The sequence below is a fragment of the Kitasatospora sp. NPDC001095 genome, assembly GCF_053598615.1.
Genome location: NZ_JBSFKQ010000010.1, coordinates 1 through 57,671, shown reverse-complemented (window position 1 = coordinate 57,671; position 57,671 = coordinate 1). Strand labels below are relative to the sequence as shown.

42 protein-coding genes and 3 pseudogenes are annotated in these 57,671 nt (G+C 72.4%); 26 read left to right on the top strand and 19 right to left on the bottom strand.

Annotated elements, in window-relative coordinates; all coding sequences use genetic code 11:
* The first annotated feature begins 11 nt into the window (after positions 1 to 11).
* The 5 genes from gmk to ACWDBB_RS11965 all read left to right on the top strand — a co-directional run bounded on the left by gmk (position 12) and on the right by ACWDBB_RS11965 (position 5,773).
* Positions 12 to 569, top strand: coding sequence for a guanylate kinase (gene gmk / locus ACWDBB_RS11985; protein WP_392874805.1), 558 nt, complete (start codon positions 12 to 14; stop codon positions 567 to 569).
* A 37-nt stretch (positions 570 to 606) separates the two neighbouring features.
* Complete coding sequence (rpoZ, locus tag ACWDBB_RS11980) at positions 607 to 873, top strand: DNA-directed RNA polymerase subunit omega (protein ID WP_030056185.1); 267 nt, start codon at positions 607 to 609, stop codon at positions 871 to 873.
* A 145-nt stretch (positions 874 to 1,018) separates the two neighbouring features.
* Positions 1,019 to 2,236, top strand: a complete 1,218-nt coding sequence (gene coaBC, locus ACWDBB_RS11975) for a bifunctional phosphopantothenoylcysteine decarboxylase/phosphopantothenate--cysteine ligase CoaBC (protein WP_402406603.1) — start codon at positions 1,019 to 1,021, stop codon at positions 2,234 to 2,236.
* 152 nt (positions 2,237 to 2,388) lie between these two features.
* Complete coding sequence (metK, locus tag ACWDBB_RS11970; RefSeq protein WP_392874811.1) at positions 2,389 to 3,612, top strand: methionine adenosyltransferase; 1,224 nt, start codon at positions 2,389 to 2,391, stop codon at positions 3,610 to 3,612.
* 91 nt (positions 3,613 to 3,703) lie between these two features.
* Positions 3,704 to 5,773 (top strand): primosomal protein N', encoded by a 2,070-nt coding sequence (locus ACWDBB_RS11965; protein ID WP_449789459.1) that lies wholly within the window; start codon positions 3,704 to 3,706, stop codon positions 5,771 to 5,773.
* 100 nt (positions 5,774 to 5,873) lie between these two features.
* On the opposite strand, the gene ACWDBB_RS11960 is transcribed toward ACWDBB_RS11965, so the two are convergent.
* On the bottom strand, positions 5,874 to 6,521 hold the full coding sequence (locus tag ACWDBB_RS11960) for a hypothetical protein (RefSeq protein ID WP_449789458.1): 648 nt from the start codon (positions 6,519 to 6,521) through the stop codon (positions 5,874 to 5,876).
* A 252-nt stretch (positions 6,522 to 6,773) separates the two neighbouring features.
* Here ACWDBB_RS11960 and def point away from each other — a divergent pair, with 252 nt between their 5' ends.
* The 4 genes and pseudogenes from def to ACWDBB_RS11940 form a co-directional block, all read left to right on the top strand.
* Positions 6,774 to 7,319: a peptide deformylase gene (gene def, locus ACWDBB_RS11955; RefSeq protein ID WP_449789457.1), complete on the top strand. Its 546-nt coding sequence runs from the start codon at positions 6,774 to 6,776 to the stop codon at positions 7,317 to 7,319.
* Between the two features lie 64 nt (positions 7,320 to 7,383).
* Positions 7,384 to 8,322 (top strand): methionyl-tRNA formyltransferase, encoded by a 939-nt coding sequence (gene fmt, locus ACWDBB_RS11950; protein ID WP_449789456.1) that lies wholly within the window; start codon positions 7,384 to 7,386, stop codon positions 8,320 to 8,322.
* Positions 8,323 to 8,436: 114 nt separating this feature from the next.
* Complete coding sequence (locus ACWDBB_RS11945; RefSeq protein WP_449789455.1) at positions 8,437 to 9,870, top strand: RsmB/NOP family class I SAM-dependent RNA methyltransferase; 1,434 nt, start codon at positions 8,437 to 8,439, stop codon at positions 9,868 to 9,870.
* An 86-nt stretch (positions 9,871 to 9,956) separates the two neighbouring features.
* A pseudogene (locus ACWDBB_RS11940) lies at positions 9,957 to 10,580 on the top strand (MerR family transcriptional regulator); the annotation flags it as partial.
* A gap of 468 nt (positions 10,581 to 11,048) precedes the next feature.
* Here ACWDBB_RS11940 and ACWDBB_RS11935 read toward each other — a convergent pair.
* The 9 genes and pseudogenes from ACWDBB_RS11935 to ACWDBB_RS11895 form a co-directional block, all read right to left on the bottom strand.
* On the bottom strand, positions 11,049 to 11,498 hold the full coding sequence (locus ACWDBB_RS11935; RefSeq protein ID WP_449789454.1) for a hypothetical protein: 450 nt from the start codon (positions 11,496 to 11,498) through the stop codon (positions 11,049 to 11,051).
* 41 nt (positions 11,499 to 11,539) lie between these two features.
* Positions 11,540 to 12,499 (bottom strand): ChbG/HpnK family deacetylase, encoded by a 960-nt coding sequence (locus ACWDBB_RS11930; RefSeq protein ID WP_449789453.1) that lies wholly within the window; start codon positions 12,497 to 12,499, stop codon positions 11,540 to 11,542.
* Positions 12,500 to 12,595: 96 nt separating this feature from the next.
* Positions 12,596 to 12,904, bottom strand: coding sequence for a sulfurtransferase TusA family protein (locus tag ACWDBB_RS11925; RefSeq protein ID WP_449789452.1), 309 nt, complete (start codon positions 12,902 to 12,904; stop codon positions 12,596 to 12,598).
* A complete protein-coding gene (locus tag ACWDBB_RS11920) occupies positions 12,901 to 13,590 on the bottom strand; it encodes a class I SAM-dependent methyltransferase (protein ID WP_449789451.1) in 690 nt (229 codons plus the stop codon). Before ACWDBB_RS11920 ends, ACWDBB_RS11925 begins: the two co-directional genes overlap by 4 nt.
* Positions 13,591 to 13,733: 143 nt before the next feature.
* Complete coding sequence (locus ACWDBB_RS11915; protein ID WP_449789450.1) at positions 13,734 to 14,243, bottom strand: MarR family winged helix-turn-helix transcriptional regulator; 510 nt, start codon at positions 14,241 to 14,243, stop codon at positions 13,734 to 13,736.
* A 75-nt stretch (positions 14,244 to 14,318) separates the two neighbouring features.
* Positions 14,319 to 14,675, bottom strand: coding sequence for a DUF6204 family protein (locus ACWDBB_RS11910; protein ID WP_449789449.1), 357 nt, complete (start codon positions 14,673 to 14,675; stop codon positions 14,319 to 14,321).
* 167 nt (positions 14,676 to 14,842) lie between these two features.
* Positions 14,843 to 15,133 (bottom strand): annotated as a pseudogene (locus tag ACWDBB_RS11905) (aminoglycoside phosphotransferase family protein); the annotation flags it as partial.
* A gap of 233 nt (positions 15,134 to 15,366) precedes the next feature.
* Positions 15,367 to 16,056 carry an alpha/beta hydrolase gene (locus tag ACWDBB_RS11900; RefSeq protein ID WP_449789448.1) on the bottom strand — a complete coding sequence of 230 codons (690 nt, stop codon included), beginning with the start codon at positions 16,054 to 16,056 and terminating at the stop codon, positions 15,367 to 15,369.
* A gap of 32 nt (positions 16,057 to 16,088) precedes the next feature.
* Complete coding sequence (locus tag ACWDBB_RS11895) at positions 16,089 to 16,418, bottom strand: hypothetical protein (protein ID WP_449789447.1); 330 nt, start codon at positions 16,416 to 16,418, stop codon at positions 16,089 to 16,091.
* 795 nt (positions 16,419 to 17,213) lie between these two features.
* Between ACWDBB_RS11895 and ACWDBB_RS11890 the strand changes: the two genes are divergently transcribed.
* From ACWDBB_RS11890 to ACWDBB_RS11880, 3 genes are all read left to right on the top strand, one after another.
* Positions 17,214 to 18,725 (top strand): outer membrane protein assembly factor BamB family protein, encoded by a 1,512-nt coding sequence (locus tag ACWDBB_RS11890; protein WP_449789446.1) that lies wholly within the window; start codon positions 17,214 to 17,216, stop codon positions 18,723 to 18,725.
* A gap of 235 nt (positions 18,726 to 18,960) precedes the next feature.
* The gene (locus ACWDBB_RS11885; protein ID WP_449789445.1) at positions 18,961 to 19,770 is read left to right on the top strand and encodes an alpha/beta fold hydrolase; all 810 of its coding nucleotides are present in this window, start codon (positions 18,961 to 18,963) and stop codon (positions 19,768 to 19,770) included.
* A gap of 157 nt (positions 19,771 to 19,927) precedes the next feature.
* The gene (locus ACWDBB_RS11880; RefSeq protein ID WP_449789444.1) at positions 19,928 to 21,322 is read left to right on the top strand and encodes an alpha/beta fold hydrolase; all 1,395 of its coding nucleotides are present in this window, start codon (positions 19,928 to 19,930) and stop codon (positions 21,320 to 21,322) included.
* 95 nt (positions 21,323 to 21,417) lie between these two features.
* Here ACWDBB_RS11880 and ACWDBB_RS11875 read toward each other — a convergent pair whose 3' ends face one another.
* Positions 21,418 to 21,984 carry a hypothetical protein gene (locus ACWDBB_RS11875; protein WP_449789443.1) on the bottom strand — a complete coding sequence of 189 codons (567 nt, stop codon included), beginning with the start codon at positions 21,982 to 21,984 and terminating at the stop codon, positions 21,418 to 21,420.
* On the bottom strand, positions 21,972 to 23,114 hold the full coding sequence (locus ACWDBB_RS11870; RefSeq protein ID WP_449789442.1) for a serine hydrolase domain-containing protein: 1,143 nt from the start codon (positions 23,112 to 23,114) through the stop codon (positions 21,972 to 21,974). Before ACWDBB_RS11870 ends, ACWDBB_RS11875 begins: the two co-directional genes overlap by 13 nt.
* Before the next feature lie 119 nt (positions 23,115 to 23,233).
* Here ACWDBB_RS11870 and ACWDBB_RS11865 point away from each other — a divergent pair, with 119 nt between their 5' ends.
* The gene (locus ACWDBB_RS11865) at positions 23,234 to 23,815 is read left to right on the top strand and encodes a DUF3885 domain-containing protein (protein WP_449789441.1); all 582 of its coding nucleotides are present in this window, start codon (positions 23,234 to 23,236) and stop codon (positions 23,813 to 23,815) included.
* A 153-nt stretch (positions 23,816 to 23,968) separates the two neighbouring features.
* Complete coding sequence (locus tag ACWDBB_RS11860; protein ID WP_449789440.1) at positions 23,969 to 24,802, top strand: VWA domain-containing protein; 834 nt, start codon at positions 23,969 to 23,971, stop codon at positions 24,800 to 24,802.
* A 63-nt stretch (positions 24,803 to 24,865) separates the two neighbouring features.
* Here ACWDBB_RS11860 and ACWDBB_RS11855 read toward each other — a convergent pair whose 3' ends face one another.
* Positions 24,866 to 25,192 (bottom strand): hypothetical protein, encoded by a 327-nt coding sequence (locus ACWDBB_RS11855; RefSeq protein WP_449789439.1) that lies wholly within the window; start codon positions 25,190 to 25,192, stop codon positions 24,866 to 24,868.
* Positions 25,193 to 25,376: 184 nt separating this feature from the next.
* Here ACWDBB_RS11855 and ACWDBB_RS11850 point away from each other — a divergent pair, with 184 nt between their 5' ends.
* Positions 25,377 to 26,753, top strand: a complete 1,377-nt coding sequence (locus ACWDBB_RS11850) for a pyridoxal-phosphate dependent enzyme (protein WP_449789438.1) — start codon at positions 25,377 to 25,379, stop codon at positions 26,751 to 26,753.
* 108 nt (positions 26,754 to 26,861) lie between these two features.
* On the opposite strand, the gene ACWDBB_RS11845 is transcribed toward ACWDBB_RS11850, so the two are convergent.
* The gene (locus ACWDBB_RS11845) at positions 26,862 to 27,536 is read right to left on the bottom strand and encodes a TetR/AcrR family transcriptional regulator C-terminal domain-containing protein (protein ID WP_449789437.1); all 675 of its coding nucleotides are present in this window, start codon (positions 27,534 to 27,536) and stop codon (positions 26,862 to 26,864) included.
* Positions 27,537 to 27,751: 215 nt separating this feature from the next.
* Here ACWDBB_RS11845 and ACWDBB_RS11840 point away from each other — a divergent pair, with 215 nt between their 5' ends.
* The 5 genes from ACWDBB_RS11840 (at position 27,752) to ACWDBB_RS11820 (ending at position 32,260) form a co-directional block, all read left to right on the top strand.
* Positions 27,752 to 28,756: an ATP-binding cassette domain-containing protein gene (locus ACWDBB_RS11840; RefSeq protein WP_449789436.1), complete on the top strand. Its 1,005-nt coding sequence runs from the start codon at positions 27,752 to 27,754 to the stop codon at positions 28,754 to 28,756.
* Entirely contained in the window at positions 28,756 to 29,577 is an 822-nt protein-coding gene (locus ACWDBB_RS11835) for an ABC transporter permease (RefSeq protein ID WP_449789435.1), read from the top strand. Before ACWDBB_RS11840 ends, ACWDBB_RS11835 begins: the two co-directional genes overlap by 1 nt.
* 78 nt (positions 29,578 to 29,655) lie before the next feature.
* Positions 29,656 to 30,642, top strand: a complete 987-nt coding sequence (locus tag ACWDBB_RS11830; RefSeq protein ID WP_449789434.1) for an aldo/keto reductase — start codon at positions 29,656 to 29,658, stop codon at positions 30,640 to 30,642.
* Between the two features lie 219 nt (positions 30,643 to 30,861).
* Positions 30,862 to 31,485: a DUF4188 domain-containing protein gene (locus ACWDBB_RS11825; RefSeq protein ID WP_449789433.1), complete on the top strand. Its 624-nt coding sequence runs from the start codon at positions 30,862 to 30,864 to the stop codon at positions 31,483 to 31,485.
* 61 nt (positions 31,486 to 31,546) lie between these two features.
* Complete coding sequence (locus ACWDBB_RS11820; protein ID WP_449789432.1) at positions 31,547 to 32,260, top strand: C39 family peptidase; 714 nt, start codon at positions 31,547 to 31,549, stop codon at positions 32,258 to 32,260.
* Between the two features lie 16 nt (positions 32,261 to 32,276).
* On the opposite strand, the gene ACWDBB_RS11815 is transcribed toward ACWDBB_RS11820, so the two are convergent.
* On the bottom strand, positions 32,277 to 33,128 hold the full coding sequence (locus ACWDBB_RS11815; RefSeq protein WP_449789431.1) for an SCO6745 family protein: 852 nt from the start codon (positions 33,126 to 33,128) through the stop codon (positions 32,277 to 32,279).
* A 265-nt stretch (positions 33,129 to 33,393) separates the two neighbouring features.
* Between ACWDBB_RS11815 and rpe the strand changes: the two genes are divergently transcribed.
* Positions 33,394 to 34,077, top strand: a complete 684-nt coding sequence (rpe, locus tag ACWDBB_RS11810; protein ID WP_392874914.1) for a ribulose-phosphate 3-epimerase — start codon at positions 33,394 to 33,396, stop codon at positions 34,075 to 34,077.
* A 215-nt stretch (positions 34,078 to 34,292) separates the two neighbouring features.
* Positions 34,293 to 35,171 (top strand): annotated as a pseudogene (locus tag ACWDBB_RS11805) (pirin family protein).
* A 31-nt stretch (positions 35,172 to 35,202) separates the two neighbouring features.
* On the opposite strand, the gene ACWDBB_RS11800 reads toward ACWDBB_RS11805, so the two are convergent.
* Genes ACWDBB_RS11800 through ACWDBB_RS11785 form a run of 4 tightly spaced genes read right to left on the bottom strand, consistent with a single transcriptional unit; the run spans position 35,203 to position 42,943 of the window.
* A complete protein-coding gene (locus ACWDBB_RS11800) occupies positions 35,203 to 36,288 on the bottom strand; it encodes a DNA helicase (RefSeq protein ID WP_449789430.1) in 1,086 nt (361 codons plus the stop codon).
* A 1-nt stretch (position 36,289) separates the two neighbouring features.
* Positions 36,290 to 38,134, bottom strand: coding sequence for a DrmB family protein (gene drmB, locus ACWDBB_RS11795; protein ID WP_449789429.1), 1,845 nt, complete (start codon positions 38,132 to 38,134; stop codon positions 36,290 to 36,292).
* Complete coding sequence (locus tag ACWDBB_RS11790; protein ID WP_449789428.1) at positions 38,131 to 41,247, bottom strand: helicase-related protein; 3,117 nt, start codon at positions 41,245 to 41,247, stop codon at positions 38,131 to 38,133. Before ACWDBB_RS11790 ends, drmB begins: the two co-directional genes overlap by 4 nt.
* A 55-nt stretch (positions 41,248 to 41,302) precedes the next feature.
* Positions 41,303 to 42,943 (bottom strand): sigma-70 family RNA polymerase sigma factor, encoded by a 1,641-nt coding sequence (locus tag ACWDBB_RS11785; protein WP_449789427.1) that lies wholly within the window; start codon positions 42,941 to 42,943, stop codon positions 41,303 to 41,305.
* Positions 42,944 to 43,316: 373 nt separating this feature from the next.
* On the opposite strand from ACWDBB_RS11785, the gene ACWDBB_RS11780 reads away from it, so the two are divergent.
* The 4 genes from ACWDBB_RS11780 to ACWDBB_RS11765 all read left to right on the top strand — a co-directional run bounded on the left by ACWDBB_RS11780 (position 43,317) and on the right by ACWDBB_RS11765 (position 57,580).
* Positions 43,317 to 49,592 carry a protein kinase domain-containing protein gene (locus ACWDBB_RS11780; RefSeq protein ID WP_449789564.1) on the top strand — a complete coding sequence of 2,092 codons (6,276 nt, stop codon included), beginning with the start codon at positions 43,317 to 43,319 and terminating at the stop codon, positions 49,590 to 49,592.
* A gap of 40 nt (positions 49,593 to 49,632) precedes the next feature.
* Entirely contained in the window at positions 49,633 to 52,557 is a 2,925-nt protein-coding gene (locus ACWDBB_RS11775) for a helicase-related protein (protein ID WP_449789426.1), read from the top strand.
* Positions 52,557 to 56,693 carry an Eco57I restriction-modification methylase domain-containing protein gene (locus ACWDBB_RS11770; protein WP_449789425.1) on the top strand — a complete coding sequence of 1,379 codons (4,137 nt, stop codon included), beginning with the start codon at positions 52,557 to 52,559 and terminating at the stop codon, positions 56,691 to 56,693. Before ACWDBB_RS11775 ends, ACWDBB_RS11770 begins: the two co-directional genes overlap by 1 nt.
* Before the next feature lie 254 nt (positions 56,694 to 56,947).
* Positions 56,948 to 57,580, top strand: coding sequence for an HAD-IA family hydrolase (locus ACWDBB_RS11765; protein ID WP_449789424.1), 633 nt, complete (start codon positions 56,948 to 56,950; stop codon positions 57,578 to 57,580).
* The last annotated feature ends 91 nt before the right edge of the window (positions 57,581 to 57,671 follow it).

Genomic DNA, 57,671 nt, shown 5'->3' with positions numbered 1-57,671 from the left:
ATAATCGGTGCATGAGTGAGCGTCCGCGGCTGACCGTGCTCTCCGGCCCCTCGGGGGTCGGCAAGAGCACGGTCGTCGCTCATATGAGGAAGATGTACCCCGAGGTCTGGCTCTCGGTGTCGGCGACGACCCGCCACCCGAGGCCCGGCGAGAAGAACGGGGTCCAGTACCACTTCGTCGACAACGACGAGTTCGACAAGCTGGTCGCCAACGGCGAGTTGCTGGAGTGGGCCGAGTTCGCCGGGAACCGTTACGGGACCCCGCGCGCGGCCGTGCTGGAGAAGCTGGAGCGCGGCGAGCCGGTGCTGCTGGAGATCGACCTCCAGGGCGCCCGCCAGGTGCGCGAGTCGATGCCCGAGGCGCAGCTGGTCTTCCTGGCCCCGCCGAGCTGGGACGAGCTGGTCCGCCGGCTGACCGGCCGGGGCACCGAGTCGCAGGACGTGATCGAGCGGCGGCTGGAGGCGGCCAAGGTCGAGCTCGCGGCCGAGACCGAGTTCGACACGACCCTTGTCAACACCTCCGTCGAGCAGGTAGCGGCCGAACTGCTAGCCTTGCTCGGTGTAGCCTGACCTGTCTGTCTTTTCCACCCTTTCGGAAGGTTTTAGCGTGTCCTCTTCCATGACCGCGCCCGAGGGCATCATCAACCCGCCGATCGACGAGCTGCTCGAGGCCACCGATTCCAAGTACAGCCTCGTGATCTACGCCGCCAAGCGCGCGCGCCAGATCAACGCGTACTACTCCCAGCTCGGCGAGGGCCTGCTGGAGTACGTCGGCCCGCTGGTCGACACCCACGTGCACGAGAAGCCGCTGTCGATCGCGCTGCGCGAGATCAACGCGGGCATGCTGACCGCCGAGGCGGTCGAGGCTGCCTGAGGCGGTCGCTGAATTTCCGGAAGGGCCCGGCGGAATCGTTTCCGCCGGGCCCTTCGGCGTTGTGGGCGGCACCACGGTGCGGGTGATCGCCGAGGGGCCGTAGGGTGGGCGCGTTCCTGTTCGGACGAAGGGTTGGAAGGTGACTGTGGACGCCCCCCGTGTGGTCCTCGGCGTGAGCGGCGGGATCGCCGCCTACAAGGCGTGCGAACTGCTGCGCCGCTTCACCGAGTCCGGCCACCAGGTCACCGTGGTGCCGACCGCGGCCGCGCTGCACTTCGTCGGCGAGGCGACCTGGGCGGCGCTGTCCGGGCGCCCGGCCGCCACCGAGACCTGGGAGCGCGTGCACGAGGTGCCGCACGTGCGGATCGGGCAGCAGGCCGACCTGGTGGTGGTCGCCCCGGCCACCGCGGACCTGATCGCCAAGGCCGCCCACGGCCTCGCCGACGACCTGCTGACCAACACGCTGCTCACCGCCCGCTGCCCGGTCGTGGTGGCGCCCGCCATGCACACCGAGATGTGGGAGCACCCGGCCACCCGGGAGAACGTGGCCACGCTGCGCCGCCGGGGCGTGATCGTGCTGGAGCCGGCCGTCGGACGGCTGACCGGCAAGGACACCGGCAAGGGCCGGCTGCCCGAGCCGTCCGCGATCTTCGACGCCTGCCGGGCCGTGCTGCGCCGCGGCGGGCCGGTGCCGACCGACCTGGCCGGCCGGCACGTGGTGGTCTCGGCCGGCGGCACCCGGGAGCCGCTGGACCCGGTGCGCTACCTGGGCAACCGCTCCTCCGGCAAGCAGGGCTACGCGCTCGCCGCGACGGCCGCGGCGCGTGGCGCCAGGGTGACGTTGCTCTCGGCCAATGCCGAGCTGCCGGACCCGGCCGGGGTGGACGTGGTGCACGTCTCGACCGCGCTGGAGCTTCGGGAGGCGGCGCTGGAGGCGGTCCGGGACGCGGACGCCGTGGTCATGGCCGCGGCGGTGGCGGACTTCCGGCCCGCCGAATACGCGACCGGCAAGATCAAGAAGGTCGAGGGGGTCGAACAGCCGCCCGTCGTGCTGGTCCGCAACCCCGACATCCTGGCCGAGCTGTCGGCTCACCGGGCCCGTTCGGGTCAACTGGTCGTGGGTTTCGCGGCGGAGACCGACGACGTGCTCGCCAACGGCCGCGCCAAGCTCGCCCGCAAGGGCTGTGACCTGCTCGTCGTGAACGAGGTGGGCAACGGCAAGGCCTTCGGTACGGACGTCAACGAGGCCGTGGTCCTGGGTTCGGACGGCAGTGAGACGGCCGTTCCGGTGGGCCCGAAGGAGGCCCTGGCGGACGTGGTCTGGGACCTGGTGGCAAAGCGGCTGGAAACGGGCGGCAACTGATCGGAACCGGTCGCGCGCCGCTCGAGAAATTCTGAAGCGGGTGACGTTCGACGGAAGCAGACGGTTAGACTCCAGGAATCAAGTCTTTCCGGAGTTCCCCGGGTCGCCCCGGGGAACTTCAGTCAGCAGCCGCTGCAACCCCAGGGAGCGCTGTGTCTCGCCGCCTGTTCACCTCGGAGTCCGTGACCGAGGGACACCCCGACAAGATCGCTGACCAGATCAGCGACACCATCCTTGACGCTCTCCTGCGGGAGGACCCGACGTCCCGGGTCGCCGTGGAGACGCTCATCACCACCGGCCAGGTGCACGTGGCCGGCGAGGTGACCACCAAGGCGTACGCGCCGATCGCCCAGCTCGTCCGGGACAAGATCCTGGAGATCGGCTACGACAGCTCCAAGAAGGGCTTCGACGGCGCCTCCTGCGGTGTCTCGGTGTCCATCGGTGCCCAGTCGCCCGACATCGCGCAGGGCGTCGACACCGCGTACGAGGCGCGCGTCGAGGGTGCCTCCCAGGGGGACGACACGGACGACCTGGACAAGCAGGGCGCCGGCGACCAGGGCCTGATGTTCGGCTACGCGTCCGACGAGACGCCCGAGCTCATGCCGCTGCCGATCACCCTGGCGCACCGCCTCTCCCGCCGCCTGACCGAGGTGCGCAAGAACGGGACCATCCCGTACCTGCGCCCCGACGGCAAGACCCAGGTCACCATCGAGTACGACGGCGACAAGGCCGTCCGCCTCGACACCGTGGTCGTCTCCACCCAGCACGCCAGCGACATCGACCTGGAGTCGCTGCTCACCCCGGACATCCGCGAGTTCGTGGTCGAGCCGGAGCTGAAGGCGCTGGCCGAGCAGGGCATCAAGCTGACCACCGAGGGCTACCGCCTGCTGGTCAACCCGACCGGCCGCTTCGAGATCGGCGGCCCGATGGGCGACGCCGGCCTCACCGGCCGCAAGATCATCATCGACACCTACGGCGGCATGGCCCGCCACGGCGGCGGCGCCTTCTCCGGCAAGGACCCGTCCAAGGTGGACCGCTCGGCCGCGTACGCGATGCGCTGGGTGGCGAAGAACATCGTCGCCGCCGGCCTCGCCCGCCGCGCCGAGGTGCAGGTCGCGTACGCGATCGGCAAGGCCGAGCCGGTCGGCCTGTTCGTGGAGACCTTCGGCACCGAGACCGTCCCGGTCCTCGCCATCCAGAAGGCCGTCTCCGAGGTCTTCGACCTGCGTCCGGCCGCGATCATCCGCGACCTGGACCTGCTGCGCCCGATCTACGCCCAGACCGCGGCGTACGGCCACTTCGGCCGTGAGCTGCCGGACTTCACCTGGGAGCGCACCGACCGGGTGGAGCAGCTGAAGGCGGCCGTGCAGGACTGACGCACAGCTTGAGTGAGGCGGCGCCCGCCCCCGTCCGGGGGCGGGCGCCGCCTCGTGCGTTGTCGGTGTGACCTGGTAGTACTGGGAAGTGATGAGCAGCACAGGGGAGCCAGAGCAGCTGGCGTTCATCCGCGAGACGGTCAAGCGGGCCAAGCCCAGGACGTGGCGCGGTGCCAAGCGGGCGGAACACAATCCGATCGCCCGGGTCGTGGTCGACAAGGGCGTCCTGAGCATCGACCAGTTCTTCGACTACGAGGTTCCGGCGGTCATGGACGAGGCCGCGCAACCCGGAGTCCGGGTCCGGGTCCGCTTCGGGGCCCGACTGGTCAACGGGGAACGGCAGGGCGGGACGCTCCACGACGGGTTCATCGTCGAGCGGCTCGCGAAGACCGACTACCCGTACGCCCTGGCGCCGATCGCGCAGGTCATCTCGCCCGAGCCGGTGCTCTCGCCCGAACTGCTGAACCTGTGCCGTACGGTCGCCGACCGGTACGCGGGCACCCTGGCCGACGTCCTCCAGCTCGCCGTACCGCCCCGGCACGGCGAGGCGGAGGCGGAGCCCTCGCCGCCGTCCCGTCCCAGGCCGGACCCGCCGGCCCCGGGCGGCTGGTCCCGGTACCCCGCGGGGCCGGACTTCCTGGCCGCACTCGCGAACGGGGGCTCGCCGCGGGCCGTCTGGGCGGCGCTGCCCGGGCGCGGATGGCCCTACGAGATCGCCCGGGCCGTGGCGGCCACCCTGGCGAGCGGCCGGGGCGCACTGGTCGTGCTGCCCGACGGGCGGGCCACCGCCCGGGTGGACCGGGCGCTCGCCGAACTGCTGGGTGAGGGCCGGCACGCCGTTCTCGCCGCCGATCTCGGCCCCCGCGAGCGGTACACGCGATGGCTGGCCGTGAGCCGCGGGTCCGTACACGCCGCGATCGGGACCCGGGCGACGATGTTCGCACCGGTCCGCGACCTCGGCCTCGTGGTGGTCTGGTCGGACGGCGACAGCAGCCACAGCGACGGGCACGCGCCCTATCCCCACGCCCGGGACGTCGCGCTGCTCCGGGCGACGGAGGCGGGCGCGGCGGTGCTCCTCGGCGGCCACTCGGTGACGGTGGAGGGTGCCCAACTGGTCAGCAGCGGCTGGGCCAGGTCGATCGTGGCGGATCGCGAGACGGTGCGGGAGACGGCACCCGCGGTGCGTACGGTCACCGACCGCGACGAGGCCAGGGACGCGGCGGCGCAGGCCGCGCGACTGCCGTCCGTGGCGTGGCAGGCCGCGCGGGACGGGCTCGCCGCCGGCGGTCCGGTCCTGATCCAGGTGCCCCGGCGGGGTTACGTGCCCCGGCTGGCCTGCAACCGCTGTCGTGAACCCGCCCGCTGCCGGCAGTGCGAGGGGCCGCTGGAAGCGGTCTCGGCGGACGCTCCGCTGCACTGCGGCTGGTGCGGGAGGGACGAGACGGACTGGCACTGCCCCGAGTGCGGCTCGTTCCGGCTCCGGGCGCAGGTGGTGGGGGCGCGCCGGACGGCCGAGGAACTGGGCAGGGCCTTCCCCGGGGTGCCGGTACGGGTCTCCGGACGGGACACGCTGCTCGCCACCGTGCCGAACGAACCGTCCCTGGTCATCTCGACTCCGGGGGCCGAGCCCGTGGTGGAGGACGGTCCCGGGTACGCGGCGGCCCTGCTGCTGGACGGGTGGTCGCTCCTCACGTTCCCCGATCTGCGGGCGGGGGAGCACGCGCTGCACCGCTGGCTGACGGCGGCCGCGCTGGTGCGGTCCGGTGCGGAGGGCGGCACGGTGGTGGTCGTCGCCGAACCGACCGTCCGTCCGGTACAGGCACTGGTGCGCTGGGACCCGTTCGGGCACGCGGGCATGGAACTGGACGAACGTGCCCAGCTGCACTTCCCGCCGGTGTCCCGGATGGCCTCGGTGGTGGGGAGTCCGAAGGCCGTGGCGGACCTGCTGGACATCGTCAAGCTGCCGGAGGGCGCCGACGTGCTCGGCCCGGTGCCGCTGCCGCAGGTGCGGGGGGAGGACCGGGAGAGAGCGCTGCTGCGGGTCTCGCCCGGGCAGGGCGCCGCGCTGGCCGCGGCCCTCAAGGCCGCGCAGATCACCCGGACCGCCGTGCGGGGGCCCGCGAGTCTGGACGTGCGGATCGATCCGACCGAGATCGGATAGCGCCGGGTGGGGCGGGGTGAGTGGGCCACCCCGCCCCGGTTCGGCCCCGGGTTCGGCACCCGGCCCTGGTGCGGCGGGTCGGTCGGGTCGGGCGGTTCGGTCAGCCGCGCAGCGGGATGCCGGGGCGGTCCGGCTGGGGGTGGTCGACGGGGGTGCCGCGGTCGGTCGTGCCGCGGTCCATCGCGGTGCGGTCGATGGCAGTCCGGTCGATCGCTGTCCGCTCCAGGGCTCCGCGGTCGAGGCTGCCGCGCTCCAGGCTGCTGCGGTCCAGGCCGCCCTGGCGGGCCGCCGGGACGGTCGCGGCCAGCCCGGTGCGCTCGGCGCCGGCGGGCAGTTCCTCGGAGTGGTCCGGGCGGCTCTGGCCCGGGACGGCGCCGCTCGCGGCCAGGAGTTCGCTGGTCGGGCGGCGCATCCCGTAGCGCCGGTGCACCGCCTGCTTGGTGACCCCCAGGGCGGAGCCCACCGAGTCCCAGGAGAAGCCCAGCGCCCGGTCGAACTCGACCGCCGCCGCCACCAGCGTCTCCACGCTCTCCCGCAGCTCCTGCGCCAGGCGCACGGTCGGCGCCGGCGCCCGCCCGTACACCACGAAGCCGGCCGAGGTGCTCGGTCGGCGCGGACGGTAGACGTTGCCCAACTGGGCGGTGAGCGTCCGCAGCGCGTCGACCTGCCGCCTCACCCGCTCGATGTCCCGCACCAGCAGGTGCAGGCTCGCCCGCGCCCGGGCGTCGTGGTTGATCTGCTCGGCCATGGCCTACGTGCCACCTTCCGTACGGTTCGCTCGGCCGGGACGCGGTGTCCCGTGTGCCCGGCCACGGTCAATCTCTCTTGACCAACGCCGAAGCGGGGGCCGGGGTAACGCGGCTCGGCACAGTCGGCCGTGCCGGCCGCCGATCCGGGCCCGGGGAAGCCCCCGGCGGGCGGCCGCGCGGGTTGCATAGACTGGCGGGTGAACCAGCGGCCGACCGCAGCCCGCGCCCCTACGGACAGGAGCCCGTACCCCGTGGCGATCCAGCCGATCCGTCTCTTCGGAGACCCCGTCCTGCGGTCCACCGCCCAGCCGGTGACCACCTTCGACAAGGAACTGCGCAAGCTGGTCCGCGACCTCACCGACACCATGCTGGACGCCCCCGGTGCCGGTCTTGCCGCTCCCCAACTCGGCGTCTCCCTGCGGGTGTTCACGTACCACGTGGACGGTGTCACCGGGCACCTGATCAACCCGGACCTGTCGCTGAGCGAGGAGGAGCAGGACGGCCCCGAGGGCTGCCTGTCGCTGCCCGGGCTGCGCTACGACACCAAGCGCGCCTACGGCGTGGTGGCCAAGGGCTTCAACATGTACGGCGATCCGGTGACGGTCGAGGGCACCCAGCTGCTCGCCCGGTGCATACAGCACGAGACCGACCACCTGGACGGAATCGTCTTCATCGACCGGCTCGACCGCGAACAGCGCAAGGCCGCGCTGAAGGCGATCCGGGAGACGGACTGGGGCGGCGGGCCGGCCCCGGTGGTCAAGGTCTCGCCGCACAGCACCTTCGGCTCCGCCCGCTGAGGCCGTTCGGCTTCTCTGTTCGTCCGCTCCTCCGTTTCGACTTCCGTTCGCAGAAAGGCACTTGATGCGTCTCGTTTTCGCCGGCACCCCCGAGGTCGCCGTTCCCGCCCTGGACGCCCTGCTCGCCTCGGACCGGCACGAGGTCGTCGCGGTGGTCACCCGCCCCGACGCCCCGGCCGGGCGTGGGCGCAAGCTGGTCGCCAGCCCCGTCGCCCAGCGCGCCGAGGAGGCCGGGATCGAGGTCCTCAAGCCGGCGAAGCCCAGCGACCCCGACTTCGTCGCCCGGCTCACCGAGCTCGCCCCCGACTGCTGCCCGGTGGTCGCCTACGGCGCGCTGCTGCGCCCCGGCACCCTGGAGATCCCCAGGCACGGCTGGGTCAACCTGCACTTCTCGCTGCTGCCCGCCTGGCGCGGCGCGGCCCCGGTCCAGCACGCCGTGCTGGCCGGCGACGAGGTCACCGGCGCGTCCACCTTCCTGATCGAGCAGGGCCTGGACTCCGGCCCGGTCTACGGCGTGATCACCGAGGAGATCCGCCCCGCCGACACCAGCGGCGAGCTGCTCACCCGGCTCTCGCACTCCGGCGCGCGGCTGCTCGCGGCCACCATGGACGGCATCGAGGACGGCTCCCTGCACGCCGTGCCGCAGCCGGCCGAGGGCGTCACGCTCGCGCCGAAGATCACCGTCGAGGACGCGCGGATCGACTGGAACCACCCCGCGCTGCGGGTCGACCGGGTGGTGCGCGGCTGCGCGCCGGCGCCGGGCGCCTGGACGGAGTTCCGGGGCGAGCGGCTGAAGGTCACCGGCCCGGTCAGGCTGCTGCCGGACTCCACCGAGCTGGCGCCGGGCGAGGTCGCGATGGTGGGCAAGAACAGCGTCCGGGTCGGCACCGGCAGCCACGACGTCGAGCTCGGGGAGGTGCGGCCGCAGGGGAAGAAGGAGATGCGGGCCGCCGACTGGGCCCGCGGCGCGCGGCTGGAGGCGGGGGAGCGCTTCGGGGGCTGACGCTCCGGTTTGGCGTTACTGTTCGTTTGATCCGTACTGTTCGTTTGCTCGTTCGTGTACCTGATCCGTTCGTGTACCTGATTCGTTTGAGTACCGCAGCACCTTGAGGCACCTGTGACCACCCCCAGCGCAAAGCGCGCCCCCCGCCCGCACCGCCGTCCGAAGAAGGACCCGGCCCGGATCGTCGCGTTCCGCGCGCTGCGCGCCGTCGACGAGCGCGACGCGTACGCCAACCTGATCCTGCCCTCGCTGCTGCGCGAGGCCGAGCAGAAGGGCATGGACCGGCGCGACGCCGCCCTCGCCACCGAACTGGTCTACGGCACCCTGCGCCTGCAGGGCACCTACGACGCGATCATCGCCGCCTGCATCGACCGGCCGCTCGGCAAGGTCGACCCGCCGGTGCTGGACGTGCTCTCGCTAGGCGCGCACCAGCTGCTCACCACCCGCATCCCCAGCCACGCGGCCGTCTCGGCGACCGTCGAGCTGGCCCGGGTGGTGCTCGGCGACGGCAAGGCCAAGTTCGTCAACGCCGTGCTGCGCCGGATCAGCGCCCACGACCTGGACACCTGGATCGAGCAGGTCGCCCCGCCGTACGACAAGGACGCCGAGGACCACCTGGCGGTCGTGCACTCGCACCCGCGCTGGGTGGTCTCCGCGCTCTGGGACTCGCTCGGCCGCTGGCAGCCGGACGCCTCCGGGCGCACCGCGATGGAGGACCTGCTGCGGGCCGACAACGAGCGGCCCGAGGTCACGCTGGTGGCCCGCCCCGGCCGGGCCACCGTCGGCGAGCTGGCCGACGCGCTGCCGGAGGCCCAGCCGGGCCGCTGGTCCCCGTTCGCGCTGCGGCTCGCCGAGGGCGGCGACCCGGGTTCGGTCACGGCGGTGCAGGAGAACCGGGCGGGCGTGCAGGACGAGGGCAGCCAGCTGGTCGCGCTGGCGCTGGCCACCGCGCCGCTGGAGGGGCCGGACCGGCTCTGGCTGGACGGCTGCGCGGGCCCCGGCGGCAAGGCCGCGCTGCTCGGCGCGCTGGCCGCCGAGCGGGGTGCGGGGCTGGTGGCGAGCGAGAAGCAGCCGCACCGCGCCCGGCTGGTGGCGCGGGCCCTGGACGGCAACCCAGGCCCGTACACCGTGATCGCGGCGGACGGGACGCGCCCGGCCTGGCGGTCCGGTGGCTTCGACCGGGTGCTGGTCGACGTGCCGTGCTCCGGCCTCGGTGCGCTGCGCCGCCGCCCGGAGGCGCGCTGGCGGCGCCGGCCCGCCGACGTCGCCGCCTTCGGCCCGCTCCAGCGGGACCTGCTGCGCTCGGCGATCGAGGCCACCCGGGTCGGCGGCGTGGTCGGCTACGCGACCTGCTCGCCGCACCTGGCGGAGACCCGCGCGGTCGTGGACGACGTGCTGCGGGGCGAGGGCGGCCGGGTCGAGTGGATCGACGCGCGGCCGCTGCTGCCCGGCGTCCCGGCGCTCGGCGAGGGGCCGGACGTGCAGCTGTGGCCGCACCTCCACGGGACGGACGCGATGTACCTGGCGCTGCTGCGGCGTACTGCCTGAAGTCCTTCGGGTGTCGCAGCCCCGGCCGGGGTCGCCTCCGGCCGGGGCTTGCGCCTTCCGTAGGGGGAGGTAGCAGGGTGGTGGCCATGAACGGCGACACGGCGTACACCATCGGTGAGTTGGCCCGGCGGACGGGGCTGACGGTCAAGACCGTCCGCTTCTACTCGGGCCGGGGGACCGTGTCGCCGACCGGCCGCAACCCGGCCGGCCACCGGCGGTAAGGCGCCGACGCCGTCGCGCGCCTGGAACTGGTCCGCACCCTGCGGGAACTCGGGCTCGGACTGCCCGCGATCCGGCGGGTGGTGGAGCGCGAACTGACGCCGGCCGACGCCGCCGCCGTGCAGGCGGAGGCGATCGACCTCCAGATCCGGGTGCTGCGGCTGCGGCGGACGGTGCTCGGGGTGGCCAGGCTCGGGTCGACACCTGAGGAGTTGACGCGCGTGCACCGGTTGGCCCGGCTCACGGAGGACGAACGGGGGCGCCTGGCCGGGGAGTTCCTGGCGGCGGTGTTCGACGGGATCGACGACCGAGGGGGCGACGACCGAGGGATCGACGACCGAGGGGGCGACGCCGTACGGGGCGATGGCGGAGGTGGCGAGGGCGGAGGGGTGGGCCGTGGTGGGTGGTTCGCCTCTGTGGCGCGCTCGTTGACGCCGGAGCTGCCGGAGGACCCGTCGCTCGAACAGGTCGAGGCCTGGGTCGAGTTGGCCCGGATGGCGGAGGACGCGGGGTTCCGGGCGCTGCTGCGGGGGCTCGCCGAGGCGGAGGCCGCGGAGGCGACTTCTGCGGAGGCGGCGGGCGGTACGGGGCTGCCGGAGCCAGGGCTGGCGGTGGTGGTGCGGGAGTCGGCCGGAGCGGCGGTCGCGGCCGGGGTGGAGCCGGGGTCGGCGGAGGCGGCGGCGGTCGTCGTGGCGCTGGTGGAGCGGTACGGACAGTGGTGCGCGGGGGCGGTGCCGACGGACGCCGGGGCGGCGCGCGACCGGTTGGCGGAGCGGCTGAGGGCGATGGCCGATCCTCGGCGGGAGCGGTACCTGGAGCTGCTGACGGTCGCCAACGGTTGGGCTGTGCCCGAGAGTTGGGCGGCTGAGGTGGACTGGGCGGTGCGCGCCGTGGGGTGAGCCGGTGCGCGGGGGTGTGCGCGGCCGTGGGGCTGCGGGGGACGGCAGCGGCGGTGCGGCCTACCGGCGGGCGGGGCCGGGGTAGGTGGTCAGGAAGGCGTGGGCCTGGGCGCGGAGGTGGTCGATCGGCGGGTCCTCGCAGATCACCTCCAGGCCGAGTCCGGTGGCCCGGCCCAGGTCGTAGTAGGACTGGTAGGCGAGGTACGGGCGGTGGTCGTCGGTGGGGTCGAGGCCGACGGCGAAGGTCGCGAAGTGGGGCTGCTGCTCGCCCCGGGCGGCGGTCGAACCGGGGCGGGAGAGCTGCCACTCGAACTCGTACGGCTCGGGCTCGGCGGGCAGGTCCAGCAGGGCCTGGGCGAGTCGGCGGACCTCGTCCGGGTTCGCGAAGGGGATCGACTCGGACCAGTAGGGGGCCGAGGCGAGCAGTTCCCAGCCGTCGCCGTTGTGGCCGACGGTCAGGGCCCACTCGCCGTTCCGGTCCTGCCAGCGGCAGCTGATGATCGGGTCCACGGCGGTCAACCTCCCTGTGGCGCTGGGGTGTTCGGGTCTCCTCATCGTGGCACACCGGGCGGCCCGGGGGGCTCGGCCGTGAGCCGTTCCCGGGCTCGCTGCCAGGCCTCCTGGAGCGTGCGGTAGCCGAGGACGGTGATGCCGTGCTCGGTGAGCAGCCGGCGTGCCTCGGGGGAGACGAGGAACGCGTGGTCGGTGTGCCGCACGCGCCGACCGTCGTCCGGGACGGGGTGCGGGGCGGGGCGCGGGCCGGGGTGCGGCGCGGGGCGTAGGGCGGGGTGCAGGGCCCACTCGGTGAGGCCCGGTGGGAGGGCGGCGAGCAGGCGGGCGAAGTGGGCGGGCTTGTCGTCCAGGGGGACGGTGAAGCTGTCGAGGAAACCGTGGTCCACCACCGGCAGCCCGCGCTCGCGCATCCGGGCCGGCGCGGGCGGCAGCCAGACCCGGACCGCCAGGCCGTACTCGGCGCCGAGGGAGAGGGTGAGGTCGAGGACGTCCTCGCGGCCGCCGTCGGCCAGGCAGTGGAAGTCGAGGTGGGTCGGGGCGAGGCCGGCCGCCGCCACCGCGTCGATCTGGGCGCGGAACTCGCGCTCCACGTCGTCGATCCGGGCCCGGGCGAGCAGTGCGGCGCGCCCGGCGGGGGTGGGGGCGAAGAACTCGCCGGAGGCGTCGAGGAGGGAGGGCACTCGGTCGCGGGCGGCGAGCGGGCCCCATCGGCGGTCCGGGGACTCGCAGACCAGCGTGAGGTGGATGCCGAAGGGAACCTCCGGGTGCCGGCGCAGCAGCCCGAGCGCGTGCGGCGCGGCGGCGCAGGGCGTCATCAGGCTGCACGAGGCGGCAATGCCGTTCCGGACGGCGTCGATCACGGCGAGGTTGACGGACTCGTCCAGGCCGAGGTCGTCGCAGTTGAGCAGCAGGAGACGGGCTTCGGGCGGGTGGCCGAGGAGGTGGTTGGCGGTGGTGAGTGGGGGCGGGGGTACGGGAGCGGGGCCGGCTGCGGGCATGGGCGCAGTCTGTCCCGGTGGCGGCGTCGGGCGCGCGGGGTTTTCCGGGCGACGGGGACGGGCGGTGAGGCCCGCCGACGGGGACGGGCAGGCCGGTCAGTCGGCTGCGGGGGCCGGGTGCCAGGGGCGGTCGGGGCGGGTCCGGACCGGGGCGGACGTGAGGCGCAGCGCGTACACCTCGCGGTCGGTGGCCTCGTACGGGACCCGGCCGAGGTACTCGTGGCCGGTCAGGTGACACCAGGCGGGGAGGTCGAGCGGGGCGGCGGGGTCGGTGGTGTGGATGTGGACCACCGCGCCGGCGGGGAGGTGCGCGATCCGGGCGCGCAGCCGGAGCAGGAGCTGGACGCAGAGCAGGCCGGTGCCGTCGACGGTGAGGTCGGGGGCGGCGGTGTCGGGTGCGCTCATCGAGAGGTCTCCTGGGTGACGCGCCAGAGGCGGCGGGGCAGGTCGCCCTCCTCGAAGGGGTGGACCTCGGTCAGGCTCCAGCCCTCGCCGGCGAGCGAGTCGACCAGCTCGCGGGGGAAGAAGTGGACGGCGAAGCCGCCGTGCTCCCAGACGTCGTCCCCGTGGCCGGTACCGGCGCCGTAGTGGGCGTCGCCGGTGTGACGGACGGTGTAGACGAAGGTGCCGCCCGGGCGCAGAACCCGGCGGACCTCGGCGACGAGCGCCTCGATCTCCTCGGTGGAGAGGGCCATGCAGAGCAGCATGTGGGCGAAGACCCCGTCGACGGAGGCATCGGGGAGGGGCAGCGGGTCGCGGACGTCGTGGGTGAGGATCGAGAGCCGGTCGGCCAGGCCCTGCTCCGCCGCGGCGGAACGCAGTTGCCGCAGGCCGGTCGGGCTGAAGTCGGCGGCCGCCACGCGGAAGCCCGCCCGGGCGAAGTGCAGTGCGTCGCGTCCGTGGCCGGCGCCGAGTTCCAGCACGTCCCGCGCCCCGGCGGCGGTGAACACCTCGGCCGCGTACTCGGCCGGGGCGGAGGGCTGCTCGCCGTACATCCCCGGGTTGGCGCTGTAGGTCCGCTGCCAGTGGTCGCGTTGGGCCTCGGCGAGGCCGCGCTCCAGGCCGGGCCCGGTGCCGGGGGTGTCGGTCATGGTGCCGCCCTTCGCGGGGTGGGGTGGTTTGGGTGGTGCCACCGGTGCAGGTGGTGCGGGACCAGCCTAGGACGTGGGGGTGCGCGGTGGGTGGGGCAGGGGTAGCCGGTGAGGGCCCGCGGTGGGGCGGGCGGATCGGCGGGTCAGCCGAGGCGCTGGCCGGGGGCGGTGCCGCCGAGGCGGGTGAGCAGGGCGGACAGCAGACCGAGGTCCTCGGCGCTCCACTGTTCGGCCGCGAAGTGGTCGGCGGCCACCTGGCGGGCGGTGTGCAGCATCTCGGCGAGCCGCTCACGGCCGGTCGGGGTGAGCGCGGCGTAGGCGACCCGGGCGTCACGGGCAGCGGCCTCGCGGCTGACCAGGCCGATCCGCTCCAGCGGCGCGAGGCCACGGGTCACGCCGGAGGCGGTGAGCCCGAGGGCCTCGGCGAGGTCGACCCGGCGCATCCGGCCGCCGGGGGCCTGGGAGAGGTGGAGCAGCATGGTGAAGTCGGCCAGGCTGACGCCGTGCAGGCCGCTGAGGCTCGCGTCGAAGCGCTTGACCACGGCGGTCTGGGCGCGGACGAGCCGCAGGGCGGTGTCCAGCGGATCGGGGCCGGGGGCCGGTGTGGTGCGGGCGGGCTCGGTCTGCTCGGTCCGGTCCGAGTGATCTGTCATTGCCACCTCCTTGACTGCTCAAGTATATCGCGAGGGGGAGCCGTCAAGGAGGTGGCGCAGGGGGAGGGGGTCGGGTCAGTGCGCGGTGCCGGCGGCGCGGCGCTGACGCTTGCCGAGCGGCGCCTGGGAGAGGTCCTCGGCCTGGGAGCGGAGGTTCTTGTAGCCGTAGCCGTGTTCGTCGAGCCACTGCTGCGCCGACTGCTCGGCCCGCTCGGTGGCTTCCAGGATGTCCTCCTCGGCCTCGCCCTCGTCGAGGAAGCGGAAGGTGAAGGCGGCCCGCGCGGAGAGGTCGTAGCTCAGGTGGCCCTCGCGGGTGAAGGCGGCCCGTAGCACGTCGTGCTCGGGGGCGGCGGCGAGCAGTTCGGCGCGCTGTTCGTCGGTGAGGCCGTCGAAGACGCCGCGCACCATGATGCGGAAGGTTCGAGTGGTCATCCCCCGACCATAGGCACTACGGGCCGCCGACCGCCAACACGATTCCGGGGCCGGGGCCTGCGCAGCCGGAGGCGCGGCGGCGGACGAGGTCTCGGTGCTGTCGGAGTCGGCTCCTTTCACTGTCGGGACGGAGGGCCGTCGCGGGCTGGTCAGGTCGGGGCGGGCTCTCAGCTCGGGGTGAGGGCTTCGGCGAGCCCGTCCGCGTAGCGGATGAGCCGGTCGAGTTCGGGGCCGCCCCGGGCACGCCGGAAGCCGCTGCGCCGGCCCTGGAAGGCGGCCTGGACGGCGTGGAGTTGGGCCCAGCGGCGGGTGCGTTCGCGGTCGAGCTCGGCGGCTTCGGCGAAGACGTCGAGTGCACGGAGGGCCGTGCGGCGCAGGTCCGTCGAGCCGAGCAGCGTCAGGGCGTGGACCTTGAGCAGGGTGCCGCCGTCGTAGGCCCTGTCCCCTGCGTAGCCCTTGGTTGGCAATTGTTCAGGTGCGGCTCGGTGGTGCGGAGGTGGGGAGTGCGCTCGCGGAACATGGTGGGGGCCTCCTTTCGCGGTGGCCCGGATGGCCGCCGTCGTGGTGCCTCCAAGACTGGTCGTCGGGGCCCGGTTCGCGCATGTGCCGATCGGCAGAATCCTGCCGGAAGACGGCCGGGCCTCCCCTGCCGATCGGCAGGGGAGGCCCGGGGAGTGGGCAAGGGGAGGGGCTACACCCGCGCCGGGAGCCGGGTGCAGACCGCCCCCGCCATCAGGGGGGCGGGCTCGGCGCCCAGGGTGGCGAGGGTGAAGGCGGTGGTCAGAGCGCTGATGTCGCGGGACTCGCGGATCAGGAGGTGGTTGGCGCCGGGGGCTTCGTACCGAGCGAGGTCCGGCACGATCGGCCGGGCGCGCAGCGCGTACTCCAGGGACTGGGTGGCGCCGGCGGAGCTGTGGTCCCCGGTGCCGTGGACGATCAGCACTCGCCGGCCGGCCAGCTGGTCGACCGGGTCGCCGCTGGGCAGCCAGGGCGCGATCCCGGCGACGCCGACCACCGACGGGTGCCCGGCGCACCAGAACGCGGCCCGCCCGCCCAGCGAGTTGCCGATCAGCACGACGGGTGCGCCCGGATGCAGCCGGGCGAGTTCGTCGAGCGCCCAGCGGGTGTCGACGGCGGTGTCGGCGTCGGCGCCGTTCCAGCCGCCGTGGCGGTAGCGCAGCAGGTGCACCGCGAGCCCGTGCGCCCGGCCGCGGTCGGTGAGCTCCGTGGCGAGGTCCCGCAGGCCGAGCTCGGCGACCTTCAGTGGTGCGCGCCGGCTGCGGATGAACCCTCCCGGCAGCAGCAGGGCGACGCCGTTGACCGGCCCCTCTCCCTGCCACGGGGTCAGCTCTGCGGTGCGCGGACGCTGCGCTCGGAACACGCGAAATCCCTCCTGATGTGTACAGGCGGATTCTACGGTTGCGAGGACGGGTCACTGTGCGCCAGTAAGGACCACAGCACCCAGCCGGAGATTCGGCTGCGCACCACCATGACCTTCGCCCAGCGGGCGCCGAGTGGCGAGGTCCAGGTGTCCACCACCTCGACCCGGTCACCCGAACGGGCGAGTCCGACGACGGTCTCCTCGCCGAAGTGGTCGACCCGGACGTTGGCGGCGGTGGCCGACACCTCCCACCAGCCCGCACCGGGCTCGGGCGGCAGGTCGGTGCCCGCCGTGACGGCCGCCGGGACGAGCAGGATGCCGAGCGCGACCACGGCGGCCGTCGCACGGCCGATCACTGCCACGGGAACCTCCGGTTGGTGTCGAACGCGGGCAAGGGCGATGGCGTCGGGATCGAGGACGGCATGTACAGCAGAACGAGCCGACCGGGCGTGCGCGTACTGTCCGGGGCCGAGGTCTACCCGGTCGGCTCAGCCCGACGCGGAGATCGGGTGCTTCGGCCGCCCGGGCCAACTGTCGCTCCATGGCGAAGGGTTGGCGTGCCGTGGCGGACGGCTGGCGCGCCGGCCCGCCCGTTCGGTCCGTTGCAGGTTCCGCGCGGGAGCGACCTGTCGGCGTACCTCAAGTGACCTGTCGGCGTACCTCACCGGGCTCGGCCGCGCCTGCCGGGAGCGGGCGGTCGCCGATCCCGGCTGCTGCCGCGTGATGTTCGAGCGGCCGTCGCCCGGATCCCGGCCTGGCGGCGCCCAGGAGTGGTGTTCGGTTCGGCGTACCCGGCCACCGGTGCGAGCCGGCCCGCGCCCGGTATCCGATGGCGTACGTCCACGACCCGGACCGGGTGCGCGGCGGACCTGGTGGTCCTCGCCGCGAGGGACGGCCGGGCCGGGGCTGAAGGGCCGGGGACGGCCGGGCCGGGGCTGAAGGGCCAATATTGGCCCGAACCCCGCCGCGGGCTCTGGGTCGCGCTTCGTGGGGTTCGGCCCCGGGGATGCGTCGCGATCCTGGCGGTCGGACCTGGTACGTGCCGGTCATAACCTGGGTTTTCCCTGCTCTTTGTTCAGGATCATGGCGCGCTCTGCGACGATCCGATGATCGTCGCCCCGACGCGGTGGGCGGCGCGTCGCAGGGGAGAGACCGGCATGGCCGTTCGGCCCGAGGACAGTGTCGTCCGGGCGAGGAGGAGAGCCAGGTTCGCCTGGGACAAGGAGACCTGGATGGTGGTCTCCGGCGGGGTGCTGGGGGCGATGTTCGCGAGCATGGGCCTGGCGGTGCTGTTCGGCCCGGCGAACGGGTTCGGCGGCGACAGCCTCGCGTTCATGGGGATCATCAGCATCCTCGGGCTGATGCCCTGCGGCGCGGGCTTCGTCTGGGCGCTGATCCACCCCAGGGCCGGGTTCCCCTCGGCCGCCGTCGGCGCGCTGTTGGGGATCGGGATCTTCGTCGGCTTCGCCGGTGACGGCCTCAACGACTCCTGGAAGGCGCCGCTCGACCGGCCGTCCACGATCCGCGCGGTGGGCAGCTGGACCAGCGGGGACCTGGTGGTGCGGGTCCGGCCGGACCTGGTGGTGGCGTACCGCCGCGCCACCGGGGCCGTCGCCTGGCACTGGGCCCCGCCCGGGGAGGACACGGTGTGCGCGATGAGCCGGGGCACCGGGCCCGACGGGGCGGGCCGCGGCGGCGCCCTCGGCCTGATCGGCCACGCGCCGCACGACAAGCCGTGCTCCGACGTCACCGCCCTCGACCTCGCCGACGGCCGGCAGGGCTGGACCGCCGCCGTGGACGCGCCCGCCCGTGACGGGGACGACGCGGCGCCGGACGTGGTCGCGGTGGCCGGGCAGCAGGCCCTCCTCCAGGAGAAGGCCGGCTGGCGCGCCGTACGGCTGGCGGACGGCCGGGACCTCTGGCGCGGCGCCGCCGACCCCGGCTGCACCCCGCTGCAGGTCGCGGGCGGGCCCGCGGACGCCGTCACCGTCGCGCAGTGCGGCGACGCCGCGCCCGTGCTGCGCTCGCTGGCCCCGGCGGACGGCCGGGAGCAGCAGCGGATCGCGCTGCCCGCGGCGGGCGGGCTGAAGAACCTCGCCGTGGTGTCGGTCGACCCGCTCGCGGTCTGGGTGGACGCCCAGGCCGAGCGCGGCACCCACGCGGTGCTCAGCTACGACCGGACCGGCCGGCAGCGGGCGGCGATACCGGTCGCCGGGGACGAGTACGACCTGGACGTGATGCTGGGCGGGCTGCACGCCTTCGACGAGTTCAGTGCCCGCCCGCTGTTCGGCGGGGTGGTGGTGGGGGACCTGTTCGTCGTGCCGGGGGAGAAGCCCGGCGACATCGGCATCAGCGGCGGCCCGCACCCGAGCCGGACCGCCACCGGACGGCTGCTGGCGTACTCGCTCACGGACGGCGGCAAGCGGTGGACGGCCGGGCTGGACGACCAGGTGACCGGTCTGGTGGTGGACGGCGGCTCGGTGTGGGCGATGACCCGGGGCCGGATGACCAGGGTGGAGGCGGCGACCGGGCGGCAGAGCGCCGTGCTGGACGTCAACGACACCGCGTCGCTCTACCCGGTGGACCTGTCGGTGTCCGGCCCGGAGCGGTTCACGGTGGTCGCGGAGGACGGGACGCGGGACGAGCCGCCGGTGCGGGCGATGAGCTGACGGGGCCACGCGACGGGCGGTCACCGCACCGGAGCCGTACGGAGCTGCGCGGAGCCGCACCGCGGCCGCACGGGGCGCACGGGGCGCACGGGACCGTACGGGACCGTACGGGGCCGTACGGAGTCGCACCAGGCGGCCGGTGACGCGGGGTGACCGCGACGGGCGCAGGACCGGAGCCTTCCGGACGGTTGTGTCAGGCTGGTGGGGGAGTACCGCCGAGACCGGGAGGCTCGTGATGGCCGAGATCAGGGTGAACGGGGTGGCGCTGTACTACGAGGCCCATGGCGCGGGCCCCGGCGTCGTCCTGGTGCACGGTTCCTGGAGCGACGCGGACTCCTGGGCACGGGTGCTGCCGGGCCTGGCCGAGTCCACCACCGCGGTCGTCTACGACCGCCGGGGGCACAGCCGCAGCGAGGACCTGCTCACCCAGGGGTCGGTGCACGAGGACGCGGCCGACCTGGCCGGGCTGATCCAGGGGTTGGGCCTCGCGCCGGCCTTCGTCTACGGCGACTCCTACGGCGCACTGGTCACCCTGCGGCTCGCCGCGGCCCGGCCCGACCTGCTGCGCGGGATCGCCGTGCACGAGCCGCCGGGCACCGGCATCCTGCTCGCCGACCCGGACCTGCGACCGATCGGCACCGACTTCTCCGGCCGGATCGCCGCCGTCCGGGAGCTGCTGGAGCAGGCCGAGTCGGCCGCCGCCGCCGAACTGTACGTGGACAGCCTCGCCTTCGGCCCCGGCGCCTGGGAACAGCTGCCCGCGCCGGTGCGGCACACGTACGTCCGCAACGCGGCCACCTACCTCGACGAGTTGCGCGACCCGGACGCGTTGGACCTCGACCTCGCCGGGCTCTCCCGGTTCGGCGAACCGGCGCTGCTGACCCAGAGCGACGACAGCCCACCGATGTTCGGCGAGGTCCTGGACCTGATCGACCTCGCCCTGCCCAAGGCGGAACGCCATCTGTACCAGGGCGCGGGGCACGCCCCGCACCTGGCGCAACCGGAGGAGTGGGTGCGGGTGGTGCTGCCGCGGGCGCTGGGCTGAGGAGGCCGCCTTCCCTCCTCCATCGGTGTGCATTCCCGCTCCGGGGATTCGCTCCCGGGCGAATCCGTCGATGACCGCTCGCGTTGGAAGTCGCCCGGGGCGCAGGCTGCTTCCATGACCGTGTCAGCCCGGACGCGGTGCGAGCGGAAGGACGAACATGACGAGCACGCGCGCCCGCGTCGCCGCCCTGCTGGGCGCCGTCGCGGTGGTCGCCGGCACCACCCTGGCCACCCCCTCGGTCGGCTTCGCCGCCCCGGCGGACCAGGCCCGCCCCGGCGGCGGCATCGCCGGACAGGCACCCTGCCCGAACGCGCCCGAGTTCACCTGCGGGACCCTCACCGTCCCGCTCGACCACAGCGGCGCCACCCCCGGGAGCCTCGACCTCGCGGTGGCCGTCGCCGGCAACACCACGGCGCCCAAGGGCGACCTACTGTTCCTCACCGGCGGCCCCGGCCAGCCCGGCGTCCCGCTGATGAAGCGGATCGCCGGCAAGCTGGAGCCCGTCCTCAAGGACTACCGCCTGGTGATGTACGACCAGCGCGGCACCGGCGCCCACGCGCTCCAGTGCCCGGGCCTCCAGGAGGACATGGGCTCCTCCGACCTCGCCGTGCCGCGCAGGCAGTCGATCGCCGACTGCGCCGCCGCCCTCGGCCCCGAGGCCCGGTTCTACAGCACCGCGGACACCGTCGCCGACATCGACCTGCTGCGCCGCGCCCTCGGCGACCGGCGCCTCACCCTGGACGGCGTCTCCTACGGCACCTTCGTCGCCGAGCGGTACGCGCTCGCCCACCCCTCGCACGTGGCCCGGCTGGTGCTCGACTCGGTGGTGCCGCAGCAGGGGGACGACCCCCTCGACCTGGCCGCGCTGCCCGCCACCGCCCGGGTCCTGCGGGCCGCCTGCCAGGCCACCGGCTGCAGCACCGACCCGGCCGCCGACCTCGCCACCGTCGTGCGGCGGTACGGCGGCGGGGCGCAGATCCTGGACGCCCTCACCAGCTACGAGTTCACCGACCCGAACTACGGCGGGGTTCCCGAGGTGCTGCACGAGGCCGCCGCCGGGCAGCCGGCCAAGCTCCAGGCCTTCGTCAAGGCCGTCCACCAGGGCGACGCCGCCCCGGCCGAGGCGCTCAGCCAGGGCCTGCACGCCGCCACCCTCTGCGCCGACTCGCACTTCCCGTGGGGCACCACGGACACCCCGGTCGAGGGGCGGGCGGCCGCGCTGGAGCGCACCCGGCAGCGGCTGACGGCCGAGCAGACCTGGCCGTACGACCCGGCGACCGCGACCGGGCTCGGCAGCCAACTGGTCTGCCTGGACTGGCCGCGCGAGCCCGTACCGCCGTCCCCGCCGGCGCACCGCAAGCTGCCGAACGTGCCGGTGCTGCTGCTCGGCGGCGACCGGGACCTCTCCACGCCCAACGAGTGGCTCTACCAGCAGGCGGAGCTGACGCACGACCCGCAGATCGTGATCGTCCCGGGGGCGGCGCACTCCGTGCAGAACCGGGCGGCGAACCCGGCCGGACGGCAGGCGGTGTACGACTTCCTGCTGAAGTAGCGGGCACCCGGACGGAGGGCCGTTCCGCACAGGGGACGGAACGGCCCGCCGCCGCGAGCCCGAAGAGCGGCCCGCCGCCGGTTCGAGGACCGGCCCTACCGTCCGGCGGCGCCCCAGCCGTCGTCGGGGAGCGAGCGGTCCGGCTCGGGGCAGTCGACGTGCTCGAAGCCCCACAGCACCGCCTTGTACAGCACCCACTCCGGAAGCGGCGGCTGGTCGTAGCCGTCGCGGTCGGTGAGCACCAGCTCCACCCGGACCTCCTCGGCCGGCGAGAACTCCAGGTTCCGCTGGCCCGGGAGGTTCTCGTACGTCACCGTCCGCCAGCCGTGGCCGGTGGCGGTCAGCGCCGCCATCAGGTCGGCCTCGCCGACGTGGGTGTCGAGCGTCACCGAACCGCCGTCCGGCAGCGGGAGGTCGAGCTCGCCGTGCCAGACCGGCAGGGACAGCGAGCGGAGCCGGCGGCAGCGGCAGAACACCGTCTGGACGTCGCCCCAGCCGAAGGCGTGCGGCCAGCGGTCGCCGCGGTGGATGCCGCCGCCGTCCCACGGATCGCCGTAGCGGGCGGCGAGTTCGGGCAGCGAGGCGCCGTAGCGCAGCTCGCCGAGGCCGCCGGTGGTGGCGAGAGCGGTGACGAGCGGGAGGAAGCCGGTCAGCCCAGGCACCCGCGCACCGCCTCGATCAGGCGGTTCGCCCGGGCGTCGCCGTGACCGATCATCCGGTTGGCGACGTAGCCGAAGCCGACGCCGAACTCGTCGTCCCCGAAGGCGAACTGGCCGCCGGCGCCGTCGTTGCCGAAGCTGCGCGCCCCGAGCAGAGGGCGGAAGGCGGGGGAGTCGAGCAGCAGGCCGGAGCCCCAGCGGGCACCCATGTCGAAGCCCAGGAAGCCCGCGCCGGAAGAGACTTCGCGCACCGCGTCGGACACGGTGTCGTGCGCGAGCAGGCGGGGCGAGCCGTCCAGGCCGGTGGCCGCCGCCGCGTAGAGGCCCGCCAGGCCGGTGGCGGAGGCGACGGCGCCCGCGCCGGGCAGCTCGATCGCGTGCAGGGCCGGGTCGTTCCAGCCGTGCGGCACGTCCAGGCCGGGGAAGACCAGCGCGCCGTTCATGGTGACGATCCGGGTGAGCAGGTGCTCGGGGCCGGGCATCGGGCGGCGGCCCTCGGCCTCCACCAGCCGGGCCAGGCGCGGGAGTTCGCTCTCCGGAAGGCCGATCCAGACGGGCAGCCCGAGCGGCTCGGCGATCTCCTTGCGCAGGAACGCGCCCGGCGTCAGCCCGGTGATCCGGCGGATCACCTCGCCGACCGCGAAGCCGAACACGTGGCCGTGGTACTCATGGGTCGTGCCCGGCTCCCAGAGCGGCTGCTGCGCCTCGACCGCCCGGATCACCGGATCCCAGGCGGCGACCTCCTCGAAGGAGAGCACCGCGTCCAGCGCCGGGAGGCCGGCGCGGTGGCCGAGGATCATCCGGGTGGTGACGGCCTCCTTGCCGTGGCGGGCGAACTCCGGCCAGTAGCGGGCGACCGGCGCGTCCAGGTCGAGCCGGCCCTGCTGGGCGAGCAGGTGCGCGCAGATGCTCACCGGGCCCTTGGCGCAGGAGAACACCGGGACGACGGTGTCCTGCGTCCAGGCCCGGCCGGTGCGGTCGTCGGCCGTGCCGCCCCACAACTCGACCACCTTCCGGCCACCCGCGAACACGGTGACGGCGGCGCCCAGTTCGGGGAACTCGGCGAAGTTGGCGGCGAAGACGTCCGCGACGGCGCCGAAGCGCTCGTCGGCCCAGCCGTGGTGCTGCTTCATGGTGTGGTGCCCCGTTCTGTCCTCAAGATCCACCGAACCACGCTACGGGAGCCGGGCGATCGTGACGAGGGAATTTCACCAGGCCGGGACCGCTGGGGCGGATGTGGCACACTCGCCCGGTGAAACGGGGCAGCAACCGGGTGGACCGCGAGGAACTGACGGCGCTCTGGGAGCGGCGGTGGCCCGGAGTGGAGCCCGTCGGGTACGAGATCGGCACCCGGACGCGGGACGTCTGGGTGCGCTTCCACAGCCTGCCGCAGTCCAAGCGGTACCCCGACGACGAGCGCGAGTACGCGATCGTCCTGGAGCGCCACAACACCGTGCTGGACGAGCTGTTTGCCGGTTCCGAGGTGTACGTCCTCACACCGCGGTGGAGCGGCCGGACGAGCTTGCCCCGGATGCGCCGGGACGCGAAGCACTGGCGCACGTGGCTCCAGGCGGACGACCCGGCGCCGGAGTTCCGCACCTATTGCCACGTGTTCGTGGAGCGGCGCCGGTGGCGGCGCGGCGACCTGGACCGGCTGCTGCGCCGGGTCGCCGACGAGCGGGAGGGCGGGGTGATCGTCACCGACACCGGCATGCGGCGGCTCTACCACCCGTACGACGGCGGCGCGGACGTCTACCTGACCACGGCGGAGGAGCGCGACCGGCTGAAGGAGCGGCATGCCGACTGGCTCTCGCGGCACCCCGGCGGTTGGTGAGGGCGCTCCCGGCCGGCGCGCTCCCGGCCGGTGCGGGCCCGGCTCGCGCGAGGGCTTGCCGCCGTCCGGGTTCTCCCCACAGAGTGTCCGGAGCGCGTTGACGATCACGCGCCCCGGCAGTCCGGCTGCCGCAGTGAGCGAGGGAGCGAGCCCATGGCCGTCAGTCTGAGCAAGGTCGAGCAGAGTGCGCCCGCCTTGGTGAGCCTCTACAAGACGGCCGGCGCCTCGGTGGAACGGCGCGGGCTGAGCGGTCAGCGCCTCGCGGTGTACCTGGTGATCGACTACTCCGGCTCGATGAGGCCCTACTACAAGGACGGCAGCGTCCAGGCACTCGCCGACCGGGTCCTGGGCCTGTCCGCCCACCTGGACGACGACGGGAGCGTGCCGGTCGTCTTCTTCTCCACCGAGGTCGACGCCCAGGCCGAGATAGCCCTGGCCGACCACGAGGGCTGGATCGACCGGATCGTCGCGAGCCTCGGCCACATGGGCAAGACCAGCTACCACCTGGCGATGGAGGCGGTGGTCCGGCACTTCCGCGCGAGCGGCTCCACGGCGCCGGCCCTCGTCCTGTTCCAGACGGACGGCGGGCCGATCAACAAGAGGGCGGCGGAGGTGGGCCTGTGCGAGGCGGCGAAGCTGCCGATCTTCTGGCAGTTCATCGGCTTCGGTGACCCGGGCAGCCGGCAGTTCGACTTCCTGCGCAAGCTCACCGGGCTCGCGGTTCCGGAGATGCGCCCCATCGACAACGCGGGCTTCGTTCACCTGGGGCGTGATCCCCGGAAGGTGTCCGACCGGGACCTGTACGACCTGCTGCTCGCCGACGTTCCCGCCTGGCTCGCGGCGGCCCGGGCCCAGGGCATCGCGCCCCAGGGCCCGGCGGTGCGGCCGCCGGCCGAGCCGGTGGCCGAGCCGGCTCCGGAGCCGCCGCAGCGCCGGGGCCTCCGGGCCGCGCTGACGGCGTGGCTGGGGCGGCGAAGGGGCGCGTGAGCCCGGCTGCCGGGGGCCGCGCTCGGCGCCGCCGCGAGCACGGTCGCGGGATCGGTCGCGGGCTCAGTCGAGGACGGGTTCGAAGAGGGGAAGGAAGTTGATCACCGCCTCCTCGTACGGGTGGACGGCGCGGACGGCTCGCAGCACGGCGGCGGCCCGGGCCTGGTCGCAGACGGACTCCACGCGGACCTCCGGGGCCGTCTGGACGACACCCGCCGTGCCCTGGTAGGGCTGGGCGTCGGGCGAGGGCAGCCAACTGCCGGTGATGCGCCAGACGCTGGTGCAGCGGACGTACTCGCCGACCCGGCCCGCACCGGCCGTGTGGAGGGCCTCGAGGACCTGGTCGAGATGGCTCTCGGGGACCGATATCTCGATCTTCAGACGCGTCATGCCGGGACTCTAGCGAGCGCCACGGGCCTCGCCGCCCACGCGCCGAGGGGCGCGAATGCGCCTCCTCGCGCCCTCCGTGCTCCTCGGACCGTGTTTCGGCCGGATGAGCGGGGTGTCACCGCCGTCTACCGACCCGCCGGGCTGGGCAGGCTCGGGCGGACAGCACCAGTGAAGGAGTCGGACGATGACCGCAGTGCACGAATCCGTCCTCGACGCGATCGGCGGGACGCCGCTGTTCCGCCTCGCCCGGCTCGGCGCCGGGATCGCCGCGCCGATCTACGCCAAGGCGGAGTTCCTCAACATCGGCGGCAGCGTCAAGGACCGCGCCGCGCTGTCCATGATCCTGGCCGCCGAGCGGGACGGTCTGCTGAAGCCGGGTGGGACGATCATCGAGGCGACCTCCGGGAACACCGGCATCGGCCTGGCGATCGTCGGCCGGCAGCGCGGGTACCGGGTGATCGCCGGGGTGGCGGACAAGTCGGCGCCCGAGAAGGCGGACATCCTGCGGGCGTACGGCGCGGAGGTGGTGCTCGCCCCGACGGCGGTGCCGCAGGAGGACCCGAGGCACCTGTTCAAGGTGATGGAGCGGTTGACCGAGGAGATCCCCGGGGCCTGGCTCGCCAACCAGTACGACAACCTGGCCAACCCCGACGCTCATGTCCGGACCACCGGTCCCGAGATCTGGGAGCAGACCGGCGGCCGGGTGACCCACTTCGTCGCGGGCGTCGGCACCGGCGGCACCATCACGGGTACGGGCGCCCACCTGAAGGAGGTGTCCGGCGGCTCGGTGACGGTGGTCGGCGCGGACCCGGAGTCCTCCTCGTACGGGGGCGGGGACGGCAGCCCGTGGTACGTCGAGAGCATCGGGCACTACCTGCACCCGCAGACCGTCGAGGACCGCTGGCCGCAGGCCTACCGGTCGGAGGTGGTCGACTCCTACGAGCGGATCCCGGACCGCGAGTCGCTGCTGACGGCACGCCGGCTCGCGCGCGAGGAGGGCCTCCTGGCCGGGCCGTCCTCCGGGACGGCGGTGGCGGCTGCGCTGCGGGTGGCGCGGGAGCTGGGCCCGGACGACCTGGTGGTCGTGCTGCTGCCGGACTCGGGACGCTCCTACCTGTCCAAGGTGCACAGTGACGCCTGGATGCGGGGGTGGGGGTTCCTGGAGGACGCGGACGGGCTGCGGCCGCTGCTGGAGGCCGCCCGCCCGCTGGTGACGGTCGACGCCGACGCGACCGTCGGCGAGGCGGTGGAGGCGGTGCGGGAGGCACCGGGCGGCGTCGCCCCGGCGGTGCTGGCGCGGGCGGAGCGCCCGTTCGGGGTGAGCGCGACCGAGGTGGTCGGCTCGGTGTCCCGGGAGGTGCTGACGGCGGCGCTCGCGGACGGCGCGGCCAAGCCGGGCGACCCGCTGGGCGCGCTGCTCGGCCCGGCGCTGCCGACGGTCGGCGTCGGGCAGTCGGCGGCCGAGGCACGGGCGGCGCTGACGGGCGGGCGGCCGGCGGTGCTGGTGCTGGTGGACGGCCGGGTGGCGGGGTTGCTCCCCAGGCAGGACCTCGCTGGCTGACGGTTCGTCAGGACGATGGAGCGGGGTTGCTTGCCGGGGCCCTGCGGGAGACTGGGCGTCAGGGTGGCGGGGCCGCTGCCCGGGGGTTCTCGCGGGATGACTGGTGTGTCAGTTGTCGTCCGCCGGCGTCAGGATGGCGGGGATCACCCGGGCCAGGGCACGCTCGAACGCCCGGTCCGGGTCGGCCGGCGGGCCTGCGGCGGCGAAGGCCTGCGCCAGGTGCGGGTACTCGCCGCTCGCCGCCGCCCGGCCGAGGTAACCGGCCAGCTCGGCCTGCCACTTGGCGCCGGCTGCCGCCGTCCGCTCGTACTGTGCGAACTGGCCGATGAAGCCGTTGAACAGGGCCATCGCCTCCAGTCGGGAGCCCCCGTCGAGGCCGGTGGGGGCGGTGATGGCGAGGAAGCGGTCGGTGTAGCGCAGGGCGTTGGGGCCGATGCCCGGGCGGGCCAGCACCAGTGCGGGCAGCCACGGGTGGCGGCGGCAGATGTCGAGCTGCTGGTGGGCGAGGTCGGCGAGGTCGGCCCGGACGTCGCCGCTCGGCGCGGGCGGGAAGCGGTACTCGGCGGCGACCGCGTCGAGCATCAGGTCGAGCAGGTGCTCCTTCTTCGGCACGTAGTTGTAGAGCGACATGGTGCCCGCGCCGAGTGCCGCCGCGACCCGCCGCATGGAGACCGCGTCCAGGCCCTCGGCGTCGGCGATCCCGATGGCCGCGGCGGCGATCGAGGCCCGGCTGTGGGCCGGGCGCGGGCCGCGGCCGGCGCGCTCGGGGCGCAGCCAGATCACCTCGGGGGCCTCGGGGGGCGTGGGCCTGCTCGACGGCGCGGGGCCGCTGGGCGGCGTGGGTCCGCTCGATGGCGCTGCGCTGCTCGACGGCGTGGACTCGCTGGACGGCACTGGAAGATCACCTCGGTTCCCCATCTTAGATACGTACGGCGTACGTAGTACGATGGCGCTCGCGCGCGCTTCTACGTACGCTGTACCTAGAGAAGGGCAGAGCCATGTCCGACACCACCCGACCCGCCATCGAGATGGCGGGCGTGACGAAACGCTTCGGCGCCACCGAGGCCCTGCGCGGCCTCGACCTCGCCGTCCCGGCCGGCACCGTCTGCGGCCTGCTCGGCCCCAACGGCGCCGGCAAGACCACCGCCGTGCGCGTCCTCGCCACCCTGGTCGCCCCCGACCGCGGCACCGCCAGGGTCGCCGGACACGACGTCGTCCGCGCCGCCGAGGAGGTCCGGCGCGTCATCGGCCTCGCCGGGCAGCACGCCGCCGTCGACGAGGGCGTCACCGGCCGCGACAACCTCCGGCTGTTCGGCCGGCTGCACCACCTCGGTGCCCGCCGGGCCCGGGAGCGCGCCGACGAACTGCTCACCCGCTTCGGCCTCGCCGACGCCGCCGACCGGCTCGTGCGCACCTACTCCGGCGGCATGCGCCGACGCCTCGACCTCGTCGCCAGCCTGGTCACCAGCCCGTCCGTGCTCTTCCTGGACGAGCCCACCACCGGACTCGACCCGCGCAGCCGGCAGGCGATCTGGGATACCGTCAAGGAGTTGGCGGACGGCGGCACCACCGTGCTGCTCACCACCCAGTACCTGGAGGAGGCCGACCGGCTCGCCGACGACATCGTGGTGGTCGACCACGGCGCCGCCATCGCCACCGGCCCGCCCGACCGCCTCAAGGCCGCGATCGGCAGCCAGGTCGCCGTCACCCTGGCCGATCCGGCGCAACTCGCCGCCACCGCCGTGGTGTTGTCCTCGATGACCGGCGGCGACGCGCGGGTGGACGTCGCCGAGCGGACCGTCACGGTGCTGACGATGCCCGGAGCATCCGTCCTGCTGCCCTCGCTGGTAAGGGAGTTGGACGGCGCCGGGGTCGTCGCCGAGGACGTCGCGGTGCGGAGGCCCTCACTGGACGACGTGTTCCTCGCGCTCACCCAGGAGTCCGCGGACGCCGGGGAGTCGGCGGGCACCCGGGAGTCCGCGGACGCCGGGAGGGCCGCCTGATGGCCGTCGTGTACGCCGCCGCGGCGCGGCCTTCCGCCCTCGGCCGGCTCGCCTCCGGCACCTGGATCTCGATGCTCCGCGTCCTGCTCAACTACCGCCACTCGCCCGGGCTGTTGGCCGCCTCGCTGGGCGTCCCGGTGGTGATGGTGGTGGTCTTCGGGTACGTCCTCGGCAGCGCCATGCGGGTGCCCGGGGGCGGCGACTACCGGGAGTTCCTGATGCCCGGCCTGTTCGCCATGGTGGCCACCAACGGCGTCATGCCCACCATGGTCGGCGCCGCCCGCGACGTCGGGCGCGGGGTCACCGACCGGCTGCGCTCCATGCCCGTCTCCCGCACCGGACTGCTGCTCGGGCAGACCCTCGCCGACCTGCTGGTCAGCGTGGTCGTCCTGGCGCTGCTGGCCGGAGTCGGGCTCGCCGCCGGCTGGCGCGCCCGGCACGGACTCGTCGACGCGGCAGGGGCGTTCGCCCTGCTGTTGCTCTTCCGCTTCGTGATGACCTGGGTCGGCACACTGCTCGGGCTGGCCGTCGGCAAGGAGGAGGCGGCCGGCCAGCTGTCCGTCGCGGTCTTCCCGCTGGCGATGGTCACCAATGCCTACGTGCCGACCGGCGGCATGCCCGGCTGGCTGCGGTTCCTCGCCGACTGGAACCCGGTCAGCTCCGTCGTCCAGGCCTGCCGGGAGCTGTTCGGCAACCCCTCGGCGGCCGGCACCGCCTGGCCGACGCAGCACGCGGTCCTCGCCGCGCTGCTCTGGAGTGCCGTACTGCTCGCGGCCTGCATGCCGCTCGCCGTAAGGAAGTTCGGCACCCACGGGCGGTGATCCGCCCACTGGCGGTGATCCGCCGAGTCCGGTGGAATGCGCTGGACACCGGGGCCGGTGCGACGGAAGGTGGGCGCCATGGAGTACACCCACCTCGGCCGCACCGGCCTGACCGTCTCCCGCCTCTGCCTCGGCACCATGAACTTCGGCCCCCACACCGAGGAGGCCGAGGCCCACCGCCTCATGGACACCGCCCACGAGCGCGGCATCAACTTCTTCGACACCGCCAACAGTTACGGCCGCGACAGCGAGGGCCGGCTGCGGGGCCGCACGGAGGAGATCATCGGCCGCTGGTTCGCCAAGGGCGGCGGCCGCCGCGAGCGCACCGTCCTCGCCACCAAGGCCTACGCCGACATGAGCGACTGGCCCAACGAGGGCAAGCTCTCCGCGCTCGCCATCCGCAAGGCCGTCGAGGCCAGCCTGCGCCGCCTCCAGACCGACCACATCGACCTGTACCAGATGCACCACATCGACCGGGCCACGCCGTGGGAGGAGATCTGGCAGGCGATGGAGGTCCTGGTCGCCCAGGGCAAGATCATCTACGTCGGCTCCAGCAACTTCGCCGGCTGGCACATCGCCCAGGCCCAGGAGGCCGCCCGGTCCAGGAACTTCCTCGGCCTGGTCAGCGAGCAGTCCCTCTACAACCTGCTCGACCGGACGATCGAGCTCGAGGTCATCCCCGCCCTGCAGCACTACGGCCTCGGGCTGATCCCGTGGTCCCCGCTGCGCAGCGGCCTGCTCGGCGGCGTCCTGCGCAAGGAACGCGAGGGCACCCGCGACCGCAGCGCCATGCCGTACGTCAGTGGACTCCTCGCCAAGCACCGCGACCGCATCCAGGCCTACGAGGACTTCGCCGACGAACTCGGCGCCGACCCCGCCGCCCTCGCCCTCGCCTGGCTCCTCTCCCGCCCCGCCGTCACCGCCCCGATCGTCGGCCCCCGCACCCCGGCCCACCTCGACGCCGCCATCGGCGCGCTCGACCTCGAGCTCGACCGGAAGACCCTCGACCGCCTCGACGAACTCTTCCCGGGCCACAAGTCCGCCCCGGAGGACTACGCCTGGTAGGCCGCCGCACCAGGCCGGCCCCGGCCCCCGCCCTTCGCGGGGGCCGGGGCCCCGGTGCGTCCGGAGGGGCCGGCCCGGGTTCGGCACCATAGGCGGCAGTGAGTGTCAACTGCCCAGCGTAGTAGCCGAATTGTGAGGGCGGCGAGCCTTGACCGGGGCGTCCGGTGCTGATGTAGTCACCGCTTGTACGGGCAAGGGATGGGGGAGGAACAGTTGGCCTTGTTCGCCAAACCACAGCGGGGCATCACCACCGCGGCCGCCACCGGCGACACCGTGGTGCTGCTGATCGGCATGCGGATCAACCGGTTCTGGGCCGTGCACCACTGGAGCCCGGTGATGTTCGCGATGCTCCGGATGCTGTACGAGCTGCGCCGCGCCCCCGAGCGCGGCCTGCGCGGCCGCGTCCTGCTGACCGCCTCGCCGCGCACCTACTACGTCGTCCAGTACTGGGAGTCGAGGGAGAAGCTGTACGACTACGCGCACGCGCCGGACGGCTTCCACCACACCGTGTGGGGCATCGCCAACCGCAAGCTGCGGGACGGCAAGGTGCGCGGGCACGTCGGGATCTGGCACGAGACGTACATCGCGCCGCCGGGCGGGTACGAGTCGATCTACCTCGACATGCCGCTGTTCGGGCTGGCCGGCGCCACCGGCTCGCTGCCGGTGGAGGCGCGCGGGCGGCACGCGGCTCAGCGGCTGGCCTACCGGGAGCCGGAGCCGGAGCCGGAGCCGGAGCCGGCGCCGACACCGGAGCCGGAGTTGCAGCAGGAGCCGCAGCCGCAGCCGCAGCCGCAGTCGGAGTCGCAGCCGGTGCCCGTTCCGGGGCCTGAGTCCGGCGTCTGAGTCCGGCGGCCCCGGGAGTGTCGCGGGTCGCCCGGCCGTCGGGCCGTGAGAGCGTCGGGGGATGGTGGATCGGGGCGACGCGCGGCCGCAGGCGCCGGCGCGGTCGGTGCGGGTGGTGCACGAGGTGCCCTACCACGCGCAGTGGGAGTCGGCGGAGCTGGTGCGGGAGATCGTCGACGGGCGGCTGGACGCGTCCGCCGACCCGCGCTGGGGGCAGTCCGGTGCGGCGACCGCGGAGGAGTACGCGTGGTGGTCCTGGCGGCTGTGCGGGGTGGCCTGCCTGCGGATGGCGCTGGCGCACTGGTGGGGCATGGCCCCGGCGGCGGTGGCGCTCGCGGGCGAGTGCCTGGCGGCCGGCGCGTACCTGCGGGACGGCGACAGCCTGCACGGGCTGATCCACGCGCCGTTCGCCGCGTACGTCCGGCAGCGCTGGGGACTGGCCGCGCAGGCAAGGGAGTTGACGCCCGGGGAGGTGTCGGCCGAGGTGGCCGGCGGCGCGCTGGTGATGGTCTCGGTGCACCCGTCGATCCGGGAGCCGTACGGGCCCGAGCCGGTGCGGCGCGGCGGGCACCTGGTGCTGGCGGTGGGCGCCACGGACACGGCGCTGCTCGTCCACAACCCCTCCGGGTTCCCGGGGGAGTCGCAGGCCTTCGCGCGCGTGCCGTGGCGGTCGTTCGGCCGGTTCTACGCCGGGCGGGGGATCGTGCTCGGCCCGCCCTGTGGCGAGGCCCAGGGCCGGCTCCGGGACCCGCTCCGGGCGTCGACCGCGCCCTGATCGCGCGGGCCGGTCGTCACTGGTTGTCCGGCAGCCCCATCGGGTTGATCGGCAGCTCGCCGCGACAGAGCGCCGAGATCGGCTTCAACGCCGCCGCCAGCCGGTCGAGTTCGGCGCGCGGGTAGTCGTTCCAGACCCGGGCGGCGGCCAGGTCGGTGGCGGCCTCCAGGGCCTGGTGGCGGGTCCGGCCGAGTTCGGTGACCGTCCCCTCGGCGGTCAGCCAGCCGCGCTCGACCAGTCGCTCGGCGGCCGCCTCCCACTCGGCGTCGGTCCACCCGCGCAGCGGCTGGATCATCTCGCGCCGCATGTCCATCGCACAGCGGACCACCAGGGCCTCGCAGCCGTCCAGCCCGGCCGTCACCAGCGCGGCCACATGGCCGTCGCCGCGGTGCTCGCGCATCACGGTGGCGGCCTGCCAGAGCCGCTCGTACAGGCCGCTCGGGCGGGGGAGCGCGGCGTTGGCGGCGGCCAGCACCCGGCCGGCGCAGTCCAGCCGGGCGGCGGCCTGCTCCAGGGTCTCGGCGACCAGCTCGACCTGCTCCCGGTCCACGTGCTCCAGCAGCCGGCCCAGGATCGCCGCCGAGGCCTTCAGCCGGGCGGTGAGCGCCTCCTCCGGGCTCGCGTGGCCCCACACCTCCGGCAGGGCGCGTTCGACCATCGCCGGGGCGAAGTTGAAGAACGCGGCGGTCACCGGCGGGGCGTCCACCGCGCCGAGCGGGGCCGCCCGGGTGCCGAAGTAGCCGTGCAGGCGGCCGTGCAGACCGGCCTCCTCGAAGGCGGTGCGGCCCTCGGGCAGGAAGTAGGTGACGGCGTGCACCGGCTCGAAGAGCCACCACAGCGCGCGGGCGGGGTGGACGAGATCGGTCATCGGGGGACCTTCCTCGGACGGAGCCCCCGGGTGGGCCGGGGCGCTCGGCTGGTCGGGACGGCCCGGCGGGAGCCGCGGCGGGTCGTGGCCCGTTCCAGGGCTGATGACCACGGTGACGGCCCCGGTAACCCCGCGAGGGGTGTGATGACGGTCACGCGGGGGTCACCGTGTGCGGTCGGGGGCGGTGCGGCGCGGGATGATGGGACGAGGTGCCCGCTCCGGGGGTGCCCAGCCCTCGCAAGCCCTCGTACGAAGGTAGTCGGTCATGGCCCAGATCAACCCCAGCATCCTGTCCGCGGACTTCGCCCGGCTCGCCGACGAGGCCGAGGCCGTCCGGGGTTCCGACTGGCTGCACGTGGACGTCATGGACAACCACTTCGTGCCCAACCTCACCCTCGGCGTCCCGGTGGTCGAGTCCCTCGCCCGCGCCACCGACATCCCGCTCGACCTCCACCTGATGATCGAGGACCCGGACCGCTGGGCCCCGCAGTACGTCGAGGCCGGCGCCGGCTCGGTCACCTTCCACGTCGAGGCCGCCGCCGCGCCCGTCCGGCTCGCCCGCGAGATCCGCGCCAAGGGCGCCCGCGCCTCGATGGCGCTCAAGCCGGGCACCCCGATCGAGCCGTACGAGGACCTGCTGCCCGAGCTCGACATGGTGCTGATCATGACCGTCGAGCCCGGCTTCGGCGGCCAGGCCTTCCTGGACATCATGCTGCCGAAGATCCGCCGCACCCGGGAGCTGATCGCCAAGCACGACCTCGAACTGTGGCTCCAGGTGGACGGCGGCGTCGCGGCGAGCACGATCGAGCGCTGCGCGGAGGCCGGCGCGGACGTGTTCGTGGCCGGCTCGGCGGTGTACGGGGCCGAGGACCCGGCCGCGGCGGTGCGCAACCTGCGGGAGCGCGCCGACAAGGCGTCGGCCGAGGCCTGGTGGGCCTGCGGGCACTGAGCCTGCGGCCGTCCGGCGGTGCCCCGCCCTTCGCGGGCGGGGGGCCGCCGGATGGCCGGGCACGGGTGGAGGAACGTCGCATCGTGACGCATGATCGGTGACGATGCCCCGGGGGCCCGCCCGGCCCCTCTCCGTACGGTGGTGGAACCGCGACGAGCAACCTCTACCTCCAGCCCACCCCGACCGTCTGCGGCCGCGAGGCCGTCATCGGGCCGATGAGGATATGCTGACGGCTCGTCAGTTCCTCGCGGTGGCAGCACGATGGTCCGCCGACTGCTGCCCAACCTCGGCCGCCGGATGGTCGGGGCCTGGTGCTTCGTGGACCACTACGGCCCCGACGACATCGCCGACGAGCTCGGCATGCAGGTCCCGCCGCACCCCCACATGGGCCTCCAGACGGTCAGCTGGCTCCACCAGGGCGGGGTGCTGCACCGCGACAGCCTCGGCAGCCTCCAGACCGTCCGGCCGTACGAACTGGGCTTGACGACCTCCGGCCGGGCCATCTCGCACTCCGAGGAGTCCCCCCGCCCGCACGCCCGCCACCTGCACGGCGCCCAGCTCTGGGCCGCCCTGCCGGAGACCGGCCGGCACGTCGCCCCCGCCTTCGAGTACCACCCCGACCTGCCCGTGGTCACCGCCCCGGGCCTGCGCGCCACCGTCATCCTCGGCACCCTCGACACCGCCACCTTGCCGGACACCACCCACACCCCGCTGGTCGGCACCGATCTCGCTCTCGCCGGGGGCGCGGACCTCCGCCTCCCGCTCGTCTCCGACTTCGAGTACGCCGTCCTCGCCATGTCCGGCCGGGTCGACGTCGACGGCGTCCCGGGCGGGCCCGGCTCCATGCTCTACCTCGGCTGCGGCCGCCCCGACCTCCCCCTGCGGTTTGCCCCTGACGCGGCCGTCCTCCTCCTCGCGAGTCCTTCGACGAGAAGATCGTCTTCATCGGCCGCACCACCGAGGACATCGCCCGGGCCCGCGCCGACTGGATGGCCGACGAGCGCTTCGGCGAGGTCCACGGCTACGCCGGCGACCGGCTGCCCGCCCCGGAGCTGTCTGACGTGCCGCTGAAGGCCCGGGGGCGCGAGCGCTGAGTGGCCGAGTATGCGGGTGGCCGAACAGCGTTCACCGACGGACCAGTAGACCGTCAGGCACGGGCGCAAGCAGCGGCGGCTCAACCCTGCCTTCGTAGCCGAAGTGCAGCTCGTGTCGCGCTCGGGTGGCCAGGACGTAGTACTTCATGCGTAGCGTCGCCGAGGTGGGGTCGGCGGCGCCGTCGGTGTGAGTGTCGGGGATGACGACGGTGTTGAAGTCGAGGCCCTTGGCGCTGGCGCGGTTGAGGATGACGATGCCGGGGCGGGTCATGTCGATTGTGCGGTAACGGCCGTGGGTGGCTTGGGAGGTGTAGAGCTGGGGCCGCAGGCGCGGCGCCCTGCGTTCCAAGCGGGTCAGTACGTCGAACTGGGCACGCGTCGAGCTCAGGATGACGCCGGTACTGCGCTGGGAGTGGCGTTCGGCGAGGGAGATGACCAGATCGGCCACGGCCCCGGGACCGTCGAGCCGATGCAGACGGGGCGTCGGGCCATCCCGGCCCGGGAGCAGAGGGTCGGAAATGCCGGTGTGGAAGCGGTTCGCCAGCGCAGCGATCTGTCGGGTGTTGCGGTGGTTCCCCGTGAGCGTGTGCCGGGTGCACTTCCCGAGGGCCGCGGAGATCTCTGCCAATGTGGAACTGGTGTCGGTGAGGCGCTGGCACTCGTCCGCGTACACCGTGGTGCGGCCACCGAGAATGCGGCAGAGCCGGTAGAACCCGACCGGAAGGTCCTGCCCCTCGTCGATCACGAGCGTGGGTGCGGGGCCGGTGTCGGAGGCCGCACGCTCGTAGCAGGCGGCCCAGTCGAACCAGCCGTCGTCGGTCTGTGGAGCGTCGCCGCCGAACCACTGAGCCAGCCAGGCGTGGGCGGTGGAGACGCGCACGCCATGGTCTTCGGTGCCCAGGGGGACGACGATCGGTGCGAGGGTTTGGCGCAGCAGGTTGGATCGGGTGAGGATTACGGTCGGTGTGCCCGTGAGCGCGAGCATCAGGGCGCGCTGGGCGGCCAGCAGGCTCTTCCCGCTGCCGGGTGGGCCGCTGACCAGGTGGTTGCCGTCGAACGGCAGGGTGTCCAGAGAGGTGCGCTGCGCAGGGCTGAGATCGAGATAGGTGAGCGCCATGTCAGGGACCCTCCAGTGCGGCGGCCGCGGTCGCGCGAGCGGCGGAGACGACGGATTCGAAATAGCCGGGGACCTGTTCGCCCCCGATGAGAAGGGCCCGGTCCAGGAGGGTGTTGCCGCTTTCGCAGCTGGTCTCCGGGAGGAGGGAGCAGGCGTGGCAGGCGGCACGGTTGAGGTTGCCGAAGCCCTGGCCGGTGTGTTCGGCGCAGAGCGGGTCCGCGGAGCACCAGGCGGCGGCCTCGATCGTCCGCAGGAGGGTCTCGGCCAGGTGCGGTGCCTCGCCCTGCTGGACGAGTCCGCCGAGGGTGCCGTCGGCGTCGCCCGCCCCGGTGTAGACGAGGATTCCGTGCTGGTCGTGTTCGGGGCGTGCGTAGACCCGTTCGCGCAGGCTCGCCGTCATGTAGCCGGATTCGAAGGCGAGCTGGCGGATGAGCAGGTGGGCGAGCGTGTGCAGGAGGACGAAGCGGGGTGACAGCTCTGCTCCGGTCAGACCGGCCAGCTGGTCCTTGCGGAAGGACCCGTCCAGATCGGCGCGCATCCCGGCGACCCGTCGGCGGACCTCCGCGTGCTGCTCCCATTCGGCGAGGCAGGCCTTGTCGAGGGTGAGGAAGACGCCCTCGCCGAAGACTTCGATGGCGGGCAGCCACTTGAGCCGCCGCGCGGTGTCGGCGGGTACGAAGGCCGCGTCCGGAGACACCCTACTGAACCCGGAGAGGGCGCGGACCTCGCGCAACCGGTCCGCGAGGACGACCCGTCCGATCCGGCGGTCGAGTTCGGCCCAGGGCTCGCCGGTCTCGTGGGCGAGGCCGAGGGTGGTGTCGCGGATCGCGAAGTCGCGCGTGGCGGGGCGCACCGGCGCGGTGAAGGCAGCCCATTCCTCGCGGCTGAGGTCCGGTCGTGCCGAGGCAGCGCCGCCTTCGCCGGAGGGCGGCGGGGTGGCGCCGGTCTCCTCCGCCAGGAGGGCGTCCAGAAGCGCGTCGTCGGCGCCGGTGTCCTCCTTGATCATCTCGCGGAACACTCCGGCCTTCGAGCCCCCGGACGCCCGGCACAGCGGGATCCACAGGTCGTTCGCCAGGACCTCGGCGGCGAGGTCCTGGTCGGTCACGGCCGAGGTGTCGCCCTCCGGGATGTCGAGGGCCGAGTGCGTGATCGGGTAGTACAGGTTGCCGGCCGTGCGCTGCACGATCTGCACGGGCTTCACGCACGCCGTGGCCTCGCCGGCCCGTTGCCACGGGTTGCGTCCCGAGCAGCGCAGGCCGTGGGTGCCCAGGACGTCCAGGAGGTCCCGGGCGGCGCCGCAGCCCTTCACCCCGCACTCGACCGACAGCGCCTCCAGGCCGGCCGCCCGCTCGGAGACCCGGAAGCGCAGCTGCTCGCGGGAGGTGCAGGCCTGGCGCCGGGCGGCGTCCTGCCGCGAGTGCGCCCAGAACCACCAGTCGACGTCCCCCAGGTGGCCTGCGGCACAGATCTGGACGAACCGCATCGGGGTGAGCTGCCGCACGGGCGAACAGGAGGGGCAGCGCGGTGGGACCCCGTGCTTCTCGTCGGCGATGCGCCAGCGAACCATGCGCCGGCAGGAGCCGCAGAACAGCCAGGCCGGGAAGCGGATGTAGGGTGCGCCGGCCGCGTCCTGCCGGTCGAAGCGTTCGTCCGCGGCGGCCGGGGCCGCGTAGAAGCCGGTCACGCCGAGTTTGGCGGCGAGCCGCGGCGATTCGACGGGCTGCCGGCGCCGGGGCCAGTCCCCGATGCCGGTGGCGACGAATGACTCGCCCTGGATGTCCAGGACGGCGCCGACCCCGAACGGAAGCACGGTCTGTGCCTGGCGGACCCTCAGTCGTCGGCTCACTGGTCGCTCCCCTTTACGGTCACTTGGCACTCCCGGTCGACGTTGCGCATCGAGTTCGGGGTCTCCCAGAGACCGCCGTACTGTTCGAAGCCCTTCAGCAGGTTCGACTGGCCCTTGCCCTGGCTGCGGTAGTGGAGCTCCTTGCCCCCTGCCGCGGCCTCGTGAGCGGCGCGCTCCCAGTCGGTGAGCAGTTGGGCGAGTTCCGCGCGGATGCCGTCGGCAGCGCGCGGATCGCTCGCGGTGGCACGGGCCACCAGTTCCCCGGCCAGCGCCTCGGCTGCCGGCAGTACGTCGGGGAGGCGGCCGGCCTGGTTCTCCTCGGACAGACCGAGCCGGTGCCGGACCAGGATGACCAGCGCGGCGTGCAGCGCACGGCGCCGCGAGGGGACCGACCACGGGGTGACACTGGTCGGTTCGACGTGCCGGTACAGCGAGCGGTGGTAGGTGCCGAAGGTCTCGTAGTGCGAGCGGTCGCGGGGTCGCGTCGCGTTGAAGAAGGCGACGACGAGGCCGGGCACGGTGTGGCGGCCCACCCGGCTGGTGGCCTGGATGTACTCGGCGGTCGTCTTCGGCTGCCCCTGCATGAGCATCAGCGCGAGCCGCTTCACGTCCACGCCGACCGACAGCATGTTCGTGCACGGCAGGAAGGACACCGCCAGTGGGTCGTCCCACGGCCGCTCCAGCCGGTCGAGCAGGACGGGCTGTTCGGCCCGCGGCAGGTTGCTGGTCAGCTCCTGGACCTGGCGGTCGGTCAGCCCGCGCGTGCCGCGGCCGTTGTCGAGCCCGGCGAGTTGAGCGGGGATGTCGTCGGCCGCCGCCGTGACCGTGCGGCCCAGTTCGCGCAGACTGTGGTGGTAGGCGACGAGGGTCCAGTAGTCGTCCCGGTGCTCCTCCGGGAGCTCCCAGGCGCCCTGGAGTATGGCGGCGGACGTGGCCACGGCAGCACGACCGGAGGTGTGCCCCTGAGCCATCACGCCGATGTAGCGACGGCCGGGCCGTGACGTGTCGGGCTCGGCGAAGTACGAGTGGCGGGCGTCCAGGCCCGCCGGGGGGAAGAGCTGTACGTCGCCCCCGTACAGGGCGCGGACCTGCGGGCCGGAGCGGCGGATGGTGGCGGTGGAGGCCACCACCTTGGGGCCGGTGCCGTCGCCGGTGGTGCACAGACCGAGGACCGCCGCCTCGTACAGGCCGACCGTCGTACCGAGCGGTCCGGTCAGCAGGTGCAACTCGTCCTGGATGACGAGTGAGGGCGGGAGTTTCTCCGTCCCGGCGCCGAAGAGGCGCCCGGCCCGCGGTTCCCAGGCGAGCCGGGCGAACTTGTCGACCGTGCCGAGGACGAAGGTCGGAGGGTGGTCGTACAGCTGCTGGTCCACCACGGCGACCGGCAGTTCGTCGTGGAAGGCGCACTCCTCGCGAGGGCAGAAGAAGGCGAAGGAGTCGGCCGTCGCGCGTACCCCGTAGTCACCGATGTCGGGTGACTTGTGGGCCGGGAGGATGCGGGTGCCGCACCACGGGCACCGGTCGAGGATGAACACGTCCTCTGGACGGGCGGCGGCGCGGACGTCGTCGAAGAGTTCGCGGGCCGCTTGGTAGGAGTTCGGTGACGTCGACTCGCCCACCCAGAGCCCGATCGAGAACGGCTCGCTGCCATGGGTGCCCGGGTCCGCGCGGCGCAGGACCTCCAGGGCGCACAGGGTGGTGGCGGCGCGCTGAAACTGCTGGGTGGTGAGCAGGCTGAGGGTGTAGCGGCTCAGCACGGCGGTTCCGCCGCCGTCAGGCGCGCCGCGGCGCAGCAGCATGACGAAGGAAGCCAGGAGGAGGTACGCCTCCGTCTTGCCACCACCGGTGGGGAACCAGATCAGGTCCACGACTTCCCGGTCCGGGTGGCTGGCGTCGGCCGTGCCTTCCAGTGCGAGCAGGAAGAAGGCGAGCTGGAAGGGACGCCAGCGCGAATCGGCGTCCGGTTCGGGGTTCGGCAGCACGGGCTCGTGCCGGCCGCGGCGTTCCCCGGCCTGGTCCGCGCGGATGTGGCGCATCTGCAGGGCCATGGCGCGGTTGGCGGTGCGGAACGCCTGGAGCAGCTCGGGGCGGGACGGGTCGCAGAGCGTCCGGACGCCGGCCTCCATCCGGCGGACGGCGGAGCCGATGCGTTCCAGGATGCGTTCCGCGGCCTCGCGACCCCAGGCGGGGACGTCCGTCCGGCACTGCTCCTCGTACCACGAGCGGTAGTCGGCGGTGAACCGGTCGAGTTCGGGGCGGAGTTCGCCGACGGGCAGTTCGGTGTCCGCGAGGTGCAGGAGGTTCAGCACCGGTGCGTCGACGAGTCCTGCCGCGCGGGTGGCCGGCACCTCGGCCTCCGGCATCACGGCGGCGCGCAGGACGGTGATCCGCCCGCCCCCGTCCGACTCCTCCTCGACCGCGCAACCGTGGCCGACGGCGTGGGTGCGAACGTGCCGGTACTGGAGTCGGAGCTCCTGCTCCTCCGGGTCCCGGCTGGCCAGCCGCACGCTCGGGTACTGGAGGACCGAGCCGTCCACCGGCCGTGCGGACAGCCCCACCTGGAACAGCATGCGGTCCCACTGCGCCGCGCGGCCGAGGGTCTGCCCGGCACGTGCGGTGTTGACCAGGGCGATGGTGATCAGGTGTCCGGGGCCGAAGCCGCGTCGCCGTACCCGGATCTCGGCCCGGCCGTCGAGGACGGTGACCTGTTCCCGGTCCGGTCCGATGGCGTGCTTTTCCTCCTCCAACGGCGTCCGCTTCCACTGCCGGCCGTGTTCGCCCTGTTGCGTGGTGTACCGGGCCCCGGAACAGCGGACCTCGATGGTCGAGGCGTCGGTGTAGAAGCTGAACCCGAGGGAGGAAGGCAGCCATGAGTTGGACTCGGGGACGGGATCGGCGGAGGGGTTCGTGTCATTCGCGGGGGACTCCGTGCCGGGGCCGTCCAGTTCCTCGGCGGAGACGGTCAACCGCTGCTGGAGGTCGGCGTCCTGGGCGTAGAGCGTCCCCATCAGGTACTGACGGTCCGGAGGCGTGTCGATGATCTCCTCCGGCCCGTGCGCGGGGCCGACGAGCTGGCGCCGGATGTAGTCGACGAGTTCGTCCCTGGGTTCCACACTGTCGTCCGTTCTCGGGTTCGGCGGTACTGCTCGGTGCTGTGGGGCGGTTCCGTCACGGTGCCGCGGGCGGCGCGGCCGGGCGGGGCACTCGCCGCTTCCGGACGGGCAGGGGCGCACGCTGCCATTCCATGCCCAGCGACTCCAGGACGACCCGGCGGTGGGTGGGCAGGCCGGCCCCGTTGAGGCCGGCGATCTCGCGCTGTTCGTCGACCCACTGGCCCAGCGGGAAGGTCCCCTCCCGGTGGTCCGGCCCGGGGAGCCGGTCCCCTTCACGTCTGCGGAAGGCCCGCAGGGCGTCCACGCCGGCGGACCAGTCGCGGTTGGCGAGGTCCTTCCAGATCGCGTGCACGGCGTTGGACGACGAGGCGGCCAGCCACTTGTCGGTCAGCATCCGGCGCAGCGTGAGGTACGGAGTGCCGGCGGGGTCCGTGAAGGCGAGTTCCAGGACGGGTCTGACCTTCCCCTCCAGCTGGCGGACGCGTTCCCGGGTGATGCCGAGGGCCTTCCCGAGTTCGTCCAGGGTGGCCGGGGGTTCTCCGTCCAGCCCGTACCGCCAGGTGACGATCCGGGCGAAGCGTTCGGGAAGCGCGGCGACGGCTGCGTACAGCTCCACCGCGGTCAGGGCGTCGATGACCGTGCCTTCCACACCCGGGATCGCGGTGCGGGCCTCCAGGAGGTCACCGAGGTGGACGCCGTCGTTGATGATCCGGTCCAGCGAGTCGGTGCGGCGGCTGAGCAGTCGGACCTTGTCCACCTTCGCCACCGGGAGGTCGCAGGCCACCGCCACGTCGGTGGCCCGGATCGGAAGACCCCGGGAGAGCAGTGCACGTTCGGTACGGGCAACCTTCTGCATGACCTCGTGCATGTGCACGGGGATGCGGATGGCACTTCCCTCGTCGGCGACGGCCCGGCCGATCATCTGGCGGACCCAGGTGGTGGCATAGGTGGAGAACTTGTAACCCCGCAGGTCGAACTTCCGAGCGGCCCGCATCAGACCGAGCATGCCGCTCTGGGCGAGGTCCTCGTACTCCAGACCCTGATCGGTGAACTGCCGTGCCAGGGAATGGACGAGTCCCAGGTTGTGCAGGACCAGGCAGTCCCGCGCTCGCCGCCGCTCGTCGGAGGGCGGGAGGCCGGCCAATTCCTCGTCGGTCGGTTCGACGCCGGCCTGCCGCACGCCGCCCCGCAGGAGCACGCTCAGGCCCACCTCCTCCTCCGCGGTGAGGATGCGCTTGGCCGGGCGGAGGGCGAAGCGATCCTCGGCCAGCACCTTGCGGGCGGCGGCCACGGCCCGTTCCACCTGGTCTGCCGCGACCGGCGCCACCTGCTCGGGGATGGACGGCGCGGCTGCCTGCGGAGCGTCGCGCGGGGCGGGAACGGACGTGTCACTGATGCGGGCTGCGGAGCGGAGCTCCTCGGCCTCGTGTGCGGAGAGGCCCGCCAGCCGGGCGACCCCGGCCACCGCCCTCAGGTCGACCCGCCCGGCGCTGTCGGCGAAGCGGTCCAGCAGCCGACGTGCCGCGTCCACACGAGGGGACGTGGCCAGGGGTTGCGCGGGTGCCCGTTCGGTCTCCCGGCGGGGCGGTTCGCCGATCCTGAGCTTCATCTCGGTGAGCGCGTCGGCCAGTCGACCGCGTGCCTCCTCGCTCAGCCCGAGAGCCTCGGTCTCACTGCGGAAGACTTGGTACGGCACGACTCCGCGCACTTGCCTCGCCTGAAGGTTGGTATACAACCTGCCAAGGGCGGCCTTCAGGCTCGGAACCTGAGGGTCCATCTTCCACCCCTTCGCGCTGAGGCGAGGCGCCACTGCCTCGACCGTGCGTGCACTCCGGACTGTCGGCCCGATGTACACGAGGACCATAGTGAAGGACTGTTAGCGTCGTCAACGGATTCACGGGACGATGTACGTTGACCTCGGGATCGTGTACGGTTCCTCTAGTCACCGCCCCGCCGGGTCTGCGACGGTCATCGGCGTGCGGGGGGCGGCACGCGGCGTGGTGCGTCCGGATCTGGGGTGTGGAGGAGTGGCAGTGGGCCTGGAGCTGATCGGCGGCCGGTTCCGCCTGATGGGGGCGATCGGCGTCGGCAATATGGGGGAGGTCCACAAGGCCGAGGACCTGATGGCACCCGAGGACGGACCGGACCGCGTGGTCGCCGTCAAGACGATCCTCCGCCGCCGCTCCGGCGTCGCCGTCGACACCTACGGGGACGCCAAGGCGGTCGAGCGCTTCGCCCGCGAGGTGCGCATCATGCGCCGCCTGGACCACCCCCACCTCAGCCGCCTCATCGGCGGCGGCGTGGACGAGGAGCACGGCGGTCTGCCCTATCTCGCGATGGAGTACCTCGACGGCGAGGTCCTGCGCGACCTGATCGCGGAGGAGGGGCAGCTCCCCGTCGTCTGGGCGGCCGCGATCGGCGCCCAGATCGCCGACGGACTCGCCGCCGCGCACGCGGCCGGCATCGTGCACCGCGACCTCAAGCCCGCGAACGTGATGCTGACCAGGGGCGGCGTCGTCAAGGTCCTCGACTTCGGCATGGGCCGGATCGTCGACGACCCCGAGGACGCCAAGCTCACCAGCACCGGCGTCGCCGTCGGCACCGCCCGCTACATGGCGCCCGAGCAGTGCAAGGCCGGGCAGGTGACGCAGGCCGCCGACCTCTACGCCCTCGGCTGCCTGCTCTTCGAGATGCTCACCGGCGTCGCACCGTTCGTCGGCGAGGCGGCGTACGAGCTGATGCGCAAGCACATCGAGGACGCTCCGACCCCCGTGCGCCTGATCCGGCAGGACGTGCCCACGGAGCTGGCCCGCCTGGTCGACCGTCTCCTCGCGAAGGAGCCCGTCGACCGCCCCGCCGATGCCGTTGTGGTTCGCGACGCCCTCCTCCCGCTCGTCGACCGGGACGCTGGGGCCGGCCGGCTCCCCACCTGGAGCGCGTTCGATCCCGTCCCGGTCCTGTGTGCCGCGCAGCCCGCACCGACCGCGCCGCCCGCGGAGCCCGCATCCGATTCGCCCTCAACCCCGGTGCCCGGCATGGGCATGGACGTCTTCGGCGTCCACCGCCAGCTGATCGACGATTATCGCTCCTTCACCGAGGGCGGGACGGTCATTCGCGACGATCGGATCGCCGCGTTCGTCGAGGACGACCTGGATGCCAAGTCCCAGTGGCCCGACCCGTGGCTGTCGTTGAACCCGTTCTTCGCCGGCGGCGGCACCGTCCTGGAGCTCGCCGGTCAGAAGGTGCTGCACGAGGAGTGCGCGCGCATCTTCCAGGCGAACAAGACGGAGGGCGGCACGGTCTGTGACGGCCGTCCGCTGACCCTGCACCAGCACCAGCGCGAGGCGCTCGAAGCGGCGCAGTCGGGCGCCTCCTACGTGCTGACCACCGGGACCGGCTCCGGTAAGTCGCTCGGGTACATCGTGCCGATCGTCGACAAGGTCCTGAAGGACCGCCAGGCCGAGGGTCCGGCAGCCGCCAAGCGGGTCCGCGCGATCATCGTCTACCCGATGAACGCCCTGGCCAACAGCCAGCTCAAGGAGCTCGAGAAGTACCTCCGCGACGGCTACGGCGAGGGCCACGAGCCCGTCACCTTCGACCGCTACACCGGCCAGGAGGACGAAGCCAAGCGCAAGGAGATCCGCGACAACCCGCCGGACATCCTGCTCACCAACTACGTGATGCTGGAGCTGATGCTCACGCGGCCCGACGACCGCAAGAGCCTCATGAAGATGGCCAAGGGCCTCGAGTTCCTGGTCTTCGACGAACTGCACACCTACCGCGGCCGACAGGGCGCCGACGTCGCCCTGCTGATCCGCCGGGTCCGCGAGGCCTGCCAGGCCGGTCGGCTCCAGTGCGTCGGAACGTCGGCGACCATGTCGACCGAGGGCACGAGCGAGGACCAGCGCAAGGTCGTCGCGAACGTCGCCTCGACGCTCTTCGGTGTCAAGGTCGAGCCCCGGCACGTCATCGGCGAGACCCTGGTGCGGGCCACCGACGAAGCGCCAGCGACCATTTCGCCCGAGCGCCTCAAGGCCCCGGCCGCGCCGCGGGCCTACGGCGACCTCGTCCGCGACTCGCTCGCGCGCTGGATCGAGACCCGCTTCGGCCTCGCCACCGAACCGGCCGGCGGCCGTCTCGTCCGGCAGAAGCCCGCCAAGATCGAGGACGCCGCAGCCGAACTGGCGGAGCGGAGCGGCGTGTCCGCGGAACAGTGCGCCGCCGCGATCCGGGCCACTCTGGAGGCCGGCTCGCAGGCCCGGCACCCGGTCACCGAGCGGTCCCTCTTCGCCTTCCGCCTGCACCAGTTCCTCTCCAAGGGGGACACCGTCTTCACCACCCTGGAGGGCAAGCTCTCCCGGCACCTCACCCGGGGCTACCAGCTCGAACAGCCCGACTCCGGCGGGAAGTTGCTGATCCCGCTGGCCTTCTGCCGCGAGTGCGGTCAGGAGTACCTGACGGTGTGGCGCACGGAGCAGGACGGCGAGGTCCGCTACGAGGCGCGCCGCGACACCTCGGCGACCGGCGGCCGCCAGGGCGACGGATACCTCTACGTCGACCACGACCGCCCGTGGCCCCGCGACACCGAGGCCGCGATCGCGGACCGGCGACTCCCCGAATCCTGGCTGGAGATCGACGACCGGGGCCAGGAGGTCGTCCGCAAGTCGCACCGCGACCGGGTGCCGCGAGCCGTCACCGTGGACCCGTACGGCACCGAGGGCTACGGCGAACTGGAGGCCGCGTTCATCCCGTCCCCGTTCCTGTTCTGCGTGCACTGCGGTGTCTCCTACGAGCAGACCCGCGGCCGGGACTTCGCCAAGCTCGCCACCCTCGGTCAGGAAGGCCGCTCCTCGGCGACCTCGCTGATCTCCGCCTCCGTGGTCCGCTCGCTGAAGTCGGTGCCGGAGGAAGCCCTCCACAAGGAGGCGCGCAAGCTCCTCACCTTCGTCGACAACCGGCAGGACGCCTCCCTGCAGGCCGGACACTTCAACGACTTCGTGCAGATCACCCAGGTGCGCGGCGCCCTCTACCGGGCCGTCGTCGAGGCCGGCGAGGAGGGCATCCAGCACGAGGAACTGGCCTCCGCGGTCGCCAACGCCCTCGCGCTCGACCCGGCCGACTACGCCGGCGACGCGGCCGACCTGCCGCCCGCCCTGGCCCGCAGCGCGGCGAAGACCCTGCGCGACGTCATCGCCTTCCGGCTCTACCTGGACCTCGAACGCGGCTGGCGCATCACCATGCCCAACCTGGAGCAGACCGGCCTGCTCGAGATCGACTACCAGGACCTCCAGTGGGTCGCCGAGCACCAGGAGCGGTGGGACCGCACCCACCAGGCGCTGCGCGACGCCGACCCGGCCCTGCGCGCCGAGATCATGAAGGCACTCCTCGACGAGATGCGCCGCTCGCTCGCCATCGACGTGCAGTACTTCCGCGACGACTTCGACTCCCTGCAGCGGGCCAGCGAGGAACGCCTCATCGACCCGTGGGTGCTGACCAAGTCAGACAGCCCCAAGGTCGGCACCGCCTACCCCCAGCCCTCCCGTCCCGGTCTGGACCGCTCCGGCCTGTTCCTCTCGGCCGCGGGCAAGTTCGGCAAGTACCTGCGCCGGACGGACCGTGCCTTCCACAGACTCGACAAGGGCGACCTGCAGCTCGTCATCGAGGAGCTGCTGAAGGTGCTGGCGAAGGCCGGTCTGGTCCGGGAGGTCTCGCAGACCCCGCAGCGCGCCGGTCGTTTCCGCGGCCCTGCCGGCCCGACCGCCACCGGCTACCGGGTCGCCGCCCAGACGCTGGTCTGGCGGGCCGGCAAGGGTGAGCGGGGCGCCCACGACCCGCTCACCCGCACCTACGCCAGCGGCGACGGCCCCCGGGTGAACACCTTCTTCCGCGACCTCTACCGCAACGCGGCCACCGAGCTCGCCGGCCTGTTCGCCCGCGAGCACACCGCCCAGGTCGACCCGACCGAGCGCGAGCGGCGCGAAGAGGCCTTCCGCAAGGCGGAGTTGAAGCTGCTCTACTGCTCGCCGACGATGGAGCTGGGCGTCGACATCTCCTCGCTCAACGCCGTCATGATGCGCAACGTCCCGCCGACTCCCGCCAACTACGCGCAGCGCTCCGGCCGGGCCGGCCGCAGCGGCCAGCCCGCCCTGGTCACCACGTACTGCTCCACCGGGAACAGCCACGACCAGTACTACTTCCGCCACTCCGAGCGGATGGTCGCGGGAGCCGTCGCCCCGCCGCGCCTCGACCTCGCCAACGAGGACCTTGTCCTCTCCCACGTCCAGGGCATCTGGCTGGCCGAAGCCGGTCTCAAGCTCGGCCGGGCCGTGACCGAAGTCCTGGACATCTCCCACCCCGAGACCGGCGACCGCCCCGACCCGGCTCTCGAACTGCACCCCCACCTGCACGCCGCCGCACGGGACGCCGACGCCCAGACCCGCACCGTCACCGCCGCCTACCAGGTGCTCGGCCCGCTGCTGCCCGAGTTCGCCCGGACCACGTGGTGGGACGAACGGTGGATCGAGGACCGGGTGCGCACCGCTCCCGAGCGCTTCGACCGCGCCTTCGACCGCTGGCGCGAGCTCTACCGGGCCGCACTGGACGACCAGTACGTCCAGAACAAGCGGGTCCTGGACCACAGCCTCACCGAAGGCGACCGCAGGCGCGCCGTCGGCCGGCGCAGGGAGGCCGAGACCCAGCTCAACCTGCTCAAGAACGAGAGCGCGGAGAGCAAGTCCGTCCTCTCCGACTTCAACCCCTACCGCTACCTCGCCTCCGAGGGCTTCCTGCCGGGGTACTCCTTCCCCCGCCTGCCGCTCGCCGCGTACATCCCCACCACCGGCCGCCGCCGGGGCGAGGGCGACTACCTCCAGCGCCCCCGCTTCCTCGCCATCCGCGAGTTCGGCCCCGGAGCGCTGATCTACCACGAGGGCGCCCGCTATCAGGTCACCCGCATCCAGCTCCCGCCGGACGCCTCCGGGGACATCACCACCAGCGAGGCCCGCCGCTGCGAGCACTGCGGCTACCACCACGACCCCCGCGAGCGCGACGACCGCTGCCTGATGTGCGACGAGCCGCTCGGCTCGGCCACCTACGGCCTGCTCCAGCTGCACACCGTCTACACCCAGCGCCGCGAGCGCATCTCCTCCGACGAGGAGGAGCGGCGCCGCGCCGGCTACAAACTGGAGACCTCCTACGCCTTCCAGGACCACGGCACCCGCAAGGGCCGCCAGGACGCCCGGGTCACCGACGGCACCGGCCCGCTCGCGGCGGTGGCCTACGGCGACTCCGCGACCGTCCGGATCACCAACGTGGGCCGGCTGCGCGCCAAGAAGGACGACCCAGCGGGCTACTGGCTCGACGTCGCGGACGGCCGCTGGATGAACGACCGCGACGCGGCCGACGCCTCCGGCGACTCCAGCGAGCTGCCGGTCGTCGATGCGGACGGCAACGAGAAGCGCCGCAAGAAGCGCGTCATCCCGTACGTCGAGGACCGCCGCAACATCCTCGTCCTCACCCTCGACGAGCCGCTGCCTGAGCCGATCGCGGTGACCCTGATGTACGCCCTGGAGCGCGGCATCGAGGCCGCCTTCGAACTCGAGGACTCCGAGCTCAACAGCGAACTCCTCCCGCCGAACGACGGCCCGCGCAACCGGTTCCTCTTCACGGAGGCCGCCGAGGGCGGCGCCGGCGTACTCCGCCGGCTGCAGTCGGAGCCGGACGCGCTCGCCAAAGCCGCCCGCCAGGCGCTGGAGATCTGCCACTTCGACGAGGAGGGGGTCGACCAGGGTGGTCCGCACCCGGACCGCAAGTGCGCGCGCGGCTGCTACGAGTGCCTGCTGACGTACGGCAACCAGCTCAACCACGCGCTCATCGACCGCCGGACCGTTGCCGCTCTGCTGCTCCGGTTCGCCTCCGGCGTGGCAAAGCGCGACGAGCGTGGCGAGTCCCGCAGCGAGCAGTTCCGGCGCCTGATCGCCGTGCAGGGACCGGAGCCGGCGGAACGGCCGGGCGAGGCGGCGGAGCCTGTGGACGTACTGACCCCGTACGAGCGCGACTTCGTGACCTGGCTGAAGGATCGCGGCCTGCGTCTCCCCGACGAGACCCAGACCCTGATCACCGAGGCCAACGCGATGGCGGACTTCGTCTACCGGATCCCCGGCGTCAACCTCGCGGTCTTCGTCGACGACCACGACACCGAGACCACTGCTCTGCGTGACGAGGACGCCGAGGAACGCCTCTACGACGCCACCTGGGACGTGATCCGTTTCCCCGCCGACGGCGACTGGGACGCCATCGTCGCGCGGCACCCCCGGTACTTCGGCACCGCCCACCCGACCAGCTGACCGACGGAACCGACGAACCACCCGACGAGGACCTCACCTGATGACACCCACCTACTCCGCCGGTTCCCTGGTCACCGCCCGCGGCCGCGAATGGGTCGTGCTGCCCGAGAGCGCCGCCGACATGCTCGTGCTGCGCCCCCTCGGCGGCTCCGACGACGACATCGCCGCCGTCTTCCCGGCCTTCGAGGACGTCAAGGGCGCCGAGTTCGCCGCCCCGTCGCCCGACGACCTCGGCGACCAGCGCGCTGCCGGGCTGCTCCGCTCGGCCCTGCGGATCGGCTTCCGGTCGGGCGCCGGCCCGTTCCGGTCCTTGGCCGGGATCGCCGTCGAGCCGCGTGCGTACCAGCTGGTCCCGCTGCTGATGGCACTGCGGCAGAAGACCGTGCGGCTGCTGATCTCCGACGACGTCGGCATCGGCAAGACCGTGGAGGCGGGCCTGATCGCGAGTGAACTGCTCGCCCAGGGGGAGGCGAAGGGGCTGGCCGTGCTGTGCTCGCCGGCCCTGGCCGAGCAGTGGCAGGCCGAGCTGCGGACCAAGTTCGGCATCGACGCTGAACTCGTGCTCTCTTCCACCGTTTCGCGTCTGGAGCGTGGTCTCGACCTCGGCCAGTCGATCTTCGACCGGTACCCGAACGTCGTGGTGTCGACGGACTTCATCAAGTCCCCGCGCCACCGCGACGACTTCGTCCGGCACTGCCCGGACCTGGTCATCGTCGACGAGGCCCACACCTGCGTGGCTGCGGACGACGCTGCGGGTTCGGGTGGCCGGGCTTCGCAGAACCAGCTGCGGTACGAGTTGCTGCGCCGGGTCGCCGAGAAGGCCGACACGCACCTGCTGCTGGTGACCGCGACACCGCACAGCGGCAAGGAGTCCGCCTTCCGGAACCTGCTCGGTCTGGTGAAGCCGGAGTTGGCCGCCGTCGACCTGGACAGCAAGCGTGGGCGTGAGCTCCTCGCCCGGCACTTCGTCCAGCGCAAGCGCGCCGACATCCGGCAGTACCTGACCAAGGAGGATGGACTCAGCGACGACCGGCTGGCGGAGAAGACCGCTTTCCCGACTGATCGGTACTTCAAGGACGAGACCTACAAGCTGTCGCCGGCCTACCGCGACCTGCTTGACGACGCCATCGCGTACGCGAGCGACCGTGTCGAGGCGGCGGGGGTGAAGGGCAAGCGCGAGGCCCGGATTGCCTGGTGGTCGGCGATCGCGCTGCTGCGGTCGCTGGTCTCGTCGCCGCGCGCCGCCTCCCAGACGCTGACCACTCGGTCGGCCACGGCTGTTGCGGTGAGTGCCGAGGAGGCCGACCGGCTCGGCGCGCCGCTCACCAGCGACTCCGCGGACAGCGACACCCTGGAGGGGCTGGACGTCGCGCCCGGCGCCGAGACGGACGACGCGGGGGCACGGCTGGCGGCGCTCGCGGAGCGGGCAGCGGGGCTGGAAGGCGTGGAGCACGACCTCAAGCTGAAGGCGCTGATCAAGCACCTCAAGGCGCTGCTGGCGGATGGGTACAACCCGATCGTCTTCTGCCGGTACATCCCGACAGCGGAGTACGTCGCCGAGGCGCTCCAGGGGAAGGGAGGAGTGAAGGCCACGGTGGCTGCGGTGACGGGCACCCTCTCGCCGCAGCAGCGCATCGAGCGCATCGAGAAGCTCGCGGAGGAGGCGGGGGACAGTCTGGCGGCGCGGCGCGTGCTGGTCGCCACCGACTGCCTGTCGGAAGGTGTCAACTTGCAGCACCACTTCGACGCGGTCGTGCACTACGACCTCGCCTGGAACCCCACTCGGCATGATCAGCGGGAGGGGCGCGTCGACCGGTACGGGCAGAAACGCGACGAGGTCCGCGTCATAACGCTCTACGGTGCGGACAACGGCATCGACGGCAAGGTGCTCGAAGTCCTCATCAAGAAGTACCGGCAGATCCGCAAGGACCTGGGCATCTCGGTGTCCGTCCCGGACGAGACTTCGGCGGGTGTCACGGACGCGATCGTCGAATGGCTGCTGATGCGGGGGAGGGAAGGGCAGCAGGAGGGGCTGTTCGCGGTCGACGACCTGGTCGATGCGAAGGCCGCCGAGCTGGAGAAGGACTGGAACTCCGCTGCTGAGCGGGAGAGGACCTCCCAGTCCAAGTTCGCCCAGCGCACAATCCACCCGCAGGAAGTGGCGCGCGAGGTCGCGGCGATCCGGGACGCGCTGGGGAGTGCGGGGGAGATCCGGGACTTCGTGCGTGACTCCCTCAATGCCCTTGGTGCCGTGTTGCGGGACACGGAGGGAGGGGACTTCACTGCGGAGGTCTCCGGGGTGCCTGCTGGCCTGCGTGATGCTCTCGCTCCTGTTGTTGGCGGCGATGCCGTTGAGACCGGGCGGCCGATCCCGTTCCGCACCGACCCGGCGGTCGGGCGTGGTGAGGCGGCCCTGGTTCGCACTGACCCGGTTGTGGGCGCACTCGCCGGCCATGTCCTCAACGCCGCTCTGGACACGTTGGCGGAGGGAAGCCGACCGGCCCGACGGTGTGGCGTCGTGACGACGGACGCGGTGTCGGTTCGGACGACGCTGCTGCTCGTCCGTTACCGGTTCCACCTGACTTTGCCCTCGCGCAGCGGGGACAAGCAGATCGTGGCCGAGGACGCCCGGCTGCTCGCCTTCCAGGGAGCCCCGAAGAATGCCGTCTGGCTGCCGGACGGGGATGCCCTCGCCCTGCTCGGGGCCCAGGCCACTCTGAACACCGATGTGCACTTCGGTGAGCGGACCATGACCCGCATTCTGGGCCAACTGCCGGACGTCCAGGGGTACCTGGAGTCGTACGGCGAACAGCTCGCCGCCGACCTCGACGCGTCCCATCGGCGCGTCCGCGAGGCCACCGGCGAGATCGTCCGAGGACTGCGCGTGCGTGCGCAGCGGCCCGCCGATGTGCTCGGCGCCTACGTCTACCTGCCTGCGAACCCGTCGACCGGAGAGGGCGCCTGATGTCCGCCACCACCCGCAACCAGGTCTTCTCCGCGGTCCACACGGTGGGTGGGCTGCTGCCTGCCGACATACTGGTCCGCATCGCCGAGGGCAAGGACGTCTCCGGCGCCAAGCCTGCTGATTACGGTGTCATCGGCTCGCGGTCGGTTCGTGACGACGCCGAACGCCACTGGGACTACCTCAAGGGCGTCTGGCGGGAGCTTCGGACCCGCCTGCCTGAGGATCCCGAGACGGGTGTTCCCGCTGCCGACCCGACCGGTCTGGCTACCGTGCAGTGGCTGGAACCACTGTTCGCGGAGCTGGGCTTCGGGCGGCTGACGGCCGTGGGCGCGGCCGGAATTCCGGCCGACAGTGACGCGGAGAAGATCTTCGGCATCAGCCACCGCTGGCAGCACACGTTGATCCACTTCGCTCCGTGGAACGCCGACCTCGACAAGCGCCCGGGCGGAGCCGGCACCGTTCCGCCGCAGTCGCTGGTTCAGGAGTGTCTCAACCGCACCGAGGCCCATCTTTGGGGAGTGCTCTCCAACGGCCGTCGGCTGCGGCTCCTTCGCGACTCGAGCGCGCTGGCGACGGCCTCGTACGTCGAGTTCGACCTCGAGGCCATCTTCGACGGCGAGCAGTTCAGCGAGTTCGTGCTGCTCTACCGGCTGCTGCACGTCTCGCGGTTCGAGGTGGCGGAGGGCGCAGCAGCCTCGACGTGCCGGCTGGAGAAGTGGCGCACAGAGGCCATCGCTTCTGGCGTGCGCGCACTCGACCACTACCGCGACGGTGTCCAGCAGGCCATTACCGTCCTCGGCACTGGCTTCCTGAAGCACAAGGACAACCGGGACCTCCGGGAGAACCTCGACGCGGACGACCTGCACGCCGCTCTGCTGCGTTTCGTCTACCGTCTGATCTTCCTCTTCGTCGCGGAGGACCGGGAGGCCCTCCACCCGCCTACCGCGACCGAGGAAGCCCGCAAGCGCTACGCGACCTACTTCTCGTCGGCCAGGCTTCGCCGCCACGCTGCCGCTCGTCGGGGTACTGCGCATTCGGACCTCTACCAGGCGCTGCGGATCGTCCTGGATGCGCTCGGGGATGAGGCTGGCCGTCCCGAACTGGGACTTCCCGGACTCGGCGGCCTCTTCGATGACAGCGACGCCGATGCTCCGCTTCGCGGGATGTCCCTCTCCAACAGTTACCTGTTGGAGGCGGTTCGCTATCTCTCCCGGATCCGGGATACGAACTCCGGGCGTTGGCGTGCCGTCGACTACCGGGGCATGGGCACCGAGGAGCTTGGCTCTGTGTACGAGTCCCTCCTGGAACTCGTTCCGAAGCAGGGCACTGGTACGTCCGCCTTCGAGTTGGTCAACCGGCTCGGCAATGACCGTAAGAAGACCGGCTCTTACTACACGCCCAGTTCGTTGATCGAGGCGCTGCTCGACTCCACTCTCGATCCATTGATAGACGCCGCCCAGAAGCGCGGCGAACAACGCGCCATCGAGACTGGGCAGTCGGATGTCGCGAAAGCGATCGTGGACGAGCTGCTCTCCTTGACAGTCTGCGACCCTGCTTGCGGCTCTGGTCACTTCCTGGTCGCAGCAGCACGGCGGATCGCCAAGCGGGTAGCAGCCGTCCGGGAAGGAAACCCCGAACCGACGCCCGAGGCCGTCCGTCACGCCTTGCACGAGGTTGTCTCCCGCTGTGTGTACGGCGTTGACCTTAACGGGATGGCGGTGGAGCTGGCGAAGGTGTCACTCTGGCTGGAGGCCCTGGAACCGGGGCGGCCGTTGGGTTTCCTCGACGCTCACGTCAAGCATGGCAACGGCCTGATCGGCGTCACACCGGCCCTGCTGCGTAAGGGCATCCCGGACCAGGCGTTCAAGGCGGTCGAAGGTGACGACCCTGCCTATGCCGCCAAACTGGCGAAGCAGAATGCCAAGGAACGTGAGGGGCAGGGCACTCTTTTCGAGGTCGCTGTGGAAACGAAGGTTGCGAACGAGGTGTTCGCGGCCGGCCTACGCCGAATCACTTCAGCCGCTGCCGGGACCCTCCACGATGTCCATGAACAGGCCGAGGCCTACCACAACTGGGCGAATTCAGCCGAGTATGTTCAGGCCATGCGGGTTGCTGACGCGTGGTGTGCGGCGTTCGTGTGGCGCAAGGCGGAGGACGCGCTGCCCGCTGTCACCCACAAGGTGTTTCAGAAGTTCCAGGACGCCGGGGCGAGCGAGGTTCCCGAGGGTGTCAAGGGAGAGGTCGACCGGCTGAGCCAGACTTACCGCTTCTTTCACTGGCACCTGGAATTCCCTGAGATCTTCACGGTTCCCGACGATGCCTCGGATCCGACGGTTGACCCGGCTACCGGTTGGGCGGGTGGGTTCTCGTGCGTTCTCGGCAACCCGCCGTGGGACAAGGTGGACTTCGAGGACAAGAAGTACTTCAGCGTCGCGGAGCCCTCGATTGCGGCGATAGCGGGAGCCGCACGCAAGACGCGCATTGAAAGATGGATTGAGGAATTTCCGCACGAAGGAAAGCGCTATTTGGATGAGCGTCGCAAGGTGAAGTCAACCTTCCTCTTCGCGGGCAGCTCCGGAGCCTTTCCGTTCTGTGGTAAGGGGCTCACAGTCAAGGGCGTGAACTCCCTTCAGACCGACCAGTTGTTCGCCGAGCGATTCGTCTCGATTGCTGCACCCGATGGACGCGTCGGATGCATCATTCCCACGGCCATTGCCACGGGGGCGGGTGCACAGCACCTGTTCGGTGACCTCAGCCGGCGTGGCGCCATTGCCTCACTGTACGACTTTGAAAACCGCAAGCCACTGTTTGAGGGTGTGCACGCCAGCTACAGGTTCTGCTTGCTTTCCCTGGCTGGCCGCAACTTGCGAGTGCCTGCAGCGCAGTTCGCGTTCTTCCTTATCGACCCTGACGATCTTGTCGACCGGGACCGTATCTTCGAGCTGTCTCCCGAAGAGATCGGCAAAATCAACCCCAATACGGGTACGCTTCCTATCTTCCGTACCCGGCGTGACGCCGACCTCACGGCGGCCATTCAGGATCGAATCCCTGTCCTGTGGAACGAGAGTGAGCGGCGGGGCAATCCGTGGAGTATCAGCTTCAAGAACTTGTTCAATATGACTGATGACTCGGATCTCTTTCGTACCCAGGAGGCGTTGGAATCCGAGGGGTGGGAGCTGCGCGGTAACGTCTTCGTTCGCGGCGAAGAGCGCATGCTGCCGCTGTATGAGGGCAAGATGGCTCACCACTTTGACCATCGCTGGAACTCGTACTATGGCACCGGCAACGACGACCGGCGTCGACTGGGCTTGGCTGAGAAGCAGGATGTCTCGGCGGCCGCAATTCCTCGCTACTGGGTTGTTGGTGAAGGGGCTACCCAGGTTGTACGAAACGGCAAGGTTGTCGAGGTTTCTGGCGTCGCGAGCCGTCTGAACGACCTGTACTGGGAGCACGGATGGCTCTGCGGTTGGCGAGACGTCTGTCGTACAACGGATGAGCGGACGGCGATCCCGGCGTTCCTGCCGCGCACAGCCGTTGGTCACACCTATCCTTTGATGCTGCCGAGGGTATCGCCTGCTCTCGCTGCGGCCCTGATCGCAGCCCAGAGCTCGCTCGTCTTCGACTTCGTCAGTCGGCAGAAGATCAGTGATGCTCACATGAAGCTCTTCATCTGGAAGCAGTTGCCCGTTCCTACACCAGCGATGATGGAGCCACACCTTCAGTTCATTGTCCCTCGCGTCCTCGAACTTACATACACGGCCTACGATATGGCCGGACTCGCGAAGGATCTCGGTGATGCCGAAGCGCCGTTCCGATGGGACGAGGACCGCCGCGCGCAGCTCCGCGCTGAGCTGGACGCCTGCTTCTTCCATCTCTACGGCGTCAGCTACGACGACGCGCAGTACATCCTGGGTACCTTCGTGTCCGACTCTGGTGGCGGTCTGAGGAACAACGAGATTGCCAAGTACGGCGAGTACCGCACCGAGCGCCTGGTCCTCGCCGAATACAACCGCATGGCCGTCGCCGGCGTAAGCCTCGACAGCCCTCTCGTAGACGGCGAGAACTTCATCTCTACCCTGACCCCGGCCCCCGGCCACGGCCCCCGCCACCCCTCCACCGCTGAGGGGCCGAGGTAACCGGCAGCATCACTTGCCGCTCGGCACGTCTCGTGCCGAGCGGCGACGATGCGGCGGCCCGGCGGGCTGATGGGCACGTCGGCGGGCGCAAGGCTCCTGTGCCCGCTGGCGTATCCCGCTCCCCGCTTTTTATAGCAGGTGTGACCGTGCCGGGCGCCCGCGGCGCTGCACCGACAATTCACCGACCCCATCTGCCTCGGCGATGGCGCCAACCAGGCTTCACAACCTCACGTTGAGCCGTAGGCTTCGGGAGCATGGTGAGAACTGAAGCATCGCCGTACCGTGGCCTGATCCTCGACTTCTTCGGTGTCCTGACGTTCAACATGGTCGAGGTGATCTCCTCGTTCGAGGACCGGGAACGACTCGCCCGCGGAACCTTTCTGCGCGCCTGGGCCGACCCCCGGGGGCAGGATCTGTTCCGTCAACTGGAGTTGGCCCGGATCTCTCAGACAGACTGGAACATCGGTTTCGCGGCCCTGATGGGCGTCGCGCCGAATGACCTGATGGCGCGGTACCTGCACGACGCCTTCCCGGCCTACTCGGTCATTGAGGTCGCGCGGCAGGCGCGATCTGCCGGGATCAGGACGGCGGTGCTGTCGAACAGCCTGGGGCGGGAGCCCTACGATCCGTATGCCGGCTTCGACCTTCACGGCACCTTCGACGCAGTGGTGCTGTCGGCGGACTACGGTGTCCGGAAACCTGACCCTGCTGTCTTCCGGATTGTGGTGGACACGCTCGGCGTCCGGCCGGAGGAATGCCTCTTCGTGGACGACAGCGAGGAGAACCTGGCCGCCGCCCTGAAACTCGGCTTCACCCCGGTGCTCGGGCTGGACGAGGACGTGGTCGCCCGGCGACTGCGCGAGCTCTTGCACCTACCCAGCGTCTAGTGCCGCATCAGGCAACGTTCGCCCCGTCGTGACGTGTCGCCCGGTTGCCGTGCCGGGCGACGCTGGACCGTCAGAATGATCACGTGGCTGA

What these genes read in the sequence shown, in the direction of transcription:
- ACWDBB_RS11890 (WP_449789446.1), top strand. Translation starts at nt 17,214, where the DNA reads ATGGCCGTTCGGCCCGAGGACAGTGTCGTCCGGGCGAGGAGGAGAGCC.
- gmk (WP_392874805.1), top strand. Translation starts at nt 12, where the DNA reads ATGAGTGAGCGTCCGCGGCTGACCGTGCTCTCCGGCCCCTCGGGGGTC.
- ACWDBB_RS11860 (WP_449789440.1), top strand. Translation starts at nt 23,969, where the DNA reads ATGGCCGTCAGTCTGAGCAAGGTCGAGCAGAGTGCGCCCGCCTTGGTG.
- ACWDBB_RS11770 (WP_449789425.1), top strand. Translation starts at nt 52,557, where the DNA reads ATGTCCGCCACCACCCGCAACCAGGTCTTCTCCGCGGTCCACACGGTG.
- ACWDBB_RS11850 (WP_449789438.1), top strand. Translation starts at nt 25,377, where the DNA reads ATGACCGCAGTGCACGAATCCGTCCTCGACGCGATCGGCGGGACGCCG.
- ACWDBB_RS11880 (WP_449789444.1), top strand. Translation starts at nt 19,928, where the DNA reads ATGACGAGCACGCGCGCCCGCGTCGCCGCCCTGCTGGGCGCCGTCGCG.
- ACWDBB_RS11885 (WP_449789445.1), top strand. Translation starts at nt 18,961, where the DNA reads ATGGCCGAGATCAGGGTGAACGGGGTGGCGCTGTACTACGAGGCCCAT.
- ACWDBB_RS11835 (WP_449789435.1), top strand. Translation starts at nt 28,756, where the DNA reads ATGGCCGTCGTGTACGCCGCCGCGGCGCGGCCTTCCGCCCTCGGCCGG.
- ACWDBB_RS11910 (WP_449789449.1), bottom strand. Translation starts at nt 14,675, where the DNA reads ATGACCACTCGAACCTTCCGCATCATGGTGCGCGGCGTCTTCGACGGC.
- ACWDBB_RS11925 (WP_449789452.1), bottom strand. Translation starts at nt 12,904, where the DNA reads ATGAGCGCACCCGACACCGCCGCCCCCGACCTCACCGTCGACGGCACC.
- ACWDBB_RS11930 (WP_449789453.1), bottom strand. Translation starts at nt 12,499, where the DNA reads ATGCCCGCAGCCGGCCCCGCTCCCGTACCCCCGCCCCCACTCACCACC.
- ACWDBB_RS11800 (WP_449789430.1), bottom strand. Translation starts at nt 36,288, where the DNA reads ATGGCGCTCACCTATCTCGATCTCAGCCCTGCGCAGCGCACCTCTCTG.
- ACWDBB_RS11965 (WP_449789459.1), top strand. Translation starts at nt 3,704, where the DNA reads ATGAGCAGCACAGGGGAGCCAGAGCAGCTGGCGTTCATCCGCGAGACG.
- ACWDBB_RS11855 (WP_449789439.1), bottom strand. Translation starts at nt 25,192, where the DNA reads ATGACGCGTCTGAAGATCGAGATATCGGTCCCCGAGAGCCATCTCGAC.
- ACWDBB_RS11960 (WP_449789458.1), bottom strand. Translation starts at nt 6,521, where the DNA reads ATGGCCGAGCAGATCAACCACGACGCCCGGGCGCGGGCGAGCCTGCAC.
- ACWDBB_RS11820 (WP_449789432.1), top strand. Translation starts at nt 31,547, where the DNA reads ATGGTGGATCGGGGCGACGCGCGGCCGCAGGCGCCGGCGCGGTCGGTG.
- rpe (WP_392874914.1), top strand. Translation starts at nt 33,394, where the DNA reads ATGGCCCAGATCAACCCCAGCATCCTGTCCGCGGACTTCGCCCGGCTC.
- ACWDBB_RS11915 (WP_449789450.1), bottom strand. Translation starts at nt 14,243, where the DNA reads ATGACAGATCACTCGGACCGGACCGAGCAGACCGAGCCCGCCCGCACC.
- ACWDBB_RS11840 (WP_449789436.1), top strand. Translation starts at nt 27,752, where the DNA reads ATGTCCGACACCACCCGACCCGCCATCGAGATGGCGGGCGTGACGAAA.
- ACWDBB_RS11815 (WP_449789431.1), bottom strand. Translation starts at nt 33,128, where the DNA reads ATGACCGATCTCGTCCACCCCGCCCGCGCGCTGTGGTGGCTCTTCGAG.
- ACWDBB_RS11920 (WP_449789451.1), bottom strand. Translation starts at nt 13,590, where the DNA reads ATGACCGACACCCCCGGCACCGGGCCCGGCCTGGAGCGCGGCCTCGCC.
- ACWDBB_RS11870 (WP_449789442.1), bottom strand. Translation starts at nt 23,114, where the DNA reads ATGAAGCAGCACCACGGCTGGGCCGACGAGCGCTTCGGCGCCGTCGCG.
- ACWDBB_RS11765 (WP_449789424.1), top strand. Translation starts at nt 56,948, where the DNA reads ATGGTGAGAACTGAAGCATCGCCGTACCGTGGCCTGATCCTCGACTTC.
- ACWDBB_RS11780 (WP_449789564.1), top strand. Translation starts at nt 43,317, where the DNA reads ATGGGGGCGATCGGCGTCGGCAATATGGGGGAGGTCCACAAGGCCGAG.
- fmt (WP_449789456.1), top strand. Translation starts at nt 7,384, where the DNA reads ATGCGTCTCGTTTTCGCCGGCACCCCCGAGGTCGCCGTTCCCGCCCTG.
- ACWDBB_RS11775 (WP_449789426.1), top strand. Translation starts at nt 49,633, where the DNA reads ATGACACCCACCTACTCCGCCGGTTCCCTGGTCACCGCCCGCGGCCGC.
- ACWDBB_RS11830 (WP_449789434.1), top strand. Translation starts at nt 29,656, where the DNA reads ATGGAGTACACCCACCTCGGCCGCACCGGCCTGACCGTCTCCCGCCTC.